The sequence below is a fragment of the Paenibacillus sp. B1-35 genome, assembly GCF_050474385.1.
GTDB lineage: Bacteria > Bacillota > Bacilli > Paenibacillales > Paenibacillaceae > Paenibacillus_B > Paenibacillus_B alvei.
In genome coordinates, this window is record NZ_JBCHVJ010000001.1 from 807402 (window position 1) to 865072 (window position 57671).

General features: G+C 42.2%; 51 protein-coding genes and 1 pseudogene (1 of these 52 only partly in view). 39 read left to right on the forward strand and 13 right to left on the reverse strand.

The genetic code is table 11. The annotated features are described in order from the left end of the window. The first annotated feature begins 466 nt into the window (after positions 1 to 466). The 13 genes from ACQ5BJ_RS03600 to ACQ5BJ_RS03660 all read left to right on the forward strand — a co-directional run bounded on the left by ACQ5BJ_RS03600 (position 467) and on the right by ACQ5BJ_RS03660 (position 15129). Positions 467 to 1174 (forward strand): response regulator transcription factor, encoded by a 708-nt coding sequence (locus ACQ5BJ_RS03600; protein ID WP_040736805.1) that lies wholly within the window; start codon positions 467 to 469, stop codon positions 1172 to 1174. Then, positions 1171 to 2577 carry a sensor histidine kinase gene (locus tag ACQ5BJ_RS03605; protein ID WP_262866722.1) on the forward strand — a complete coding sequence of 469 codons (1407 nt, stop codon included), beginning with the start codon at positions 1171 to 1173 and terminating at the stop codon, positions 2575 to 2577. Before ACQ5BJ_RS03600 ends, ACQ5BJ_RS03605 begins: the two co-directional genes overlap by 4 nt. A gap of 348 nt (positions 2578 to 2925) precedes the next feature. Further along, positions 2926 to 3183, forward strand: coding sequence for a hypothetical protein (locus ACQ5BJ_RS03610; protein WP_005550704.1), 258 nt, complete (start codon positions 2926 to 2928; stop codon positions 3181 to 3183). A gap of 337 nt (positions 3184 to 3520) precedes the next feature. Then, positions 3521 to 4177: a response regulator transcription factor gene (locus tag ACQ5BJ_RS03615; protein WP_005550705.1), complete on the forward strand. Its 657-nt coding sequence runs from the start codon at positions 3521 to 3523 to the stop codon at positions 4175 to 4177. A gap of 3 nt (positions 4178 to 4180) precedes the next feature. Continuing rightward, the gene (locus tag ACQ5BJ_RS03620; protein ID WP_430108595.1) at positions 4181 to 5620 is read left to right on the forward strand and encodes an ATP-binding protein; all 1440 of its coding nucleotides are present in this window, start codon (positions 4181 to 4183) and stop codon (positions 5618 to 5620) included. Next, positions 5617 to 6396: a hypothetical protein gene (locus ACQ5BJ_RS03625; protein ID WP_005550707.1), complete on the forward strand. Its 780-nt coding sequence runs from the start codon at positions 5617 to 5619 to the stop codon at positions 6394 to 6396. The genes ACQ5BJ_RS03620 and ACQ5BJ_RS03625 overlap by 4 nt, the downstream gene beginning before the upstream one ends. 232 nt (positions 6397 to 6628) lie before the next feature. Continuing rightward, entirely contained in the window at positions 6629 to 8113 is a 1485-nt protein-coding gene (locus tag ACQ5BJ_RS03630; RefSeq protein WP_430108598.1) for an ABC transporter substrate-binding protein, read from the forward strand. Next, complete coding sequence (locus tag ACQ5BJ_RS03635; protein WP_430108601.1) at positions 8106 to 8972, forward strand: carbohydrate ABC transporter permease; 867 nt, start codon at positions 8106 to 8108, stop codon at positions 8970 to 8972. The genes ACQ5BJ_RS03630 and ACQ5BJ_RS03635 overlap by 8 nt, the downstream gene beginning before the upstream one ends. A 70-nt stretch (positions 8973 to 9042) precedes the next feature. Then, positions 9043 to 9858, forward strand: coding sequence for a carbohydrate ABC transporter permease (locus ACQ5BJ_RS03640; RefSeq protein WP_430109427.1), 816 nt, complete (start codon positions 9043 to 9045; stop codon positions 9856 to 9858). A gap of 21 nt (positions 9859 to 9879) precedes the next feature. Then, positions 9880 to 11019 carry an efflux RND transporter periplasmic adaptor subunit gene (locus tag ACQ5BJ_RS03645; protein WP_430108603.1) on the forward strand — a complete coding sequence of 380 codons (1140 nt, stop codon included), beginning with the start codon at positions 9880 to 9882 and terminating at the stop codon, positions 11017 to 11019. A gap of 338 nt (positions 11020 to 11357) precedes the next feature. Further along, the gene (locus ACQ5BJ_RS03650) at positions 11358 to 11651 is read left to right on the forward strand and encodes a zf-TFIIB domain-containing protein (protein ID WP_262866723.1); all 294 of its coding nucleotides are present in this window, start codon (positions 11358 to 11360) and stop codon (positions 11649 to 11651) included. 347 nt (positions 11652 to 11998) lie between these two features. Then, positions 11999 to 14287: an NPCBM/NEW2 domain-containing protein gene (locus tag ACQ5BJ_RS03655; RefSeq protein ID WP_430108606.1), complete on the forward strand. Its 2289-nt coding sequence runs from the start codon at positions 11999 to 12001 to the stop codon at positions 14285 to 14287. A 311-nt stretch (positions 14288 to 14598) separates the two neighbouring features. Then, on the forward strand, positions 14599 to 15129 hold the full coding sequence (locus ACQ5BJ_RS03660; protein WP_005550719.1) for a GNAT family N-acetyltransferase: 531 nt from the start codon (positions 14599 to 14601) through the stop codon (positions 15127 to 15129). Positions 15130 to 15215: 86 nt separating this feature from the next. Here ACQ5BJ_RS03660 and ACQ5BJ_RS03665 read toward each other — a convergent pair whose 3' ends face one another. Beyond that, on the reverse strand, positions 15216 to 15428 hold the full coding sequence (locus tag ACQ5BJ_RS03665; protein WP_430108609.1) for a carbohydrate-binding protein: 213 nt from the start codon (positions 15426 to 15428) through the stop codon (positions 15216 to 15218). A gap of 272 nt (positions 15429 to 15700) precedes the next feature. On the opposite strand from ACQ5BJ_RS03665, the gene ACQ5BJ_RS03670 reads away from it, so the two are divergent. From ACQ5BJ_RS03670 to ACQ5BJ_RS03680, 3 genes are all read left to right on the forward strand, one after another. After that, positions 15701 to 16129 (forward strand): MarR family winged helix-turn-helix transcriptional regulator, encoded by a 429-nt coding sequence (locus tag ACQ5BJ_RS03670; protein WP_430108612.1) that lies wholly within the window; start codon positions 15701 to 15703, stop codon positions 16127 to 16129. 163 nt (positions 16130 to 16292) lie between these two features. After that, positions 16293 to 16631, forward strand: coding sequence for a DoxX family protein (locus tag ACQ5BJ_RS03675; protein ID WP_430108615.1), 339 nt, complete (start codon positions 16293 to 16295; stop codon positions 16629 to 16631). 101 nt (positions 16632 to 16732) lie between these two features. Further along, on the forward strand, positions 16733 to 17461 hold the full coding sequence (locus tag ACQ5BJ_RS03680) for a DUF981 family protein (protein WP_005550723.1): 729 nt from the start codon (positions 16733 to 16735) through the stop codon (positions 17459 to 17461). A 186-nt stretch (positions 17462 to 17647) separates the two neighbouring features. Here the strand turns inward: ACQ5BJ_RS03680 and ACQ5BJ_RS03685 are convergent, their stop codons facing one another. Then, the gene (locus tag ACQ5BJ_RS03685) at positions 17648 to 18130 is read right to left on the reverse strand and encodes a carbohydrate-binding protein (RefSeq protein ID WP_430108618.1); all 483 of its coding nucleotides are present in this window, start codon (positions 18128 to 18130) and stop codon (positions 17648 to 17650) included. A gap of 60 nt (positions 18131 to 18190) precedes the next feature. Beyond that, complete coding sequence (locus ACQ5BJ_RS03690) at positions 18191 to 18496, reverse strand: S8 family serine peptidase (protein ID WP_430109429.1); 306 nt, start codon at positions 18494 to 18496, stop codon at positions 18191 to 18193. A gap of 355 nt (positions 18497 to 18851) precedes the next feature. Here ACQ5BJ_RS03690 and ACQ5BJ_RS03695 point away from each other — a divergent pair, with 355 nt between their 5' ends. From ACQ5BJ_RS03695 to ACQ5BJ_RS03730, 8 genes are all read left to right on the forward strand, one after another. Next, positions 18852 to 19310, forward strand: coding sequence for a cupin domain-containing protein (locus tag ACQ5BJ_RS03695; RefSeq protein ID WP_430108621.1), 459 nt, complete (start codon positions 18852 to 18854; stop codon positions 19308 to 19310). A 583-nt stretch (positions 19311 to 19893) separates the two neighbouring features. Next, positions 19894 to 22236: a helix-turn-helix transcriptional regulator gene (locus ACQ5BJ_RS03700; protein ID WP_268594832.1), complete on the forward strand. Its 2343-nt coding sequence runs from the start codon at positions 19894 to 19896 to the stop codon at positions 22234 to 22236. A gap of 203 nt (positions 22237 to 22439) precedes the next feature. Further along, a complete protein-coding gene (locus ACQ5BJ_RS03705; RefSeq protein ID WP_430108624.1) occupies positions 22440 to 23627 on the forward strand; it encodes a M20 family metallopeptidase in 1188 nt (395 codons plus the stop codon). A 1-nt stretch (position 23628) separates the two neighbouring features. Continuing rightward, positions 23629 to 25038 (forward strand): MFS transporter, encoded by a 1410-nt coding sequence (locus tag ACQ5BJ_RS03710; protein ID WP_390917827.1) that lies wholly within the window; start codon positions 23629 to 23631, stop codon positions 25036 to 25038. Between the two features lie 282 nt (positions 25039 to 25320). Further along, positions 25321 to 25524, forward strand: coding sequence for a hypothetical protein (locus tag ACQ5BJ_RS03715; RefSeq protein ID WP_289355574.1), 204 nt, complete (start codon positions 25321 to 25323; stop codon positions 25522 to 25524). A gap of 285 nt (positions 25525 to 25809) precedes the next feature. Next, positions 25810 to 27222 (forward strand): NAD(P)-binding domain-containing protein, encoded by a 1413-nt coding sequence (locus ACQ5BJ_RS03720; RefSeq protein WP_430108627.1) that lies wholly within the window; start codon positions 25810 to 25812, stop codon positions 27220 to 27222. Positions 27223 to 27256: 34 nt separating this feature from the next. Continuing rightward, positions 27257 to 28186 carry a DMT family transporter gene (locus ACQ5BJ_RS03725; RefSeq protein WP_268620637.1) on the forward strand — a complete coding sequence of 310 codons (930 nt, stop codon included), beginning with the start codon at positions 27257 to 27259 and terminating at the stop codon, positions 28184 to 28186. A gap of 244 nt (positions 28187 to 28430) precedes the next feature. Continuing rightward, positions 28431 to 29402 carry a glycerophosphodiester phosphodiesterase family protein gene (locus ACQ5BJ_RS03730; protein WP_268620636.1) on the forward strand — a complete coding sequence of 324 codons (972 nt, stop codon included), beginning with the start codon at positions 28431 to 28433 and terminating at the stop codon, positions 29400 to 29402. Positions 29403 to 29625: 223 nt separating this feature from the next. Here ACQ5BJ_RS03730 and ACQ5BJ_RS03735 read toward each other — a convergent pair whose 3' ends face one another. Beyond that, positions 29626 to 30249, reverse strand: a complete 624-nt coding sequence (locus ACQ5BJ_RS03735) for a DUF2272 domain-containing protein (protein ID WP_430108631.1) — start codon at positions 30247 to 30249, stop codon at positions 29626 to 29628. 279 nt (positions 30250 to 30528) lie between these two features. Here ACQ5BJ_RS03735 and ACQ5BJ_RS03740 point away from each other — a divergent pair, with 279 nt between their 5' ends. The 6 genes from ACQ5BJ_RS03740 to ACQ5BJ_RS03765 all read left to right on the forward strand — a co-directional run bounded on the left by ACQ5BJ_RS03740 (position 30529) and on the right by ACQ5BJ_RS03765 (position 36240). Beyond that, positions 30529 to 30699 (forward strand): hypothetical protein, encoded by a 171-nt coding sequence (locus ACQ5BJ_RS03740; RefSeq protein ID WP_430108634.1) that lies wholly within the window; start codon positions 30529 to 30531, stop codon positions 30697 to 30699. Between the two features lie 188 nt (positions 30700 to 30887). Then, positions 30888 to 31583 (forward strand): ribose-5-phosphate isomerase RpiA, encoded by a 696-nt coding sequence (gene rpiA / locus ACQ5BJ_RS03745; protein WP_163979176.1) that lies wholly within the window; start codon positions 30888 to 30890, stop codon positions 31581 to 31583. A gap of 619 nt (positions 31584 to 32202) precedes the next feature. Next, on the forward strand, positions 32203 to 33330 hold the full coding sequence (locus ACQ5BJ_RS03750) for an endonuclease/exonuclease/phosphatase family protein (RefSeq protein WP_430108637.1): 1128 nt from the start codon (positions 32203 to 32205) through the stop codon (positions 33328 to 33330). 278 nt (positions 33331 to 33608) lie between these two features. Next, on the forward strand, positions 33609 to 34088 hold the full coding sequence (locus ACQ5BJ_RS03755; RefSeq protein ID WP_268620628.1) for a DUF2975 domain-containing protein: 480 nt from the start codon (positions 33609 to 33611) through the stop codon (positions 34086 to 34088). A 10-nt stretch (positions 34089 to 34098) separates the two neighbouring features. Further along, complete coding sequence (locus ACQ5BJ_RS03760; protein ID WP_268620627.1) at positions 34099 to 34317, forward strand: helix-turn-helix domain-containing protein; 219 nt, start codon at positions 34099 to 34101, stop codon at positions 34315 to 34317. Positions 34318 to 35346: 1029 nt separating this feature from the next. Beyond that, on the forward strand, positions 35347 to 36240 hold the full coding sequence (locus ACQ5BJ_RS03765) for an endonuclease I family protein (protein WP_430108641.1): 894 nt from the start codon (positions 35347 to 35349) through the stop codon (positions 36238 to 36240). Between the two features lie 14 nt (positions 36241 to 36254). Here the strand turns inward: ACQ5BJ_RS03765 and ACQ5BJ_RS03770 are convergent. Continuing rightward, positions 36255 to 36507: pseudogene (locus ACQ5BJ_RS03770) on the reverse strand (cyclase family protein); the annotation flags it as partial. 152 nt (positions 36508 to 36659) lie between these two features. Here ACQ5BJ_RS03770 and ACQ5BJ_RS03775 point away from each other — a divergent pair. From ACQ5BJ_RS03775 to ACQ5BJ_RS03790, 4 genes are all read left to right on the forward strand, one after another. After that, entirely contained in the window at positions 36660 to 37646 is a 987-nt protein-coding gene (locus tag ACQ5BJ_RS03775; RefSeq protein WP_430108644.1) for a patatin-like phospholipase family protein, read from the forward strand. Between the two features lie 99 nt (positions 37647 to 37745). Beyond that, positions 37746 to 38033, forward strand: a complete 288-nt coding sequence (locus ACQ5BJ_RS03780; RefSeq protein WP_430108646.1) for a hypothetical protein — start codon at positions 37746 to 37748, stop codon at positions 38031 to 38033. Between the two features lie 233 nt (positions 38034 to 38266). Next, a complete protein-coding gene (locus tag ACQ5BJ_RS03785) occupies positions 38267 to 38644 on the forward strand; it encodes a hypothetical protein (protein WP_430108649.1) in 378 nt (125 codons plus the stop codon). 126 nt (positions 38645 to 38770) lie between these two features. Next, positions 38771 to 38983 (forward strand): hypothetical protein, encoded by a 213-nt coding sequence (locus ACQ5BJ_RS03790; protein ID WP_430108651.1) that lies wholly within the window; start codon positions 38771 to 38773, stop codon positions 38981 to 38983. Positions 38984 to 39981: 998 nt separating this feature from the next. On the opposite strand, the gene ACQ5BJ_RS03795 is transcribed toward ACQ5BJ_RS03790, so the two are convergent. From ACQ5BJ_RS03795 to ACQ5BJ_RS03815, 5 genes are all read right to left on the reverse strand, one after another. Continuing rightward, positions 39982 to 40695, reverse strand: coding sequence for a hypothetical protein (locus ACQ5BJ_RS03795; protein WP_005550747.1), 714 nt, complete (start codon positions 40693 to 40695; stop codon positions 39982 to 39984). A gap of 79 nt (positions 40696 to 40774) precedes the next feature. Then, positions 40775 to 41371 carry a hypothetical protein gene (locus tag ACQ5BJ_RS03800; RefSeq protein WP_197268200.1) on the reverse strand — a complete coding sequence of 199 codons (597 nt, stop codon included), beginning with the start codon at positions 41369 to 41371 and terminating at the stop codon, positions 40775 to 40777. A 924-nt stretch (positions 41372 to 42295) separates the two neighbouring features. Then, on the reverse strand, positions 42296 to 44104 hold the full coding sequence (locus tag ACQ5BJ_RS03805) for a choline/carnitine O-acyltransferase (protein ID WP_430108654.1): 1809 nt from the start codon (positions 44102 to 44104) through the stop codon (positions 42296 to 42298). A 17-nt stretch (positions 44105 to 44121) separates the two neighbouring features. Beyond that, positions 44122 to 44289, reverse strand: coding sequence for a hypothetical protein (locus ACQ5BJ_RS03810; RefSeq protein ID WP_005550097.1), 168 nt, complete (start codon positions 44287 to 44289; stop codon positions 44122 to 44124). 1 nt (position 44290) lies between these two features. Further along, a complete protein-coding gene (locus ACQ5BJ_RS03815) occupies positions 44291 to 45901 on the reverse strand; it encodes a BCCT family transporter (protein WP_289355561.1) in 1611 nt (536 codons plus the stop codon). Positions 45902 to 46120: 219 nt separating this feature from the next. Between ACQ5BJ_RS03815 and ACQ5BJ_RS03820 the strand changes: the two genes are divergently transcribed. Together ACQ5BJ_RS03820 and ACQ5BJ_RS03825 are read left to right on the forward strand one after the other, a co-directional pair. Continuing rightward, complete coding sequence (locus ACQ5BJ_RS03820; protein ID WP_005550095.1) at positions 46121 to 46741, forward strand: diadenylate cyclase; 621 nt, start codon at positions 46121 to 46123, stop codon at positions 46739 to 46741. A gap of 26 nt (positions 46742 to 46767) precedes the next feature. Continuing rightward, positions 46768 to 47382, forward strand: a complete 615-nt coding sequence (locus ACQ5BJ_RS03825; RefSeq protein WP_040736526.1) for a diadenylate cyclase — start codon at positions 46768 to 46770, stop codon at positions 47380 to 47382. Positions 47383 to 47403: 21 nt separating this feature from the next. Here ACQ5BJ_RS03825 and wrbA read toward each other — a convergent pair whose 3' ends face one another. Next, positions 47404 to 48012, reverse strand: coding sequence for an NAD(P)H:quinone oxidoreductase (gene wrbA / locus ACQ5BJ_RS03830; protein WP_005550092.1), 609 nt, complete (start codon positions 48010 to 48012; stop codon positions 47404 to 47406). Between the two features lie 111 nt (positions 48013 to 48123). After that, positions 48124 to 49566 carry a GMC oxidoreductase gene (locus tag ACQ5BJ_RS03835; RefSeq protein WP_430108659.1) on the reverse strand — a complete coding sequence of 481 codons (1443 nt, stop codon included), beginning with the start codon at positions 49564 to 49566 and terminating at the stop codon, positions 48124 to 48126. Positions 49567 to 49828: 262 nt separating this feature from the next. Between ACQ5BJ_RS03835 and ACQ5BJ_RS03840 the strand changes: the two genes are divergently transcribed. From ACQ5BJ_RS03840 to ACQ5BJ_RS03850, 3 genes are read left to right on the forward strand one after another with little or no spacing between them, the layout of a single operon-like run. Beyond that, positions 49829 to 50773: a ring-cleaving dioxygenase gene (locus tag ACQ5BJ_RS03840; RefSeq protein WP_430108661.1), complete on the forward strand. Its 945-nt coding sequence runs from the start codon at positions 49829 to 49831 to the stop codon at positions 50771 to 50773. A 3-nt stretch (positions 50774 to 50776) separates the two neighbouring features. Next, positions 50777 to 51391, forward strand: coding sequence for an alpha/beta hydrolase (locus tag ACQ5BJ_RS03845; protein WP_430108663.1), 615 nt, complete (start codon positions 50777 to 50779; stop codon positions 51389 to 51391). A 4-nt stretch (positions 51392 to 51395) separates the two neighbouring features. Then, positions 51396 to 52007, forward strand: coding sequence for a flavin reductase family protein (locus tag ACQ5BJ_RS03850; RefSeq protein WP_005550088.1), 612 nt, complete (start codon positions 51396 to 51398; stop codon positions 52005 to 52007). 171 nt (positions 52008 to 52178) lie between these two features. Here the strand turns inward: ACQ5BJ_RS03850 and ACQ5BJ_RS03855 are convergent, their stop codons facing one another. Beyond that, on the reverse strand, positions 52179 to 57671 hold the 3' portion of the coding sequence (locus ACQ5BJ_RS03855; RefSeq protein ID WP_430108666.1) for an amino acid adenylation domain-containing protein. The gene runs 4203 nt beyond the window's last position; only the last 5493 of its 9696 coding nucleotides appear in the window; its start codon lies off the right edge, out of view; its stop codon occupies positions 52179 to 52181.

Here is a 57671-nt window from a genome sequence, read left to right on the forward strand (position 1 = left end):
CGAGGAAACTCTGCACCCTGATTTGTCGGATGACCATAACATAGTGACATCTCAAAATCGTGTAAAAGCGGTTTATTTTTCTTTATGTCATAAGCTCCTGTGGGTATATACCTTCAGGAGCTTTTACCTTTTCAGTATGGAAACATTAAATTTCAAGACTTCAACATGGTTTCTACACAATATGGGTTTAAAATGCAGATAGAAAAGCGGATAGGAGGGGAAATGTCCACTGATGATGATTGTAATGCTGGTTAGTATAGGCAGAGTTCATGAACACAGACATTGCAACAGAGCAGTCTTCAAATGACGAGCAATGGACAAAATAAAGATGGAAATTTATTTTTTGAAAGATAAGGAGAAAAATATCAAACAAAGGCGATTTTTGCAAGAGAGTGCGCTCTTATCTTGAAATGAAAAGTTTATAACGTTAACATTTGAATTAGGATTGAAGAAGCGGGTGAGCAATATGTCAAAAATTCGGGTGCTTGTCGTAGATGATGAATGGAATATGCGTAATTTGCTGCGCATTTATCTCTTAAAGGAAGGCTTTGAAGTTAAGGAAGCCTCATCTGGTTACGAGGCGTTGTCCATCATGAAGCAGAGTAAATTTGATCTTGTCATTTTGGATGTCATGATGCCAGGAATGGAAGGTTGGCAGGTTTGTAAAGCAATACGTGAGACCGAAACAATACCTATCCTCATGCTCACGGCTCGCTCTGATACAAAGGATAAAGTTCATGGACTCGGGATTGGAGCTGATGATTACGTAACAAAGCCTTTTGAACCCGAAGAGTTAGTGGCGCGTGTTTTTTCCTTGTTAAGGCGTTCTATGATCAACCAATCGCAGAAGATTCAGCATACAATTATGGAATTTCATAATCTAAAAATAAACGCAGAAGCTCGCGAAGTTTATATTCATGAAAAAAGGATTGATTTTACGCCCAAAGAGTTTGATTTGTTTCTGTATCTAGCGAAAAATACGCAACGGTCTTTTCCACGAGAAGAGTTAGTTGAACGATTATGGGGTTATGAATACACCGGTGACACTCGTGCTGTTGATACCCATATAAAAAATATCCGAGAAAAACTGCAACACGCAGGTCTTGGCTACAACCCCATTGAAACCGTGTGGGGGGTAGGATACAAATTTACAGCCCAAGGGGTATCGAGATGAGGAAAAATCGAATTGGGGTGAAACTTGGTTTAATCATCATTTCAGTATTCTTTATCGTCATCTCTTTTTTGGGCGTAAGTATCTATCAGATGTTCTCTAACTTTTATCATTCGGAAATGAGAACGGAGGTTGCAGAGATGACCTCTCATTTCATCTCGATGGCAGAAACAACGAAGTCTCCCTCAGAGGAAATGATCATGACCTTCGCAGATTTTTCAAATGTGAGTATGTTTTATATCAATTCTAAAGGCGAAATAACTCTTCATACAGGTGAACACAGTGCTTCAGACCGATCGTTTATCCATCCAGAAGATATTAAGAAGATCTTCTCTGGAAATTCCATTAACTTAGAACACCAAGATCCATTAGGCAATCATTATGTCGTGATTGGACAACCGATCTATCACGATAATCAAGTATCTTCAGCAATTTATGTAATGGCCTCCACCCTAAGTATGGATAAGTCTCTTGCTGCTGTGCAAAATCTGCTGCTCCTTTCAGGAGTAGGAGCCTTTTTACTTGCCATCGGTATAACTTGGGTAATGGCTCAACTCTTTTCCCGACCGCTCATTCTTATGCAACAAGCGACAAAGAGAATTGCCGTTGGAGAGTTAGAAACACGATTAGAGATTCAACAAAAAGATGAAATTGGTGATCTAGCGGAGGCGATCAATAATTTAGCAAACGACTTACAGCGATATCGAGATACGCGGCAAGAATTTTTCGCCAACATTTCTCACGAACTCCGAACTCCGATCACGCACCTTAAAGGATATGCCAATGTGGTAAAAAACCATTTGTATCAGACAGAAGAAGAGAAGGACCGTTATCTAGACATCATTTATCAAGAAGGTGTTCGCCTCCAGCATCTGGTCGACGATCTGTTTGAACTTTCGAAGATGGAAGAAGGTAAGGTCAATCTTGTCATCGAGTGGGTCGATATAAATGACATGATAAATCAGGTCGTAAATAGAGTAACTTTAAAAGCAAAGGAAAAAGGACTAGCACTGGTTGTTCATCTTACGGATTCAATTCCGCTAATCCGCGGGGATGGAATGCGAATGGAACAGATCATGATCAATCTATTGGAAAATGCGATACGTTATACGGAACAGGGTACGATTCGAATCCATACGAGTTACACGCATGATACGGTTTCTGTTTCCATAAAGGATTCAGGCATTGGTATTCCAGAGGAGGAGCTTCCGTACATTTTTGAACGTTTCTATCGAGCAGAGAAGTCCAGATCACGGCAAACTGGCGGTACAGGGCTCGGACTATCCATTGTGAAGAAATTAGTGGAGCTGCAGGGTGGGAACATTCAGGTTACCAGTAAGAAGGGGATTGGTACTTGTTTTACGGTTCAATTTGCTCTACCGACGATACAGGAGGGGTCGATATGAAAAAAGTCGACTGGTTGATTGCCGCATTCTTTGTGACGATTGGACTGGTGTGTTTAACCGTGTCGGCTATGTATTATCAAGGAGATACTTTCATAAGTAGAATGGATTATTTCAAACTGAAGACATGCCTAGGGATCGTTGTCTTAGGTTTTCTCATTTATCTCATTTGCCGAATACTTCGATTAAAAAAGCATAAGCGAAATAGAAAGTGACTTCAATGAGGAGTCACTTTTTTTTGGATCTACGCCAATCTACACAATTTCAACATATTTGAAGATTATGATGAAAGTAATTCATCAGACAATTTACTTTTGGATAAGTGATTGACGCTTGAAAGGAGGTGACAACATGAAAAACAAGTTCATAGCGATAGTTGGTGCAACTGTTCTGACTCTTGGAATCGGATCTGCTGTTTATGCGGCAGATGTGAATCCAGGTACCTTTAAAGACATGCTTCCTTTCATGAAAGAAATGCATCCAAATTTAAATGATTCAGAATTGGAGCAAATGTACAACAATTGTCATCAAAGAGGGGGAAATTCTAACTCTCAGGGAATGATGCAAAATAACTCAATGATGCAAGGAAAAGGCGCAGGATCGATTTAATGTACGATTAATCGCAAAAAACATCTAATTGATAGAAATGTGACCCGTATAATATAAAAATTATACGGGTCATTCGCGTTTTCATAAGTTCATGCGTTCAGTTGGCCGACAATTATTTAAACGGAGTTTCGCCCAATGTGCCTTATGCGTCGCCGTATTATGGAGATTTAATATTAATTAAATGCAAGAAAGACAGATCTGCAAACCGTCCCGCAGTAGTGAAGAAAGTCGCGATCCGGTGACGGTTTTTCTCCATCTTAAAGTTGCACTTGCTGTCGTAATCTATTCTCCTTATTATGGAACATAAGAACTGCCCCTTGCAAGGAGTGCTCAAGTCATGTCACAAAAAATTTTGATTGTCGAAGACGATATTCATATCTCGAAAATTATTAAAATGAACCTCAATTTAGTAAACTATGAGACAACCGAGGCTTACGACGGCTTGGAAGCACTGGAGGCGCTGAAGCGGGCGCCGTTCGACCTCATCCTGTTGGATGTGATGATCCCGCATATGGACGGATTCGAATTGATGGAGAACATTCGTCCCTACCGCATTCCGGTCATTTTCCTGACGGCGAAAAACTCGGTATACGACAAGGTCAACGGGTTGAAGCTCGGAGCGGATGACTACATAGTCAAGCCCTTCGAAGCGATTGAGCTGCTGGCCCGGATCGAAGCCGTGTTACGAAGATACGGCAAAGAAGAGCGGCTGATGGCGTTTCAAACGATTCAAGTGGATTTGGACAAAAGGGAAGTCCTCAAACAGGGGATACCCGTCGAGCTAACGCCGAAGGAATACGACTTGCTCGTCGTTCTGCTGAAAAACAAAAATATTGCCCTCTCCAGAGAACAGTTCATCGAAAAAGTATGGGGATACGACTATTATGGGGAGACGAGAACGGTCGATATGCATATCAAATCGCTTCGCAAGAAATTGGATCTCCAGGATCATATCAAGACGATTTATAAAATGGGCTACCGGCTGGAGGACTAGGTGATGAAGTTTTGGCAGAAAATCTATGTCTTCACGATCCTCGTATTTCTAATCATCTTTCATGCAGCTTCCATCACGGTCATTGAGCGGAGCCATAACAAAATGCTCGGGCAAGAAATCAACAACGCGATGAGTCAAAATATGAGTATCCATTCGAGCGTTGAAGCGATTGTACCGATTTTGCGCATCTATGACTCTATTGATTACGAGAAAACGGTACTAACGAGAATTGCCAATGAATTTATACATAAAAACAGCGATAAACGGGTGTACCTGGATATCAGGGACGAAACGAAACGGTCGGTGTTCAGCAATATTGATTTTCCGCTGCCTGCCGAGCGCAACGAGCTGGACAAGCTGGAGGAGAACGAAATCCGCTATATTTTGCGGGACATTGACGATCGCACGATTCTCTTCACTTCGAACCTGGTGAATATCAATCATAAACCTTATGTGTTTACTTACATGGTAGATGTCACTCCCGTATATCAGGATCGGGTGGATCAGTATCATTTTTTCTTTAAGGTGGATTTGGCGGCCTGCTTCCTGTTTATGTTGATTATGTTCTTCGTAAGCAGAGGATTGACACGATCCATAGACCGGCTGAATAAGACGGCGCAGGTCATCGCTCAAGGTGGATTTTCGGAAAGGGTTCATATGAAGTCCAAAGACGAAATCGGCGTATTAGCCAATAACTTTAATGAAATGGCTGCAGTCGTGGAGGATAAAATTTCGGATCTTGAACGGCTCAATCAACAAAAGCAAAGGTTCATCGATAATTTTACTCATGAGTTAAAAACGCCGTTGACCTCCATTATAGGCTTTGCCAATTTTATGAGGACGACCAAATACAACGAGGAGCTGTTCCTTGACGGCTTAAACGTCATTTATTCGGAAGGAAAACGATTGGAATCGTTATCGCTGAAGCTTATGGACTTGATTATGCTTCAAGAGGATCGCTTCGAAATGGAGGCGCATGAGTTTGGAGCCATTGTTGCAGAAATTCGGCCGGCGCTGGAGATCATGGCTAAGGAGAAGCGGGTTCATATCGACACGGATTGCGAGGAAGGGAGCTTACTTGTCGATCCTGATATGATTAAGGTGCTGATCTTCAATCTCGTAGACAATGCAATTAAAGCTTCGGCAGAAAACCAGACCGTTGAGCTGCGTACTTTCTGGCGCGGCAGCCATTATATTGTTCAGATCGTCGATCAAGGCATCGGGATTGCCGAAGAGCATCGGGATAAAATCTTCGAGCCGTTCTATATGGCGGATAAAGCAAGAACGAGAAGCAATAACGGGGCGGGCCTTGGCCTCTCGATTTGTCAAAGTGTCACCAAATTGCACCATGCTGACATTCATATTGCAGACAATGAGATTCAGGGGACAATCGTTGAAGTTGCCTTTGCTTCGATCCAGTCGAAAGGCGGGGAACATTCGTGAAAAAATGGATTGTCGCATTTATGTGCATGGCATTCCTCGTCCTGTTGACCGGTTGTGAAGACTGGTTTAACGCGATCCCCAAGGATAAAGTGATGGTCAAACAAATCATAGAAGAGAACCCGGGCAACGAACCGGAATATGAAGGCTTGCTTTCACAAGAAACGGCGAAGACGCTTAGTCTAAAGGCGATCAATAAATTTTACGAAATGAATGTGGCAATGGATGAGCTTCAATTCGAATCAATGTACGTAGACCAGAACAAGCTTAACGATCTGCTGAACAGCCCGCGGCCGCAAGACGAACCTGTAGTTTACTACGGCGACAAAGTCTTGCCCGATCAAATTTACTATAGAGACAAAGCCTTGCTCGATCAAATCCCGAGAGGTCTATATTATGTAACCCTGACGCAATCTGAGAAGCCCAATGAGGTTTATGATGTGGTGCTGAATGCAAAAGACGGCGATGTTCTCAAAATGTCAAGAAAAGGCCGCCAACAGAGCGCCTCTCAGAGGATTACGGAAAATAAAGTCTTCGATATTGGGGATCGATCCATTATTGCGAATCGATTCATTGAGGAAAAAGGAAGTTACCTGCTGTCTGAATTGACGTTGAATCAAGATATGACGCGGTGGGACATGAATGATGCGGTGGAAATATTCTACACGAGCAAGGACAACCAAACGATCAAATACAGTGTTACGGTAAGCTTGCGAAATGAGGTCAGTGGTTTCAGTAAAGATATTATGGCGCTGCTGAGCTATATTCGAGTTAAATAGCCAGACTCATAGTCTCCAAGTCGATTGCCTATAGCGATCGGCTTTTTTATTGTTAATTTTGGAGCTCCCCGCAAAGTATCTGAAATTACTCTGAAGCCAAAGCTTCACTTAGTGGGGATTGAATTTACAACTTCTATACAAGTCCATCTAACTTCTCATATATCGGCTCATTATACTGACGGAGAACCGCAAGTGCGGTGAATACTATACTGTAATCGAGAGGAAGTGCCTAATGAAAAGATTTTTGATTATCCTGACAACCGTTCTCTCCATGGTCGCCGTTTCGGCCTGCAGCAGTTCCGGTAACGGCAGCGGAAATGGCAATAGAGCCGGAGGAAGCGGTGGCGTCAGTGATCATGCAACCCAAACGGCGCAGAAAGGTCATGCTGCCGAACCGCCGGGAGGAGCGATGCCGCCCCCGTCCGATACGGAGAAAAAAACGGTGGTGTTCTCTACCGGCTTTCCAAGCGATTATTATAAGCTGGCAAAGCAGCAATATGAAGCCAAGCATCCTAATATCACGATTGAGCTGCAATCCGTCGAAAGTGATGATTCCCGAATAGAACAGGATTTGGAGAAATTCGTTAAAACGACGAATACGGCCATGCTATCCGGCAAAGGTCCCGATCTTATCAATTTGGATCAATTGCCTTCTGCCGCTTACATCATGAAAGGTTTATTAACTGATATGTCCAAAATCATCGACACGGATCCCGAATTTAAAAAAGAGGACTATTTTAATAATGTATTGGACGGTATTAAGGCCAACGGTGGAATTTACGGGATGCCGCTATATTTTTTCGTTTATGGTTTAAAGGGAAACCAGACATTCATCGAGAAGAGCGGAGTGACATTCGATGATACGAAGTGGACCTGGGCCGATTTCGCCGAAACCGCCAAACAGTTGACCAAGAATTCGGATAAAGAATATTATCGATATGCCTTAGGCGGAATTCCGCCCGAGATGATGTTGACCAATTTTGTTAAAGACCAGTACGGTTCCTATGTGGATCAAGTTAATGGGAAAGCCAAATTTGATACTAGCAACTTTATTCAGATGATGAAGCAAGTGAAATCCTTGTACGACAATAACATTATTAGTTCAACTGAATTTTCCCTAATTTTCAGCCCGGTTCAAATCAATTCCACGGAAGATTACATAGAAGAATTAAGGCAAAGCGATTTCGCGGGCAATTATGCTTACAAGTCGAAGCTCTACTTGAGCCCAAATCCCAACGGGGGGAAACCCGGAGCCACGTTCAGGACGTATATGACGATCGGCATCAACAACAAGTCGTCTGTTAAACCGGAAGCTTGGGATTTCGTCAAGTTTATGGTATCCGAAGAAATGCTATCTCAAGCGAAAAGCACCGGTTTCTCCATCAATAAGGCTGCCTATAAAAATAGAGTGAAGGAACTGCTGAAAACGGGGAAGGTAGAATCCATTCAAGAAATCGGCCCTATGAAAGGCAAAGTATTCGAGATTACGCAAAAGGATATTGACGATTTGGAGAAGTTCGTGACCGGAGCCAACTATCATGTGTTGGAGAAGCTCGTGAGCGGCCCCATTTCACTTGCTTCTTCGTCTCAGAAAAGTAGTAACAAAATCGATCAAATTGTGCAGGAAGAATCGATTGCTTATTTCAGCGGGCAGAAAACCCCGGAAGCTGTGGCCGAACTGATTCAAAATCGGGTAACCACGGTACTGAATGAGTAAGCTGCTGCGCAATGAAATGGCCGTGGCTGCGCTCTTCCTGTCGCCAAGCTTGATCGGCTTTGCCATCTTTTATTTGATTCCCTTTATTATGGGGGTTCTATATTCATTTCAAGATAGCCCGGGTAACGGCTCTTTTGTCGGTTTTCACAATTATGAGTCGCTGCTGGAGAGCGCTTCCTTCCGCAAAGCGGCAGCTAACACTTTTCTTTTTACCGGTGTATGCGTACCGCTAATCGTTGCTCTATCTCTATTTTTTGCCCATCTTCTGAACCAAAGGATGTTTATCCGGGATTGGCTGCAAACTGCTTTTGTAATGCCGCTCGTTGTGCCTGTCGCTTCCATTGTAATGATATGGCAAATTGTATTCGACTGGAACGGAACGTTGAACGAATGGCTGCACAGCTTGCATTTGGAGCGGGTGGACTGGATGAAATCAGATTGGTCTATCGTCGTTCTGGCGGTTGTATATACATGGAAAAATATCGGCTACAACATCATTTTGTTTTTGGTCGGCATGCGGAATATACCAAAGGATTATTACGAGACAGCGGAGATCGAAGGTGCGGGAAAGTTCCATCAATGGGCTCATATTACATTAGTCTATTTAACGCCAGCGATGTTTTTCGTCGTTCTCATATCCATTATCAATTCGTTCAAAGTGTTCCGCGAAACCTATCTGATTGCAGGCGATTATCCTCATGATCAAATTTACATGCTCCAGCATTATATGAACAACATGTTTCTATCGCTGGATATCCAAAAGCTGACCGCGGCGGCCATTGTTATGGTGGGGGGTATCTTGATTTTCGTAAGCTCCATGCTGGCCATCGAACGGCGTTTCCGGAATTTTATGGAGTAGGCGAGGGGGAGTGAAAGTGGCTGTATTTCGCAAGCTTGTGCGAACACTGGTACTGTTCCCGATCGCTACAATGATGTTGTTTCCCGTTGCGGTCACATTTGCCAACTCACTGATGACCGAGGAAGAAATTAACCATAACTACCATCTCATCGGCAAGATGGTTCGGATCGCGGCGGGGGAAAACGACTCATTCATTAATATAAAGCTGATTCCCGATTGGGTATCCTTTAATCAATACTCGGAAGTACTGATCTTTAAGCCTATGTTCCTGCAAATGTTTTGGAATTCCGTTTTCTTGGTCATACCGATCATTGTCGGACAGATTTTCGTTGCGTCTTTGGCTGCTTATGCGCTGGCAAAGCTCCGATTCAGGGGGCGAGATAAGCTGTTTTTCGTTTATTTAATGACCATGCTCATGCCCTTCCAAGTCACGCTGGTCCCCAACTACATCATTGCGGATAAGCTCGGAATCATGAACACCGAATCCGCGATTATTTTGCCGGGAATTTTTAGCGCTTTCGGGGTGTTTATGCTGAGGCAGTTCATGCTGCATATCCCGCAAACGTATATCGAAGCGGCGCAAATGGATGGAGCCGGACATGGAAAGATTTTTTGCAAAATCATCGTTCCGTTGATTCAGCCCGGAATTGCTGCATTAATCGTATTGTTGTTTGTTGACAACTGGAACATGGTCGAGCAGCCGCTCATTTTTTTGGAGGACTCCTTCAAGCAACCGCTATCTTTATACTTATCGCGCATTAATGAAGGAGCCCGCGGAGTTGCTTTTGCCGCATCCGTGATTTATATGGCTCCGATGATCTTACTGTTCTTGTATGCGGAGTCCTATTTTATCGAGGGAATCCAGCTATCGGGGATAAAAGGATAGACCTTACATGAGGTGAACGGTATGGAATTACAACGAAGTGAACAGTCAGCAATCGGTCGGAAACGAAACATACGCCTCGTATTTGGCTTGTTTATCGGGCTCTTGGTTGGATTTACACTGTTTAGCAATACGTTAGCAACGATGAGCTTGCCCAAGGTAGTGTTGGCGATGCCGTCCAGGGGACAGCTTATTCATACTTTTTCGGGCAGCGGGGTGGTGAAATGGAAGGCGGAAACGGCCTTGTCAAACAACTCGGGATGGCGAGTGGAGAAAGTACTCGTTAAGGAAGGGGAGCCTTTGAAGAAGGGACAGACGCTCGTCATATATAACAAAGAAGCGGCCGAGCAGCAAATCTTGGACGAACAGGCCAGTCTGAAAAAGCTGAAGCTTTCGCAGGAAGAACTGAAGCGCAATTTTATCGAGGCTTCGCAAAAAGCGGACGAAGAGGCGATTGCAGCAGCGAAAAATGCGCTTGGCATCAGTGAAGTCGATCTCGAGGTTCAGGAGAGACGAATTCAGAAGCTGCAACATGATTTGAAAGCGAACGGCATGCTGATTGCTCCGTTTGACGGGGTCGTTACAAAGGTCGGCGCGACGGAAGGACTGCCTTCTGGTGGAGCTCCCGATGTCGTTATTTCAAACAAAAGCTTTGGATTTGAGTTTGAATTCCTTGCCCCGGCAACTATGGCCGCTCCTTTAGAGGCGGGCGAGAGCGTCAAAGTACGGGTGGAGGGAAGCCAGGCTCTTCAAGTTGAAGGCCGCATTGAACATATCCAAAATGCCGTTTCCAGCTATCAAACCGGTGCCCCGGATGGAAAAAGAACGAACGCCGAAGTCTCCATGAAGCTTGTACGGATTACGATGAAAAATCAGGATATAAAAGGCGGCGAGAAGGCTCAGCTCGAGTTGACGAAAGTGACGGACGATGCGCTCCTCGTACCTAATAAAGCGATCCGCGATGACGGCGGCCAAAAGTATGTGTTTGGAATCGAGGAAAAAAATGGTCCGCTCGGCAACGCATTTTACATTCGGAAACTGCCCGTTACCGTTATCGATTCCAATGAATCCGTATCGGCCGTAACCGAAGGATTGTTCGAAGAGGGAAAAATCGTCACCGAGAGCAGCGAGCCGCTTCAGGCAGGCGATAAAATTCGATTATAACAGAACTATGCATCACGAAGTTCAAATTGCTGGTTCGATTCCATGGCTCATCGCTTATAATAAGATACGGAAGTAGTTTACATATCTGTGATTGACATTCAGATTAAGTAACTTTATAATGTGATTAATTGAATAGCGCTTCTGTGTAGAAGGGGAGTAGCTACTACAGTAAAGTCGTCAATTCGGGTGCATGCCCCGGCTTTATTGGCAACGTATTCCGTTGTAAGCAAGACCTTTGCCAGCCTTAGGTGAAGGGTTCTATATGGATGATAACAGACCTTTGCCGATGCTTGGCAGGGGTCTTTTTTCATTCTTAACGATAAATGGAGGGATGTCCGATGAATTGTCCGATTTGCAACAATGTCCGTATGCGTGAAGTTGAAAAAGAGGGCGTAGTGATTGATGTATGCCCGGACTGCAAGGGAGTATGGCTGGATAGAGGCGAGCTGGAGAAGCTCATGTCCGATGTAAGGGAAGAACGTAAAGTGTACAAGGAGTGGTATGATGAAGACGACCGGCGTTCGCAGAAATCAGATTATCCCTATCATAGCCCGAATGCCGGATACCCGCCGCACTATAAGCACAAAAAAAAGAAAAGCGTCCTAGACCGGCTTGGAGATATATTCGATTAAAACAGCATCTTGTCTAATGAATCCTTCTGTTATGGAAATGGCATACGCCTGCCTCGTAGCATTAGGATTTTTTGTTCTGGGAAGAAATTTCCAACATCATGATGATATGAATCAATCGGATTGTCAATAGAAACTTACAGCTAATATTGCGAGTTTGTTTTTTTATTAAAAGCAGAATAAAGATGGAATTGAAGCAATAGAGATAAACGGTGTTATTTAACAAATGTAAAAAAGTGGAATGAAATAGAATCATTTTAGCCTGAAATCCATTTAATACTTACCAAGATGGATACGCCAGCATGTAAATGCTAGCTATGCATAAATTTCATTTGTTTTAGGAGGATTTGATGAGAAAACTTAAGAAGTCACTTCAGGTTTTATCTCTTACGGTGGTAACAGCGGTTGTAGTAGCTGGCTCGCCAACTTGGGCACTAGCCCAAACTTCAGAGCCAGCAATCACACCAACAAAGCCAGTCATCACACCAACAGAGCCAGTCATCACGCCAACGGAGCCAGTCATCAAACCATCAGAGGAAGCCATTACAGAGCTAAATAATCTTGTTGTTCAGCGAAATTTTGAAGTAAAAGCGCTTGGAGATATATGGACGGAAGGCGACCGAGAGCGTAGATTCATAAATGCTCGAAAAATATATCAGCCAACAGGTTTATATGCACAACCCAATGAACAAATTAAGATAGAAGTTTTAGGTGACAAACCAATTACAGCGGTTATTGGGATCCATCGTCATGATAAAGAATGGGCGCTTTTTTATCCATTACAACCAGGCATAAATACAATTTCCTCACCAAATGGCGGTTTATTGTCATTTGATAACAGCAACAATGAAGGCAGTATTCATGTAAATGTAGTGAGTGGGGGGAGTCCGGTTCCATTCTTTGTATTAGGCAAGAATACAAAAGAGGATTGGCAGGCAATGATGAATGCTTATCCTAATGCACCTTCTGTTGTACTTCAATCAGAAAGAGCTCTCTTTGTCTTCTATTACGCTACTGCTAAAACTCATATCTTGAATCAAGACCCAATTCCTGTTTTACAGACGTATGATAAGTTTATTACAGCACAGGATCAAATATCTGGACTATCTAGTTCTGATTCTGATCCTAGGCATCGGTTAGATAGGCATTTGATTGGCTTTATTGAATCAGAAAACACCATACCAGGAGCGTATGCATATGCAAATTGGGATGGGGCAATTATGCCTAAAGATACTGGAGCAAGTGCTGATGCTTTAGACCTTACAAGAACGGGTTGGGGGCAGTATCATGAGGCAGGTCATTTGAGACAACAAGCACCTTGGAATTGGGATGGGATGACCGAGGTGAATGTAAATATATATTCTATAGCCGCTAAGAAGGCTCTTAAACCTACTGAGCCTGCAAGATCCCAAGGCGAGTACTTAGCTGCTTTCACGTTTGTAGAACAGCCAACCAAGAATTTCTCGGACTCTAATTCAAAATTAGAAATGTTGTGGCAACTTAATCTTGCTTTTGGGGATAACTTCTACCCGCAGTTACACCGATTATATCGTGAGATGGCAAATACTGATCTGCCAAGTACTGATGATCAGAAAAAACAGACATTTATTCTAAACACTTCAAAAGTAGCTCACTATGACTTGACGCCTTTCTTTGATAAATGGGGTTTGTCTGCAACAAATGAAACAAAAAACAAGATTAATGCATTGAGTTTACCTGTTCTAACTGCACCAATTTGGTTTGGGTCAGATTATAACATCATTAAACCGACTGATGGTATGGATAAGGTAAAAGGCATCATTGGGGTAACAACAAATAGCCAAGAGACTTCAAGTGCTAATAATGCCGCAGTAAATGCATTTGATGGAGATACAAATAGTATCTGGCACACTCAATGGAATAAACAAAATCAGTTCCCTTTCAATATTACAGCAAAGTACGCAAATCCGTTAACTTTCAACAAGCTGACATATTTACCACGTCAAAGCCAAGAAAATGGTATTATTACAAATTATAAAATCCTAACTAGTCTTGATGGGGTAACATTCAATGAGATTGCAACAGGCACTTGGGCAAAGGACAACACAGAAAAGACAGCCACTTTCACACCTACTCTTGCTAAATATGTTCGACTTGAAGTACCTCAAGGTGGTGGAACAAATGGTTATGCATCTGCAAGTGAGATTAAAATCTTTGAAACCGATCCAATAACACCACAACCTGTTACAACATATCTGAGCGATATGAATTGGTTTACTGCCACAACAGGTTGGGGAACAGTCCAGAAAGATCGTAGTGTTGATGGTAAAGCACTTACGTTAAATAACAAGACCTATACAAAAGGTTTGGGCACACATGCCAACAGTGAAATCGTCTACAAACTGAATGGGCAGTACACATCCTTTGCCGCGCTAGTTGGGGTAGATAATGAGGTAGGTACTGTAGGTTCTGTGGAGTTTCAAGTTGTTGTAGACAATCAAGTTGTATTCTCTAGTGGTGTAATGCGTAATAATATAGCGCCAAAAGAGGTAAACGTTAATCTTACTGGAAAGAATGAGCTAAAACTTATTGTCACAGATGGTGGAGATGGTATAAATAGTGACCATGCCGATTGGGTAAATGCTCGTCTTATCAAATAATATTGCTTAAAGCACGTCAAAAAGAGAGGGTCATCCCTCTCTTTAGTTTTAGGGTTGATTGATAATACATCTTGGTTTGCTAGACTTGCATTCGCAGTAGTTATAGCCAGCTTCTTAAGCTAACGGGCAGGGTAGTTGGACAAGGAAGAAGATATGCCTGCCTAAACTCCGTCCTTTTTTGGGATTAAGTGTAGATAAAGCCCATAGCCTCTTATATAATGTATCTATCTTTAAAAAATGAAGGGACTGAACTATGCGCAGATGTCAATATTTTTTAACCTAACTATTATCATATAATGGAGGTAAAAGTATTGATTACAGAGTTACACACAGAACGTTTACATTTGAGAAAAATGAAGATATCGGATTCGTCTAGTTTGTTCAAAATTTGGTCTGATCCAGACGTTATTAAATATATGAATATTTGTTGTTTTACGAATGAAAATCAAGCAAAGGAAATGATTAATCTCCTTGATGATCTTTCTCAAGATCGTAAGGCTATTCGTTTCTCCATCATTAACAAAGAGTCCAATGAAATTATTGGTTCTTGTGGTTATAATGACTTAGATTTTGAAAATGGCAAGGCAGAGATTGGGTACGACATTGCTAAATCATTTTGGGGAAGAGGATACGCTACAGAAGCTATCTCTTCTTTGATCGAACATGGATTTTCATCTTTAAAGCTGAATCGAATCGAAGCAAGGGTTGACCCTAGAAACGTGAATTCTATGAAGCTTTTACAAAAGCTCAACTTTACGTTTGAAGGAACACTCAGACAATATGAAAGAGTAGATGGAAAGTTTAACGATCTCAGTATTTATTCAAAATTAATATCAGATTGATTGTGTTGAAGATAATAATAGAAGAGGTAAGGTAGGGAATGGATATGCCCCTACCTCTCTTTTATTTAATCAAGTTTTTATTCTTTTTAGCAAGGACCGAGCACAGTCCAAACATCGTTCGGGCTATTTTTCAGATCTGGGTATTCATTTTGCGTCCACCATTTGGCCTGATACTTCACACCGTTATAAGAAACAATATCACCTTGAACATAAGTGGAATAGTTGCAACCACACTTTACCACGGGGACTACTTTTACAGAGAGGGGGGTAAAGATCTTTTGCAGATTCAACATCCCCATAATTTCCGTTGTTTTAAGTTGGTACCACTATGAATTTATCTACAAACGATCAAATTCTAAGGACACGTGAGCATTTAAGAGAAATGCGTTTCTACGGAGTAATACTTGACTTTTTAAATAATTTTTTATATGCTATAGCATGTAATTTTTGTGAAAGAAAATGAAACAGTATGAGTTCAATGATGTGACTATGTGAATTGGAATCAGGTGTACTGGAGTAATGGGGTACTATAGGTAAGTCAACAGTCCATATTAATGATTGGAGGGAAACTATGGAATTGTATAATATGACGGGTTTTTTGATTCACCGTACGGATGTTAAAATGACCAACTATTTTACAAAGAAATTAAAGCCCTATGAGATGACGCCAGAGCAATGGAGTATTATCAGTGTTCTAGACGGGGATAGACCAACAACTCAAAAAGAGCTTGCGGAAGCAATCGACCGAGATCAGAGCACGGTTGTTCGAATGATCCACTCGCTCGAGAAGAAGGAGATCGTCAAACGGATTGTAAATGATACAGATAAACGATCTCATAACTTATATCTGAGCGATAAAGGAATACTACTCAAATCAGAACTACTGCCGGTTGTCATCGAAGCACACAAGCACGTGACAAGGTACTTAAGTGAAGATGAAATTCAGGAACTGGAATCTTTACTTGAAAAACTGTATGCAAGTGTTATGGAAGACGGTTAGATCATCTTCGTTCCACGTTACCCGAGACGGTACGCACAAGACCCGACTCTATGGTCTTACGTCTATGAAAGCTTTTAAGAAACGATTTTGGCTAGAGGAAATAAATATTTTTGCATATTATATGCTATAGCATATAATATGCTGCGAGAAATGGGGGATTTTCTTGGTTATTATCATTTTGCAAGTTATTATAGGATTATTTTTTATGTTTACTGGGAGTAAGATTATTTCCGGTAAAATGGCAGATGAGTTCAAGCGTTTCGGCATGCCTCCCATCTTTAATTTTTTGACGGGATTTATTGAGATTGCATCTGCAATCGGATTATTTGCAGGTATTTGGTTTCCAATAGCGGCTGTTATTGCAGGATTTTTACTAGCGGTTACGATGTTTGTCGCAGCCTTTACTCTTCTTGCTATTGCTAAGGATCCTTTTCCAAAAGCAATACCGGCTATCGTACTTTGCTTTTTGTCTATCATCGTCAGTATAAATCATTTGATCTAGTCTGAAAGCTAGTGATGATAAAATCCTTCTAACTTTGCTGAAGAAGTATGAATAAAGTTAAAGGAAATAATATGTAACAATTTAAGTGAGGAGTTTTTTAAATGGTTATCGATTGGTCAACAACAGCTGTGTATAACACAATAATGTCAGTTGCAACTGGTATAGGGTTATTATTAATTCTTCGATTTGAATCCCATTTAGCCAAAGGAAAAGTTGGACAACTAGAAGGTTGGGCTATAGGATTTGGAATACCCGGGTTTATATTAACGCTAACAGGAGCTCATATGACCCTTACTTGGCCCTTGTCAAAGATTGGATTCCCATTTGATGATATTATATTTGGTGAGTCTTCTCTAGGTTTTGGGGTTCTGCTTCTGGCTGCAACCGTCTTAATATGGAGAAAATCTAATCTATATGTAAAACAAGGCATTAATATGAACGATACGAAAATAGTATCCAATACATTAAAGGCGGAATTACCGTATTTATTAAAACCAGTATCTTATTTTGCTGCAGCAATGGGGCTAGCACTCATCTCAATCGCATTTGCAGGTATTGGATTTCAATTATTTGCAGCGCCACCAGAAGAACCAATATCAGGAGCTTTTGCTGATTATCCAATGTTGGAAGCTACTTTTATGTCAGGATTATTCGCGATTATAGGGATTGGAGCTGTATTATTTCCTTTTGCCTTAAACAAAGACGCAAATCGAAACTTTGCTAAAGTTATTAAGTTCCTTTGGGCACTTGCAGGCATAGCCTTTGTTCTATTTGGAGCCATGAACTACTTTACACATATTGGATTGATTGTGAATACAATGCCCAAATAGTATTGAATGATATACAATGACTATCGCTCCCAATTCGATAAAATGCGGGTTGCATAAAAAGATAAAGAGAGAAATATTAACCTGCTATTAGAGCTGAAGTATAGGGTTATCGAAGATAATAATAGAAGAGGTAAGGTATGGATATGCCCCTACCTCTCTTTTATTTAATCAAGTTATTTATTCTTTTTAGCAAGGATCAAGCACAGTCCAAACATCGTTAGGGCCACATTTCAGATCTGGATATTCATTTTGCGTCCACCATTTGGCTTGATACTTCACACCGTTATAAGAAACAATGTCACCTTGAACATAAGTGGAGGAAGCGCTCCATGGAGCAGGGCAGGGGTCAACTTGAACTTGAACGGTCACCGAGTTACTTGCCGCAGATAAATTACTAAAGCCATCCCGAGCCTTAACAGTAAACGTATATGAACCACTTGTTAATCCACTGATCGTGGCGGAGTTGCTAGTTGATCTTGCTTTAGCAATAGGATCGTTATTTACATAAATGTCATAGCCGATCAATCCAACATTGTCCGTAGAAGCTGTCCAATTCAAGCTAGCTGTGCCAGAGGTAGAATTAACAACTAGATTGGTTGGTGCGAGTGGTGCTTCTGTATCGTTAGGGACAGCACCTGGCGCAGGTAAATTCGTAATTATTTGTTGCAAATTAGGTAGGGTACCGATTCTATCATTTGCTATATCGGTAGTCGGGGTATTGAACGGTAACTATCTCAGTATTCTACGAATTTCATCTGGCGAATACGGTACGCCGAATTGGGCTTTCGCGATCCCTTGCAGTTGTAGAATCGAACCTACAACGACAGGCGAAGCAGAAGATGTTCCATTGAAATAGTCGGTAAAACCGGTTGTCGAAGCGGTACTTGTTGCACTTAAGGTAGCAACGTTCTCCCCAATACCGTAGGCGTCGATTCGATTGCCATGGCTGCTGAAGCCAAGTCTGTGGTGAGATGCAGTTGATGAACCCGCTCCAACAAGTATTGCATGTTGAGCACGATTGGAGCAATAGATGATGGCAAAGGATTCAACGTTGAAGAATGTTCACAAAAATGTTTAGGTTTATCTATTGTAAATAGCTATGTAGAGGATAAACTAAAAGGGAGCATGCAATTTGAATCTACAGCGTGTGGAACAATAGTTTCATTCACGTTTAATATGTAATAGAGGACTACAAAGGCGTAGTCTTACTTAAAGCAAAGAGGCTTAAGGTTATAACATTCCTACGGAATCGGTATAACTTTAGGCCTCTTTGTGTTTATTATCTGTATTGAAGATCAGGAAAGTGTATCACAGCTCTATTGGTTGCTATGCTCATTGCAAGTAAAATGGTTCCAAAAAAACTGCACCAAGAAATTAGAGGAGGGTACCCATGAGTATCGATAAAAAGATGATTGAAGAGATGGTTCGTAAAATCATCATGGAAAAATTAGGGGCTGATGCTGTTGAAGAGAATGTTTATAGAGGTCCTGGAGGGATTACTTCCGTTAAAGTGCCAAATATGAAAGTAACAGAAGAGGATCGTCTCGACACAGGCAACCCTAATGATATCGTCTATTGTAAAGATCTTTTTTCGCTAAAGGAAAGTCCAAGACTTGGCTGCGGTATCATGGAAATGAAAGAGACAACCTTTGACTGGACACTTAACTATGATGAAATTGATTATGTGATTGGGGGACATCTGGATGTTATCATTGATGGTACAAAGGTGTCAGCTGATCCAGGAGAAGTGATCCTGATTCCAAAAGGAAGTAAGATTCAATTTTCTGTGCCAGAATATGCACGATTTATCTATGTAACATATCCGGCTAACTGGGCAGAACAAGCGTAACATTCTAATTTTCTACTGAATGCCCAAGGGTTTCTCAGTGCATTGATTAAGCAACAGCAAAGTTGATTAAATCGTCAGAACTAAATCAAATTTTTATCAAAGTGCCTGTAATTCATACGGGCACTTTTTTTGTTGCATAGAGGGCTACATTCCCAGATTGGCGGTTGTATTATTGGTGTGGTGTGGCTGGCAATTCCGATGCTTTTGTATCCGGGAGGAGAAAGATACCTACTCCCGCTTGAGCGCCTGTGGAAAGAACATAGGCAGAACACGATAAGCATGACTATTGGCCTTGCCCATAAATTTGTAGCCGATCATCCAGACACGAAGCTGGTTCATATCATCCATGGATCAATAATTGGTGCTGCTTATGAACATGATAGAACAAAGGCCTAATTCACACTCGCCAGTGTATGCAGAAAGATAGTCAAAAATGCGTTCATAAAATAGTTTTCGCGGAGTGGATGATCTGTCTGGAGCAGTGCTTTATAGAGATTACATTGCCTATTGTGAATCTTTGATCACTCTGTGTTTTATGGTTAGGCCTTATAATGAGAAAAAAATAACAGGAGGTCTGGTCCCAATGGCGATGCAGAGACGAGAGGACTATCAGGTGAGGGTGGAAAATATTAAGCACCTTCCACCAACACAGTTTTCAGGCGTTACAATCATTTTCATGATTCAGGGCGAGGTGGAAATACATATTACCCAGTCTAACTACACCCTGCATGAAGGTGATGTGATGGTCATCAATCATAATGAGAGCCATTCCATTCGAGGAAGTGACAATAATGTACTGATCGTATTGCAGATAGCCGGACATTTTTTTGCCTCTCACTATGAAGGATACTTCCACTCCCGGTTTCATTGTATCTCGCAGGAGATGGATTATGGCCGGGAAAATATGCTGGGCATGCTTCGCCGGCACTTATCGGAAATGATAATCTCCAGCTCTAGGAATGATGACAGCAGTAATCTTGAGATCCAGAGCAATATTTATCGGACGATGCTGTTGCTTACCCGTTTCTTTAGAAGAGAAATCTCTCTGCGGACAGGAAAGCATTTCGATGAGAGAATCACTCGAATTATGAACTATATGGAGCAAAAATATGATGAGCCCTTGACGTTGAAGGAGGTAGCGGATAGGGAGTATTTATCGGTATCGTATTTATCTCGTTATTTCAAGAAAATAACAGGTATCGGCTTTCAGCAGTACTTAAACCAGATCCGTTTGAAGCATAGCGTGGAAGCCCTGTTATATACGACAGAGCCGATTTTGCAAATTGCGCTTAATCATGGGTTTCTAAGTACGAAGCATTTCAGTACGGTATTTAAAATGAACTATGGGAAATCACCAAGCCAGTATCGGCTGGAGCATTCCGGTGGAATGCATGAGGATACGAGAAACGCGGCCGATATAACGGAGATCCCCCCGATCCTCTACACTCCGGAACTCATTGGACGGTTATCCCGATACATTGAAGACGCCGATACAAGTCAACTACCTAATGAAGCACAGTTCAAGACGAGAGAAATCCAGATTCGCCCGGATAAGGCGGCGGAGGTTGCGGCAAGCGATCATATTCTAGTGATTGGCGAATTGAAGGAACTGCTTAAGGAAAATGTGCGCCAGCAGGTCCTGCAATCCAAACATGAGCTGCGCATTACACATGTAGGAATACGGAATTTGATATATGGTCGAACCTTTTTGCCTGAGGTGGAGACGGACGAGCCGTTCGCAACCTCATCGCCGTATGTGAATGCGGACATTACTCTGCATTTTTTGCAGCAGGCAGGCCTTGATTTGTTTATTCGGGTGGAATATCAGGAGATTACGAAAGATGAAGAGCGATATTTTAAAAAGCTGGACGAGTTCATTTGCCATGTTCTGAATGTATTTGGCCCGCGGTTTGTGGGCAGCTGGAGTGTCATGTTTTTTAATCCTCAGCTGACACTTGTATCGGCTGCAAAAATGAGACGCGTCTATTTAAGGTTGTACCAAGTTTTGAAGAACCGTTCTCAAAGCTTGAAGGTTGGCTTATTTATGCCCTTCTCAGAGCAGAATTCCGAAATTTCCACTTCACACCGCTGGCAACTGGAGGAGATGAAACATATTGATTTCATATCGTATAACGCCAATCAGAACGAGGTCGTCAACTTTGATAACTACGACGTCAACGAATTCAAAGAAAAGGAGGATTATATTCTTTCGAAGACGCTGGCTTTGAAGAAATATCTGAATCAGCAGCACATCGAGAAGCCGCTTATCCTCATTACATGGAATACGTTAAGCGGGAATACGCGATATACGAACGGGATATTCTTTCGCGGAGCCCAGATCATGAAGATGATCTTTGATCTTAGCAGTGAGGTAGAAGGCATCGGCTTCTGGCTGAGCACAGAGCTGCATGAGGAAGAGCATAAGGGCGGGAACATTGTGTTGGATGGGCTTGAACTGTTTCATTATTACAGTGGAAAAAGGCCTGCCTACTATGCGGTTCAATTTAAAGAGCGTCTCCGCGGTAAAATCGTAGCCCAAGGCAATGACTATATTATGACGCAAAACGAGAAAGGATATCAGCTGGTTCTGTTCAATCGCAAAAACTTCAATCCACGTTACTCCGTGGAAGAGATTTATGTTAAAAGCCTGAGGAAGGAGCTGCATATCCATTTGTCCGGACTCGCACCGGGACCGTACCAAATCCGTAAATTCATATTTGACCGCACACATGGGGCGCTTTATTACAAATGGGGAGAAGTCACTACCAAATACGGACGGGATCTGGAAGTGATGAATTATATTGTTCAGGCGTCTCTGCCTGCCCTGGAATTAGCGGATGATTGGATTGAAGAAGAATGGTCGTTTTATGCTTATCTGGACATTAATGCGATTCATTTCATTGAATTGCACAAAATTTATGAATAACTGAACCGCTGGGGAAGAAAAGTAAAATGGAAATTCCTTTTTTTTGTCCTGTGATGCTTAAAGGTCAGCAAAGATGACAAAAAATAAGAATAACAGGTAAATATAACGAACTTAAATTGGACTGGATTTCTTTAATATAAGGATATAAACATTGTTCAATGTTGATGTTACTTAACAGGACAAAATGAAGGAGGTCATTTGGAATGAAGGAACAATTATTTCAAAGACTACGCGAAAAGAAAGAGCGGATCATTGAGATAAGGCGTTACTTGCATGCTCACCCTGAGCTATCTTTTCATGAGGAGAATACAGCTAAATATATTCGCAATTTCTATGCTGATAAGGATTGTGAAGTTCGTAACAACGTTGGTGGAAATGGAGTTGTCGTTACGATCGATAGCGGTAAACCGGGGAAGACGGTTGCTATCCGCGCCGATTTCGATGCGCTTCCAATTACAGAGGAGACCGGACTTCCATTTGCGTCGGAGAGCCCCGGCGTTATGCATGCGTGCGGTCATGATGGGCATACAGCTTACATGCTCATTCTGGGCGAGACCTTAATCGAGATGAAGGATCAGCTCCGGGGCAAGATAGTTATCCTGCATCAGCATGCGGAAGAGACTCCTCCTGGCGGCGCAATGCAAATGATCAAAAATGGCTGCCTTGATGGCGTAGATAATGTATTTGGCATTCATGTGATGTCTACGCTGGAGACGGGAAAAATATTTTATCGCGAAGGAAATATACAGACCGGACGCGCTTATTTCAAAGTAAAAATTATTGGCAAAGGCGGACATGGCTCCTCGCCTCATATGGCGAATGACGCGATTGTTGCTGGAAGTTATTTCGTTCAAGCGGTGCAGACGATTGTTAGCCGGCGCTTGAATCCGTTTGATGTAGCGTCGATTACCATTGGCTCCTTCGATGGCAAGGGAAGCTTCAATGTCATTAAAGATTCCGTGGAACTGGAAGGTGACGTGCGGGTTATGACCGAAGAAACCCGTGTAGTGGTTGAACGGGAGATTCGTCGGATACTCGATGGACTACAGGCCATGTTCGGAATTACGTATGAACTGGATTACCAGAATGATTACCCTGTACTCTATAACGATCCGGAGTTGACGGAATTCGTAGCTAATTCATTAAAGAACAGCTCTATACCTGGTGTCACTGGAGTGGAACGCTGTGAACCACAGCCTCCTTCCGAGGATTTCGCCTATTATGCTAAAGAACGCCCAAGCGTATTCTTCTACGTTGGGGCGATGCCGGCAGACGGTACGTATTACCCGCATCATCATCCTAAATTCGACATCAATGAAGACTGCTTGCTTATTGCTGCAGAAGCGATGGGCGCTGTGGTTGTAGACTACTTAAGAAGGGATGACAAGTAATATGGAAACCCAATATCGAGGTACAAATAAGCTGATCATCGGGATTGTATTCGGAGTAATCACCTTTTGGCTATTTGCTCAATCCATGGTTAACATCGTACCAGACGTTCAAGCCGATCTAGGAATTTCACTGGATGTCCTTAATATCGCGATCAGTTTGACGGCATTATTCTCCGGGATTTTTATCGTCGTGGCCGGGGGATTGGCGGACAAGCTTGGACGTATGAAGCTAACTTATGTTGGGTTAGTGCTTAGCATCATTGGCTCTTTGTTTCTTATACTTGCCCACGGCTCCGTTCTGTTGATTATCGGACGGATTGTTCAGGGGTTATCGGCCGCGTGCATCATGCCGGCTACGATAGCTCTAGTCAAAACTTATTATGACGGAGCGGATCGTCAGCGGGCGCTAAGTTATTGGTCGATCGGCTCCTGGGGCGGCTCGGGCGTATGTTCTTTTGCCGGGGGCGCGATTGCCACTTATATGGGCTGGCGCTGGATTTTCATTATCTCCATTGTGTTCGCAATACTCGGGATCTTCCTGATCAAGGGAACTCCTGAGAGTAAGGGTGAACAGACCGGAAATTCCAAGTTTGATGCTAGCGGTTTGTTGACTTTTATCGTAGCGATGATCTCATTGAATCTGTTCATTACCCGTGGATCCTCGTTTGGTTGGACTAGCGCTGCCACGATTTTGCTAATTGTTGTATTCTTGCTGTCTGCCTTTGTATTCTTCAAAATTGAGACTCATAAAGCTGGCAGCGGTTTCATTGATTTCTCCTTGTTCATGAATAAAGCCTATTCCGGTGCAACGATTTCCAATTTTCTGTTGAATGCGGTTGCCGGTACACTTGTGGTCGCGAATACGTATATCCAAGTGGGTCGCGGTTTCACGGCATTTGCAACAGGCATGCTCTCGCTCGGTTATCTGGTCAGTGTGCTGGTCATGATTCGAGTTGGTGAGAAGATTCTGCAGAAGATCGGGGCGCGTAGACCGATGCTACTCGGTTCCACTTTGACAGCTATCGGGATTGCCTTGATGGCTTGTACCTTTGTTGAAGGAACGACCTATTCTATCCTCGTGTTTATCGGTTTTATGTTGTTCGGCATCGGCCTGGGAATGTATGCGACGCCTTCGACCGATACAGCGGTAACCGCTGCGCCTTCCGATAAAATCGGGGTGGCTTCGGGTATTTACAAGATGGCAAGTTCGCTAGGCGGTTCCTTCGGTGTGGCGATTTCCGCGGCAGTGTATGGAACAATAGCGGCCTCCGGCAAATTGGAACTTGCGGCGTCTGTTGGCCTTCTCGTGAATGTTGCATTCTGCGTACTGTCGATCCTTTCCATTCTTGTTCTCGTCCCTAGTGACAAGAAGACGGAGAAGCTGAAGCTCTCTAAAGCTTCAAAAGCTTAATCGGATCCAATCTATAAATTAAACTGGATTTGAATAAGCGAATTGGAGGAGTTAAGTAAGCGTAATCTATTGTTATCTATGCTCTAAACTCGGAATGAAGAGATAATTGAGATCGGACATTTGCATGCCCATCCAGAGCTTTCTTTTCATGAAGAAGCAACTTCACGAAATCCTCTATAACCACCTAAAAAAGCCGTCTTAGTTCGGCTTTTTTTGTTTTATAGGACCAAGTTTTTGTCCCAAGCTGAGGACAAAAACTTGATCCTATTGCCGAGTTGCTGAATGTCTAATCAAGAGTCTTATGCCGTGGCAAGCGATGCGGCATATACGCCTATCGATCCGCGGCATGTTAACGACTGGGCTAAAGGGCCGGAGAGAGGCGGGACCTCACGCTATTGTAACTGCTTCTTGTTCCCGCTTCACTTTTCGGTTTGGCTGCTTCGGATCGTGCCACAGGTGAAGCCGGCAGGCGACCCCGCTATTTGATCCAACCAAAGAAGTTCCTTCGTTTGATGGAGAGCCTTAAAAAAATTGTTAAAATTTTTATAATAGCCCTTTACATACTATAGGGGGGTAGGGTATATTGATTGTGAAATTAAGGAGGTGAGGCAATGTAGATGATTTCAGAAAGTTTTAATGAAAATTGTTGTAATCACATCAATGCTGCTCATAAGACGGTGCAAGAAAAAGCCGCCATTCCGATAAAGTAAAGAATAACTTAATGATTCGTTCAGAAGATTATAATCCATATATTGAAAGAGGTGGAAGATCATGAATTTAGAAGCTTTAAATGAACAAGTCAAAAGGGATCTTTCGTATCTTGCATTTGGGGGAGAGGACTGGGTATGCCGGGCCCGCCATCCCGAGGGGCATGTCTACGATGCCGTGATTGTAGGAGGGGGCCAGTGTGGATTAGGTGTGGCCTTTGGGCTTTTGCGTGAAAGAATATCTAATATCCTTGTCATCGACGAAAACGTTGAAGGATATGAAGGGCCATGGGTAACTTACGCTCGTATGAAGACATTGCGCACGGATAAACATTTGATATCCATTGATCTTGGAGTTCCTTCTCTGACATTTCGCTCCTGGTGGGAAGCGCAATTTGGACCACAAAGTTGGGAGGACATCGATAAGATTCCACGGAACGATTGGATGAACTATTTACGTTGGTATCGAAAGGTTCTTCATTTACCTGTTGTTAATGAGGTAAAGGTGAAGCTTATTGAGCCTGCAGGGGAAAATGTTTATCGACTGCATATGGAAGGAGCGGGAGCATCTTCTCAACCATTACTGGCCCGCAAGGTTATCTTAGCTACTGGTATTCAAGGCGGAGGGGAATGGCACGTACCCTCTATGATTTCCGAAACATTACCTCGTCACCTCTATGCACACACCTCAGAAGACATTGATTTTGAGACCCTTAAAGACAAGAAGGTGGCCATTTTAGGCGGTGGGGCCTCAGCTTTTGACAATGCCAATTTTGCATTATCTGAAGGCGTGGGTTCGGCTCATGTGTTTGTTCGCCGCACGGAGATGCCGCGCATTAACCCACTTCGACAAATGAGGGTATCAGGTCTAATTGAACGTTTTCATGTTCTATCTGATGCTGATAAATATTCCGTTATAGCCCATTACTTTAAGCATCAACCTCCTACAAATGACACGTTTGCACGTGCAGCCTCACATCCCGGCTTTACATTACACTTAGGTGCCCCATGGCTTGACGTACAGTATGAAGCTGAGAAGGTAATTGTCACTACTCCACAAGGTAATTTCACTTTTGACTTTCTAATCATTTCCACCGGTCTTGTGACTGATCATTCTTTACGTCCAGAGCTTAAGCTGTTTGAACCTCATATTGCACGTTGGGACGACTATTATCATGCACCTGCTGAGAACGCCAACCATAAGCTTGATGCGTATCCTTACCTTGGCCCTGACTTTACTTTCACATGCCGAGACAAAAAGGATACAAAGCTTCTTCATGGGCTCTTTGTTTTTAACTTTTCAGCTATAGTTAGCTGTGGTATTTCGGCCTCTTCGCTCCCTGGAATGAGATATGGGATACCTAGACTCGTCTCAGCTGTAGCAGACCAACTGTTCGCTGATAATCGGGAGGAGATTCTGAATAACTACTATTCTTATAATGAAGCTGAATTCGTTGGAGAATGGACAAAGACTTAGTTTCCTATTCAACTATTGAAGGGAGGATAGGCAATTGGGGAAGGTCTTTACAAAATCGACGTGTGCCTTACTATTATTAGTCTTTATTTGGGGTGGAAGTTGGCCAATCTATAAAATGGCTGTGCCTTATACGCCCCCGTTATTATTTGCAGGAATGCGTACCGTAATTGGGGGCCTTATCCTTGCAGCTCTCCTATATAAAATGAGGAACAGGATCAACTGGCGTGAAAATTGGCCGAAATATTGTATTTCAGCATTCTTTAATACGATTCTCTTTTTTGGGCTACAGACAATAGGGCTTAGTTATTTACCAGGAGGATTGTTTTCTGTGCTTGTCTATTTTCAACCCGTTCTACTTGGATTGTTTGCTTGGATTTCGCTTGGAGAGTACATGTCGCTGTTTAAAATTATGGGTATGATTATTGGATTTATTGGAATTGTAGTTGTCAGTGTGGACGGATTAACCGTTCATGTATCGAGCATGGGTGTGGTCTTAGGGTTGCTTGTGGCATTTAGCTGGGCACTTGGCGTGGTTTATGTAAAGAAGGTGAGCAGCGAAGTAGATGCTTTCTGGATGGTGTCTTTGCAGTTTATCATTGGTGGCGTTATTCTAATAGGTACTGGAACCATTGTTGAAAACTGGTCAGCAATTGAATGGAATGGTAAGTACCTTTTTGGACTCGGATACGGCTCTACTTTCGGCATTCCACTGGCCTATATCATTTACTACAAACTTATTCATGCTGGAGAGGCAAGCAAAGTCGGGACATTTACGTTTCTTGTACCGATCATTGCCGTAATCATCAGTACGGTGTTTTTAAATGAACCGGTTACTTACCGCCTTGTCGTAGGGCTGTTATTAGTAGGTGTCAGTATTTATTTCGTGAATGATCGCGGAAAAAAGGGGAATGCTTCATTATTCAATAGAGCGCAGGAAAAATGTAATACGAAAGATGTCGGATGACAAGAACGTATATGCTTAAAAGCCGCGTAGCAGCGGCTTTTTTATTTGTTTGTTGAATGATTCAATGATATTCGGTGAACATATGCTTGTGTCACTAAACTGTATAGAAAAAGATTTGATTTTCAGATAATCGTTATCCGGATTACATTTTTATACATTGCACTGTATTAAAAGTTCTACTACCCTTATAAAAGGGATATAACATGTAAAGTCATTTTAAAGTAAGAAAAGAAAGGATAAACAAATGAAAAAAAGAAAAAAGAAAAAGACATATATCATTTTTGGGGTAACCCTTTTGGTTGTTATGGTTTGGATAAATAATACGAGCCTATTTTATTCGAAAGATACAAATTATAAGATTCTGGCTCATAGAGGGTTGGCTCAAACCTTTGATATTTCACAGGTAGAGTATGATACGAATACAGCTGAAATCATTTATCCACCTGAGCACCCTTATTTAGAAAATACAATTCCTTCTATGAAGGCAGCATTTGATCATGGTGCTGACGTCGTGGAATTAGATATTCAGTTAACGAAGGATCATCAATTAGCTGTTTTTCATGATTTTACTTTAGCGTATAGAACAAATGGTAAAGGTGAAGTCAAAGATTATATAATGAACGAATTGAAGAAACTAGATGTCGGCTATAGATATACGGCTGATAATGGAGAGAGCTATCCGTTTCGTGGCAAAGGCATTGGTATGATGCCAAGCTTAGATGAGGTGTTTGCAGCTTTTCCTAATAAAGAGTTTTTAATTCATGACAAAGATGGAGATATGGAAACAACAAAAGTATTGTGGGATTCTTATTTAAGTAAAATGTCTAAAAATCAATTAGATAAAATAACAGTTTATGGTGATGGAGACAGCGAAGGGTTTGATTATTTACGTTCAAAACATGCAGAGTTGAAATTGTTAACGAAAACAATGATGAAAAATGCACTTTTAAAATATGAATTATTAGGTTGGACGGGATATATTCCGAAAGAATTGCATAATATGGAGCTGCATTTGCCTTTAAATTATGCGAAGTTCTTATGGGGTTGGCCAAATAAATTTATTGATAGAATGGAGTCTGTCAACACGCGGGTCGTAATCGTAGAGGGAAATGGTAAATGGTCAGAAGGATTTGACACAAAAGAAAGCCTTGAAAAAATTCCAGAAGGATATCAGGGCTATATATGGACAAATAGAGTTGATAAGGTTACTAAATGATTTCATTCATCAAAAATAGTTGATTCTTCATGATAAGGTATCGTACTTCTTATGTAATTAAAGGGCAGCATTCCTGTTGTGAATAGACAAAAATCCCATCGTAAAGAACCTGATGGGATTTTTATTATGGGTTCGGGAGCGATAGGCTAAGAGATCGCGGCAATATTCATGCGATTGCACGATCCTTGGATCTCCAGAGAACCACAAACCGTCTATATACCAGCTATACATTGATCCGCACAATTGCGAAATGAGAGTTTTCTCCACCAGTTGAATTGACAAATCCATTATCATTGAGCGGGAAAGTATTTTGCTTAACCGTATCTGATACATTTCCGCCGATGACTGTTATGTAAGTGGAGCTTACACCAATGACAATGTCACCATGCGTCTCTTTAGAAATAAAGTCGTTCCACGTTGCACCGCTTCCATTTCTACTCTTTACTACAATATCACCTTCTTGTGGTCTCACCTCATTAATAGCGAAAGCCCAGAAGGGATTACTTGCACTATTCATTTGTCGATTAATCTTGGCAGGCGCAGTATAGCGCCAATGTGCGGCCGGATTTCCGAATTCATTCCGATAATTTGATTCATCATGAACCTTGCCAAAACGATCGCCTCCGCCTGCCTGAGTCACAATCCATGAGATAAAGGCAGCACTCCAAGCACTTCCTGGAATTGTTATATATTCTGGTATTGATACTTCCTTATAAACACCTTGTTGCCAATATTCACGTATCCGTGCTTGCATATCATATTCCTTGATGGTTCCTTTATTCCACGTCAATTCGTATTCCTGCTTTGCAAGATGGATCATTTGCTGCCTTACGTTTTCCCAGCTCAAGCTTATCTGCTCCTAACTACTACTAAAATAAAAAAATTCCAAGTGTCCAAATACACGACTTTCCGTCACCCTTGGATAGTATCCCAATCAACTCGCAAGCTATTCATGATAATGGGTTAAGAGATATAATGATGCGGATGCCGCCCATTACGAGATCATTTCACACCAATTTTAGAAAACAGCCTCAGACTATATAATCGTTGCGTTCTCGAAAAGGACTATCAAATATCATTTGAGATGGCGTTTAAACACGATCAAACCGTTCTGCTTGAAAAATTCATGACAAGTAAAGAATATCGATTCCTGATTATGGGCGATGAGGTTGTAGGGATACTGCATCTCGTATTAGCCAATGTCGTGGGGGATGGAATTCACACGATTGAGCAGCTCGTCCATGAAAAGAATAAAGATCCGCTTCGGGGTCGCGGTTATAAGATACCTTTATTATAGGAAGATAAGCGCGACAAGGGTTTGAATATACTTTTATACATATGAACAAAATACAATGTGTTCTACACTATGAAGCATATATCGCGGAAAGTGGTCGATACGGAGGGGGAAGCCTTTGTTAAGACCAAATTGTTCGTTGAAGAGGTTGTATCAAAAAATCAGCTAGCTTTGCGTGGGTGAAACGACAGATGACCAATTATGAACAAGAAAAAGAGCTAGCTGCATTAAGGGCGCTGGCTTATGTAGAAGACAAAATGATAATCGGGATCGGAAGCGGAAGCACGGCAAGCCACTTTATCCAATTTCTCGGAGAGAAAGTGCGAGAAGGGCTTCAAGTAACCGGCGTGCCTACGTCCAAAGAGACGGAGCGCCTCTGTACCTTAGTTGGCATTCCACTGATTACGACTCAGATTCCGGAAAAAATTGATCTTACCGTTGACGGAGCAGATGAATTCGATCCGTATCTGCGATTGATAAAAGGGGGAGGCGGCTACTTGCTTAAGGAAAAACTGGTTGCCTCTTGTTCCGCTAGCACGATTATTATTACAGATTCCAGAAAACAAGCAAGCGTACTCGGCCGCACATACGCGCTACCGATCGAAGTGATTCCGCTAATGTGGAGCCAGATCGCGAAGAAGCTCAGGGACTTGGGAGGGGAAGCAAAATTACGCTCTCTTGGGACACCGCCTGTACCTTATTGGAGCGAAAATGGCAACTATATTCTAGACTGCAAGTTCGCATCTATCGATCAACCAGAACGCCTCGCCCAGGAGCTATCCCGAATGAACGGCGTGGTCGAACACGGACTGTTCATCGGAATTGCAGATGAGGTTATCATGGGGGAGAATGAGGGGACGAGATGTTTCCGCGTTGGCTCAAAATGACAGAGTTCCAATGTTGTTTTTCCGGAGCAGCGAGCGGCTAGTTTATAGTCCAAATTGCTGCAATGGGGCGAGTCCCGTTGCAGCAATCAACATCAATATGACGGCCTTCACCCCACGCAAGAGAACACGTATTGGATTACAGACTGCTGGTAACATATCCATGGTATTGAAGACCGAAAAAAATTATTATAATCCCCAAATTAGGGATTTTTTAATGTTCGTAGAACAAAAGGAGCCCGTGAGGCTCCTTTTGTTTGTAATTATCACGTTTACGAAATGTGGCACATCTTATCGCATCACAAGAACATAATAACATTACCGATTCAAACGGTAACCATGATGATTCGTAAGAGAGCCATTTATCAAAGGCGGACGAGTGCGCGCTGCATAGTGACAATGAAATTTGATGAATTATTGCTAACGCATTCGGTTACAATACTTTGGGAATTCCGAAGTAATTAGGAGGAATACAAACGCTATATTCGTCTTGTTGATGATGCTGATGAAGTGGTGAATATCATTATTGAAAATGCGCCGTCCGTCGACCATGTCGTGCGTAAACTTGCCAAGTTTGGCATCATGGCTGATTAGATGCAACAAGTATAAGGAGGTAATTTTTTTGAGGCTAGCTTCATACAATGTCGAAAATCTCTTTGAGCGGGCTAAGATTCTAAATCAGACCGAATGGGTAAATGGAATTGATTCGGAAACTATGCTTGTATCCGGCCAGAAAGTTTTAGAAGGGGTCGCGAAACTTAATGCGCTTATAGCTCAGCAGACGTACAGTTCAACCGATAAAATTGAGATTGTGCGCTTGATGGAGGCACTTGGACTTAAGGAAAAAGATGAGTCAGATTTTGTCATACTGCGTCGGAATCGCGGAAAATTTGTTACTAGAAAGAATGATACACTAAAGGTTGTCGCAAACGGTCGCGAAGATTGGATAGGATGGCTTGAATTAAAGACTGAAGCAGTAAATGAGCGCGCAACGCAGAACACCGCAAGGGTGATCCGAAACATTGACCCCCAAATCATGGTGGTGGTAGAGGCTGAGCATAGGCCCTCACTTGTTATGTTTAACGAACAAATACTTTATCCCATTGCAAATTGGCGTTTTGATCACGCACTCTTAATCGATGGGAATGATACTCGCGGTATCGATGTCGGACTTTTTACTCGAGCACCATTTGCAATTGATTTCATGCGAAGCCACGTTGATGATATGGTGGACGGTATGCGAGTGTTTAACCGTGATTGCGCAGAGTACCACATTTCTTTGCCAGGAAGTCGAAACTTGGTCATTTTGGCCAACCACTTCAAGAGCAAAGCAAATGACAATGAAGCACTTAGAAAGAAGCAGGCAAAGCGAGTTCGCGAAATTTATGAGGGTCTGCGTGCTTCGAATATTGATCTAATTGCCGTGATGGGGGACCTTAACGATAGTCCAGATAGCGATTCACTTGCCCCACTTCTACGGGACGGTTCGGATCTTAAAGACGCCAGTGAAATCGAAGGTTTCGATTTTGCGGGCAGGCCCGGCACTTGGGGCGACGGTGAGGCCAAAGACAAAATTGACTATATATTAATGTCGCCTGCGCTGTTCCAGCTCGCCCGTGGCGGGGGCATTTACCGTGCGGGCGTTTGGGGCGGTAAGGACGGAACCCTATTTCCACATCTTCCTGAAATTACGAACGCTGCACAGGCTGCATCGGACCATGCCGCAATCTACGTAGATCTGGACTTGTAGCGTTTCTATTTAGATTTAAGATGCAGGATTAATGGAGGCTTCCGTAAGGAGTAAGGTCAGCTATAGTTGGTGGATCCCAAAAAACAGCAATATGTGCAAAACGTTATTGTAAATTTAACATTTTAAAGTAAGAGCATTTCTTTGTAATGAGAAATGCTCTTTATTTTTGTCAAATCGTGCAACAATATAAATGCAATAAAAATCAATATTTATTTATTGTATAACGATATATTTAATGATAAAGTTACTTTATCATTAAATCAAGTGAGGTGCTTTTTTTGAAAAAAGTAACGACGTTCTTTTTAAAGTTAGCTGTTATTCTTATCGGAATCCCCGTTCTTGCATTTTGTATATTTTTGGCTCCTAAAATCGGAGTTTTTGCTGGAAACTTGTATCCAGAAATTGCTTATCTAAAATCCCTCGTTTTAATTTTGTTGTATGGAGCGGCAGTGCCTTTTTACTTTGCTCTCTATCAGGCTTTTAACCTTCTGCGCTACATTGACGAGAACACAGCCTTCTCGGATTTATCTGTAAAGGCGTTAAAGAACATAAAGTGTTGTGCAATAACAATAAGTGGTTGGTACGTATTAGGTATGCCACTCTTTCATTTTATAGGGGAGAAAGTTGACCCTCCTATCGGGTTTGTGGGACTCATCATTATTTTTGGTTCGTTGGTTATCGCCGTTTTTGCAACTGTTCTCCAAAGACTTTTACAAGAAGCGATTCATATAAAATCAGAAAATGATATGACGGTCTGAGGTGGAGGATATGGCAATTATTATTAATATTGATGTGATGTTAGCAAAACGAAAAATGAGTGTAACGGAGCTTTCAGAAAGGGTTGGAATTACTATGGCCAATCTTTCCATTCTGAAGAATGGAAAAGCAAAAGCGGTTCGTTTTTCAACATTAGAAGCGATATGTAAGACTTTGGATTGTCAGCCAGGAGATATTTTGGAGTACAAAAGCGAAAAGGACTCTCAATAAGAATATACAACAATTTTTTTAACTAACAGGACACGTTAGTTAAATGGAACAGCGACAGTCTAAGACTTTATTTTCTCATCCTTAGCTGTCGCTGTTTCGATTTCTAAGATCAGTCTAAAACTTATTTTATGGAGTCTGGTGGTATGACAATGCGAAAAGGCGAATGGAATAAAGATACGTAGTCTAATACTTTATTTTCTACTGACAGAAGGAATGTTTTTGACCTAAATAACGAAGGTGAAGTAATTGAATCCATGAATCTTTTTTTCAGAAAGTAAATCAAACATTAGTTTGAAAAGAAGTGTCAGTAGATTGAAAACACAAAGCGCAAAGTAATAAGTATTTCAAGCTGCTTGAATGGTATAAGATGTATAACATCTTTGTCGGGTGACAAGAACATAGTGACATCTAGTCGCGTAAAATGCAGTTTTTTGCTTTATGTCATCAACTTCTTGTCATATTCATTTGACAAGAAGTTGATGACATTTCCTTTTTTGAAATAACATAGGGCTCTTGTTGATGGGGAGCAGCAGACAAACTATACGTATAACAAACGCAACCAGTTAACAAGCGTCTTGGATGCAATGCCGAAATACTACCTTATTTGAATACAATGATGCTGGAGATATGACTAAGTTCACTAATGTCGACGGCATGTGACGACGTATACTTATATGGACTGCAGTACTAATTCGCTGGGGCAAACGACTAATTCGGAGTATGACGCCAATGGAAACCTGAATAAACCCATTACAGCAAATGGAAATATGTTAACGACGCATTACAATAAACTGAACCAAATCACAGATATATTTATAAGTGGAAAGATGAATTTTAGCTATGTATATGATGTGAATGGTAAGAAGGTTCTTGATAACGGAATTCAAACAAAGCATTATCAATACTATAAAAATGGCCACAGTCGTGATAACGACATTCCATAAAAAACGGACAAATATGGAAAAATATTTACTTCTTATTCGGGTACAATTAACAAGCAGATAATTTACTTGAAAAGGAGTTAATACGATGAAAAGATCTTGTTTCATCATTGCATTACTTATGCTTGCAATGTCAGTTACAAGCTGCGGAGCTAACAACATAGGTACAGCAAACACACCGAGCCCCCTAAGCAACACATCGAAACAATCCATACGCCAGACAGAAGTAGGTCGTGGTAATTTCAGAGTACTCAATACCAATCTGGATCAGGCCTATTACAAAAATGCAATTGGGAAAACGGGGGAGGACTTGAAAGAAGCCTTGCATCAAATTATAAAAAATCAAACCGTCTTAGAGTATGACGATGCGTGGGAAGCGTTGGGGGATACGGATGAGGATCCTAACAATTCTAATAATGTATTACTTTTGTATGCTGGACGATCAGAGTCTAAAGCCAATCACGGAAGTAACTCTGGTCAATGGAATCGTGAACATGTATGGGCACAACATCATGGGAACTTTGGAAGGACACGAGGAATAGGATCTGACTTGCATAATTTAAAACCTGAAGATGTTATAGTAAACAGAGATAGAGGTCATTTGGATTTCGATAAAACTGAAACACAAAAACCTGGAGAGAATAAATATCCAAATGCACCAGATACATTTAAGGATGGTGACTCTTGGGAACCAAGAGATGAAGTGAAGGGGGATATTGCAAGAATTTTCTTGTATATGGACACAAGATATGGAGCTGGGGACCAAATGGATTTGAAAGTTGTTAATCGTACAACTGAACATGATGGAACAGCTCCCGTACATGGAAAACTTGCCACACTTTTAAAATGGCATAACGAAGATCCTGTCGACGCATTTGAAATGAGACGGAATAACGTGATTTATGAAAAGTATCAACACAATCGTAATCCATTTATTGATCATCCTGAATGGGTTGCAAGTATTTGGGGCAGGATCCATTAACACCACCGTCTTAAGTCGAGCATGACGCCGTCGCCGTAAGACCATTCGAGCGGCAGCTCGTCGATCGTCCTTGCTTTTCGCCCTCCGACGTCGGCCAATAGTGCCACGGAGCGTCGATATGGGTGCCCGCGTGCGATTCAAGGTGACGGTTTCCGTCGCCCAAGTTTTGCCCTCGGGAAAATCCTCCTGCTTCAGGCCGAGAACGGCTGCAGCCTGCCTCGCACCGGAGTTTGGGCAGGAACATGAGTTTTCTGTATGAGAAGTATAATTGTGGTTATGTAACTAATTGGCTGAAAGCGGGTTGGAAAACATTACTGATAAAAATAGAATAAAACGGAACAGCGAACGAGAAGATATGAGGAACCATTCCAAGCTTGGCTAATGGGTTCAATTGATTAAACGATTAGGGGGCTTAACCAATGCTGGTGCCGAAGGAAGTGGACGCCGTATTTGAAGGCGGCGGTGTGAGAGGAATCGCCTTTGTCGGCGCCATCGAGACGATGGAAGCGCAAGGATGCGTCTGGCAGCGGATCGCCGGGTGTTCGGCCGGTTCGATCGTAGCGGCGCTGCTGGCAAGCGGGTACAGCGGTTCTGAGATCAAAGCGTTGATGAAGTCGCTCGATTATCAGCAATTGCTCGGACGTACGTGGCTAAATGAGGTTCCACTGTTAAGCAGGGCCCTGCCGCTTCTGCTGAGATCGGGCATGTATGTTAATGAGCCGCTTGAACGTACGCTTGAAAAGTGGCTGGCACAAAAAGGAGTTTGTACGTTCGGCGATCTGCCCCGCGGTAAGCTGACCATCATAGCGTCCAACGTCAGCAACGGCAAAATGGTCGTACTCCCGGATGATCTGCCGGATTACGGTTTGACTCCGGCTGAATTTCCGATAGCCAGAGCTGTGCGCATGAGCACCACGCTGCCATTCTTTTTCCAACCCTATCGCTGGCGGACGCCGCTCGGCTGCAGACCGTATTGGATACTGGATGGCGGCTTGCTGAGCAATTACCCGATTTGGCTGTTCGATGCGCCTACCGTTCCCCGATGGCCGACGTTTGGTTTTCGATTGACCGAAAAAAGAACGTACGATCCCGTAAGACGGATTCGCGGCCCGATTTCTTTATTTGATGCGATGTTTAAAACGATGCTGCAGGCGCACGATCAGCGTCACGTTGACAAGCATTCCGAATCCCGCACAATCTTTATTCCAACGCACAAAGTCGTTACGACGAAGTTCGATCTGACCGAATACGATCAAGCGTGGCTAATGGAATCCGGTCAGCGAGCGGCGCAAAGCTTTCTGGCGTCCTGGAACTTCGAGAAATACAAACGCGAATTCAGAGCGCAAGAGTCAGACGTAAATAAAGTACCGTTAACGCAGGAGGAAGACCGGCATGTGTATCATTAAGAACAATCGTTAAGGAAGTGGAGACGGCTGTGGATACCGAATTGCAGCGCGCCATCCGTCTTAAGGAAAAGTTGGAGGAAGAATGGAAGCGCAAGCGGAATGTCAATGCGGTTGACGTACGTCGGTCTGAAATACGTGGACGGGAAGATGACGGATCAAATGGCCATCCGTGCCTATGTTGACAAAAAGGCGGACGTACCGCCGCAAGACGTCATTCCTTCGACGGTTGAGGGAATCCCGACGGATGTGATCGAGAAGCGAGAAAAATTCGTGCTTCAGTTATTGGAAGCAACGGCTGAAGAAGGTGTCGGCAACGGCGGCAGCCGGGCAAATTCAAAGCCCCTTGTCCGGCGGGATGGCGATCGGCCCGTGCAGAAGCATTCGTGACAGAAGAATTTGGGGAACGCTTGGCGCATTTGCACAAAAGGAGACGGCATAACGTATGAATTAAGCTGTTTTCACGTGCTGTGCGGCGCTTCCAATTGGAAGCGGGGAGATCATTTTACCCAGCTGTCGCGGGAAGGTGTTTGCACTGAGGAGGCTATCTTCGGTACGCTCGCCGATGCCTGCCTGCGAGGCAACTTCGGACAGATTGAACAGGACACGAGTAAGGAGGTCGCTTGGGAGATTCCCGGAATCAGGCTATTAACGGGAACCGCCGAGCCCAAACCGGGCACTCGCGTCCGGAAGGTGGGGTCAGCCACCGGGCTTACTCACGGCGTTATCGAAGGACGATTACGGTCGACTTTTATGACGGGATCGGCGAGGTGACGTTCACGAGATCGATTCGGATCGTACCGGATACAAGTCATAATGCCAAGTTTTCCGCTAAAGGAGACTCCGGCGTCGTCATCATAACCGAGCAAAATCAAGTCGTAGGTTTGTTATTCGCAGGGACGGACGACGAATCCGTCACGATCGCCAACAATATATCCGAAGTCGTACAATCGCTCGGAATCACAGGCTTTGGAGGTGGCGGCGATGGCGGAGCTCACTAGAGTCTAGAGTCGCATTAGACAACGGGCTCACCGCTTATTTGTCCGAAGATCGTACCATCGGCTTTTGGACGAAAGCCGGCGGCCAAGCTCCCAAAAAAGCTGAGCTTTTCCAACGCATGCTTTAAGGTGCCAAGCAAGCTGATATTTTCGGACCGCGTCTCGTTGGAGCGAGCGGCCGAGTGGCCGGCCAAGCTGGGAACTGTACTGGACTCGCTGGCGGGTACGAAGCGCGCATACCTCTGGATGGGGACGGGCGAGGTGTCGTGCGACAGAATCCTAGCCAACAACGGATATAAAAGACTGGTCAATACGACAGGATATAAAACGAAAGCAACCTGAAAAGGCGGCAATCCAGTACGAAATTACAGTTGATGAGATCGAATAGCTTACAGAAGTATTAATAGCGAATTATAACAACGAGCCGTATAGTGGGCTTAAACTATTTAATCCCATTGGAAGTGATGAGACAACGCGTCGTTATGCGCGATATGATGCCGAGAACGATGGCTGAGGATAAACGAAATGAAGATATTTTTTCATGTTACACAACAAAAAGGACCATCCAAGGAAATGGGGAAGAAGGCAAAAGGCCATTTATTACATTTGAAGGAGTTCCATATAGAAGTGAAGTTTTATCGAGAAGCTTTAAATTAATCGGTTAGGAAGTCCATCTCGTCGTTAATATTAAGGATATTCGAGTATTAAAAGCATTTTTTTAAGATGGCCAGATCAAAAAACTGGTTCGGCGAAAAATATTTACTTATCAGAAACAGATGATCCTGTTGAATCTCTACATAATCATTTGGAGCAACGAGCGAAAAAGAATAAGAAATCCCGGAATGAGCTTGAGCATGTATGGAAGTACCGTAATCAACATAAAAGTACTACGGAGGCCAATAATACCACGGCGGATATGTAACTCCACAAAAACCGGAGGAAGATAGGCACACCGAGACAATCAGACGTTTGAATAAACTTTTATACATATGTACAAAATACGGGTTTTGTGAAACAGTACTATAGTTTTAAAAGCAGTCTCTCCAAATTGGCCTCAATCAGTGTCAAATGACACAAATTGACCCTCAATGATGAATCAATAATGCCCCCATTCGATTTATTGACACAAAAGCACCCTTCATCATTGAGGGTGCTTTTGTGTCAGAGCATTCAAAACACATATTTCTAATATATGTCTTTTTTCCTTGTGTCAAGATTAACGCCGTAGATTAACCTTTAATGCTACGCACATTTCAAAAGTAAAATACCCCCGAGGTATTATTTCTCGGGGGTTCAAGTTGCTGATTTTGATTTGCTCAAGACAATTCCTATTCTTGTTTTTACATTGGCGAAGTCGATGTCAACTCTACGTTTGCATCATCTAGACTAACTACAGTTCCACCGATTGCTTCTTCATAAATACCAATTTGACTTCCTGAAGATGCATACTTCTTGTAAATTAACTTACCATTTGAATTTACACCAACAGCATAATTTGTAAGGTACGCCGTTGTCTTTGGAGCTACTGTAACCCCTACTCCATAAGAAGTTCCTTTAATCCATTTTCTCGTAGAGTCTACTTGTACAGATGTCGAGGCTTCAATCCCAGCTAAAAAACCTGCTTTTACTTCAGCTTTTGCACTAATAGCTGATGAAACATTCCATGTAGTCTCTGTGGTTGTTTGCTGAGTATATGAAAGTGTAGCAGATGTACTCAGCGCATTATTAACTCTTATCGTGCCGGTGGATTTGTAGTTCCAATCCTTAGAGTTTCTACTAGCGTCATATCTATCAAAAGCATATTTATATCCATCATTCGGTGGAGCCATTGTTGTAACTCTTTGACTCAGGGGGACAACTTCTGTACGATTTCCATCCATATCAATTTCCCATGCCTTTGGTTCTGGCGCTTGATAATGGGATTCTTTTGCCTTAGCTTTTTCCAGCACGTCCTCTGGAATATCACTATCACTAGCTTGTGCAAAAACCATTTGTGATGAAAGCAAAAAAGTTAAACTCAAAACTCCAACAGCCAGTTTTCTGAAATGAAACATAGATTAATCCCTCCTTGTATTACATTGTATACCAAATTATGGGTGATATCAATCCCATAATTTGGTATAGTCAATCTCTTTAATATTTGGATGTTATATTTTGAATATTACGGATTGTTTCCTTTGTAATATCGATGTCTTTTTTAGTTTCAGAAATCTGATAGATAATAAAAACAATATTTTTGTAACTAAATGTAACAATATCACTCATTTCCGAAAGTTTTTCATTAATATTAGATAAACCTGTGAGCATAGACCAATCAATTATATCTTCACCTATATAGTTTTGTGTATAAGCTATTCTTATAGAAATTTGCGTTGATTGATTTTTATTTTCAAAAATTAGGAGTTCTTGCGTTGTTTTTGGTTCTCCAGTATCCAGTTCACCATTTAGAGTTAAATACTGTCTTTTATTATACGTCAAGTCTTTATCTACGATCGTGAGATCACTCGTAAAGGTGCCAGTTTTCAATTCAAAATTACTAATTTTTAAATTACTTTTTAATGCCTCAAACAATGTTTGATACTCAGCGTAAGATAATATTTTTTTAGTATTTTCAATAGTTGTGTCTCCAATTTTAGTTCGGCTCTCTGCTATTTTGCTATCAGAGTTACTACAGCCAACTAAAAAAATACAGACTGTAGATAGAATTATTAGCATTTTATAATTTCTCATCACTAACCCACCTTCAATCTATAATTCGGCTACACTTATCGTTATTACCAACTACTTCTTGTTATATACTAACAGTATTTCCCTATATTTGAAAGTGTTTTTTCTATCCCTAACTATTATTACGAAAAAAATAAAAACACCTGAGAGACCCTACAAAAGCCCACTTTTGCTCATGTTGTGTTTAAGTAGACATATTTTATCCTAAAAAAAATCTTCAGTTCTTCTAACAGATACGACTTTTTGCAGTAGTCTCCAAGAGGTGTTCATAGTTTTTGAACCTTATCATGCATAGTTATATTTTAAGTAGATATTTCATTTAATTGTTCTTATTATTGTTTAAACTTATTACTACACGCTGATCACAGAATTATTTTTGGATTGTTCCTTGCTAATCATTTTCATTCGATACTTTGTACATATTGATTCTTCTAATTTACATGCTCGTATCAGCGTCGAATCTGTATATTGCATTTCTCGATTTATAGATGTTATCAGATATTACGGGCACCAAATAAGATCGTATCATTGATCGCTTCTGATCCATAATAATTTGATGATGCAATTAACAACCGACTTTAATTACTTACATAATCACCAATACTATGTGAATTTTTTCTCATTTCCATGCCGATGCATTCATTATTAATTTCGTCATCTAGTGTCGTTTCTAAATGCCTGCCAACACATGATATAAGGCAATTTCGTCGTTCTCCATCAACGATTCTATACAAACTTCTATTTGCTCATACTTGACACATGAAAGTTCGTTTATGTTACATGTACCTACCTCATTTGACGGTTTTTTTCAAATGAAACGGCATTTAGCATCTCGTGAGGCTCCATCCTTAAGTTATTCAAAAAAAAGAACTCGGTAATTTTATACCGAGTACAGTCCCCTTTTTGTATTGAAAAATCGAACCTTAACTAACTTAATTCTAATAGAGCTGCCAACCGTTCCAAATTCGTACATAGACTATGCAACAACTGATCGGCCGCTTCTTTATTGGCTTTCTTGACAGATATATCAAGGACAATCCGCTCATTCAGTATGCCGTAGTACAGACCGAAACCTTCGCTATTTACTGGCGCGAAAGTAAATGATTCCATAATCTCATAAGGTATGCTTGTCGTTGATATAAAGTCTGCAGTCAAAGCTTTCATCCCTTGCGACTGAAAGAAATAGTCGGATTGGCTTGGGGAGGCCTGCTTCAATTGGCTTATTCTCTTTAAGCCGAACAAATGACGCTCAATTCCAGCTCCGCGCTGGCAGGCTTTGATCCGTTCAGTATGCGCCGCTGCCGCGCGCTTAAAGCTGTCTATCAGTTGCTGCCGGCGTGATTGCCAATCCTTATCTACGCCTAGCTTACATTCATGCATATAACTTTCTACAAATTGCTTCTTTTCGTTGCTAATGGAACGGGCACATTCGGTTCTCCCTTGATAGTAATGGCGCATAGCGACCGGTTCATATACGCTTTGCAATTGCCCTGTTGACTCGTATTGGGCTAATGCTAAGGCAATATGGAAGAAGGCATCAGGACTTACTTGGCCACGCTTCATCAGAGACTTACCGAAACGTTCAAAACTAACGTGGGCAAAATAATGATTATCGTACTCCGCTTGAGCCTGTTCACTGCATTGCACCAATAACGACTGCACGCGTTCATCTAGCTGCCAGCACAGCGCTGTAACTAACTCACTGCTACAATCTTGATGAGAAATCGATTCTTCTTGCCGGGTACCATCTTGTTGTGTAAACAGTTGATTTACCACATTCAGGACTGGCACACCGTCAATCGATGAATGCTCAAAATTAAAACGGATTGCACCGTTAGCATCGATAAGCATCTGCATCGTCTTCGCAAACCACTGATTTTTCCAACCTAATAACGCACAGTGCAACTGTTCCGCTGTGCTGTCAACTGCATCGTCTGAAAAACCGATCGCAAATATCGCATCATGAATCGTACGCAAATGCTGAGCATTCACAGGATGTTGCTGCAACTGTTCATACACATCTGCCGACAATTCACGCTTGGCCGCCGCTACACTTTCGACAGAAACAGTCTCCTCGGGAACATTGTGCGTTAAGATATAGCGCAAGTTACCCTCTAATTGCGCCGCTGGAATAACGGCACCTTGCTCATCCGTTACCATTAATTTGTAGAAGTGTGAGTTGCGGATAACAACGACGAAGTTATTTTCCACTGTATCTGCACCTACATAAAACTCATCTTCCCCATGAGCTGGCAAGCGGCAGCTCTTGAAAATATTTCGATAGTAGCTCATATCCACAGCTGCACCTTTAGCCGTCTCCTCCATTGGATAACGACCTGAAATTAGCTGTAAATAGATGCTTACCGCCCGTTCAATCAACAACGCCGCCTTATGAGCTCTGTCTCCCATATGAGCGTGATAATCCGGATGGATTGTTAACGCAATATTCGTCTCGCTTTGTAAGTTTCCCCTTGTCATTAAGTAGCTCTGCAGCCACCACGGAGCGAGCCAACTGTCTTCTCCAGCTTCTGCATGCTGCTCTAACTGTTGCTGCAACAGCGGTCCCTCATCTTGCTGAAAACGCAGCACAATATGCTTAAACTCATTTAATTGTTCCACGGTCAGTAGCGGTTCCGCCCACTCCAGCAAAGTCGTTAATGTGTCTGGCAACATTGGAACGGGCAATTTTTTTAGAAGAGGTCGTAATTGTGTTGTGTACTTGTTCGTGTTGTTCATAACGATCTCCTCTTATCTCATGTCTCATGTTTAGGTTCGAGCGCTAGCTTAACCATCCAACCGAGCACAGCTAAAAAGGCAACCGTTATCACAAATAACCCAATATTACCCAATAGCGTGCCCTCTGCCAATGTTTGGTCTACTCCATATTCAGGCAACGGTAAAGGAACTTTCGTAGTCTCCATCTTAAGTTAACTCCTTTCCTAACCTCTGTTCAGATTCCTTTTGCAGCTTATGCTGATGATCTACATATCCTTCACGCCTCGCGTCATGGCGCAATTGTCGAATCAACCCGGAAATCGCCAAGAAGAACACAAACATGTACGGAATACCTAAGAAAACTGCAATCGCCCGCACTCCATTCAGTGTCCCTGTAGCTACGTTGGCGAAGGCAACCATCGTGGTTATGACCGACCAGATCAAGGTGCGCACTACTGGCGCGTTTTCTGGTCCATTGCTTGTAATTATACTCAGTGAGATCATCGAACTTGTCGCAGTCGTTGACAGGAACACAAGAATCAACACGATAAACACAATCCCAGTGAGTGTGAACAACGGCAGCTTCTGCAAGACCATAATGAATGATAAATATACGTCGTCAGGATGATCTTGAATATATTGAATAATTGAGCCATCGCCAACAATCGCATTGAGGAAGCCTGTGCCACCAAATACGCTGAACCATACAATGAGGAACATCACTGGCGCTAATACGCCCCCAACAATAATTTGCCGAATCGTACGTCCTTTAGAGATGCGGGCAATAAATATACCGAGGAACGGTGTCCACGAAATCCACCAAATCAAAGTCGTATTCGGCCAATCGAAGAACCACCCTTTATTTAGAAACGGCAAGGTCTCAAGACTAGTCGGCACGACGCCAAGAAACGTATTTTTGAACGTTTGTGCAATAAAGTTCATTAGAAACGGTGAGTTTCCTAATGCAAATACGTAAACCAATATGGCGACCGCAACAACAACGTTAATATCACCCAAAATTTTCATGCCTTTGCCGATTGGCAATACGGCAGCCAACGTATAGATTGCGAAAATCGCCAATAAAATGAATACTGAATAGCCTAAGCCTTCATTGTTATAGCCAAAAACGGAGGAAACCGCATTTTTAACTTGGAATACACCAAGACCAATCGAGGCTGCCATCGTCAGTGCGGATGCACCGGCTGCCAAAATATTGGTGATGTTAGCTAGTGGCTTGCCCCACTTTTTATCCGAAAACCCTTCCGCAATCGGAGTCCCTGGCAAAAACTTAGCCCCACGTGAATAAGCAAAATAGCCAATCACTAATCCCGATATCGTATAGATCGACCATGCTGGCAAACCCCAAATAAACATCGTATATTTCATCGCGTTTTCAGCAGCGGCCACCGCATCTGCCCCAGATCTAATGCCACCGGCTGATTGCAAATAGTGAACAAGCGGCTCTGCGACACCAAAGTTTACTAGACCTACTCCAATTCCCGCAGTGAACAACATTCCTAGCCATGAAAAAGTGCTAAATTCCGGCTTTTCATCTTTCTTACCTAGCTTGACATTGCCAAACTTGCTAAAAGCAAGCACTAAGCAAATTCCGATAATAATAAGTGGAATCATCATCGTAAACCAGCTAAAGGTTCCGTGATACTGATATACCCATCCCCATAACGTGTTCGTCAGATTTTCGGGATTAACGACCGCCCATACAGAAAAGATGCCTGTGAATACAATTGCCGACCAGAATGTTAATGAACTTTTTCCGCCACTTGTCATGGAGGATAGAGGAGGTCCTTTTTCAGCCATAATGTGAAATCTCCATTCTTATGTTGTATTAAGTTCTTCCAAAACATAATATTTCCGTCTCACAGTCCATAAATTCATCAGTCTCAGTTATTGATAATTATTCAAGGCTGTTAGGGCTGTTTCTTGTAGTGAACGTCGAAATTGCAAACTAAAGCAGTTGAAAAATACACATAATTTAAACTGGAATGGAAACCATATGATCGATGAAGGAGGTTGATTATGGAAAACAAGTGTGGTTTGCATTCTCCGCAACAATCTGACGTTAACCGTCAATTTCAACTTCTGTCCACTAAGATTAAAAGCATGCTGGAATCCATGGATCAAGAAGATATCGACATTTTAAAAAATCTTAAGTTGCTTTCTAACGTATGTTCCGATACGGGGAAATTGGTTTCCGCCTATCACTTGAATCGACTGCTTCTTCCCTATACAAGTCAATGCACGGAAATTTTCAAAGCCATCAAGCTGCTAAGCGAGCAACGTAAAGGTGCCCTTATTATTGTTGAAAGAGAAGATAAAATACAAGATTGGATCACCGTAGGAACTCCTCTATCCGCAAAAATCTCAAGTACGCTGTTAGTCTCCATTTTTCATACAGGGAGTCCATTGCATGACGGCGCTGTGTTAATTCAGAATGATACAATCGTTTCAGCAGCAAATGTGCTTCCGCTGACCCGGAAACAGTACAAAAGTAAGCTTGGTACCCGACACCGCGCAGCAATTGGTTTATCCGAAAATACAGATGCCCTAACCTTCATCGTTTCCGAGGAAACGGGGGCAAAATCATTCACGTTTAACGGCTCACTATATGGATTCGAAATCCCTGACGAGCAAACTTAATCCTCTCTAGGAGTGCAATATTGAATATGAATAAAAACAAAATGAATGATGATTTCTCGCAGCTCCGAATCGAAATCAACGAAAAGCTAACCGAAATCGAAAAAAAGGTAAATCAAAATATAGCCACTCTAAGTCATAATGATATTCGCATCATTGATATTGTCCAAAAATTGTCTAGAAAACTGCTCGAATTGGAAACGACTGCATCAACTTACTTACTTAATCGTTTGTTGTCCAAGTATACGAAATGCAGTACTGAATTATCTCTTGCCATTCACAAACTTAGCCGAAAACGTCAAGGAGCTCTGATTGTAATAGAGGCTGGCGATCCTGTTGCGCCTTTTTTACAAGGAGGAATACCCATTAATGCTGTAATTACGAGTCAATTATTAGAATCCATATTTCAACCTGATAGTTTGCTTCAAGAAGGAGCTGTCCTCATTCAATCTGATTTGCTTGTTTCCGCATCCAACACCTTGCCTTTAACCGAACAAATATTTTGGGATCGAGCAGCTGATATTCGGGAATTATCTGCAATAGGCTTGTCTGAAAAGTGCGATGCATTGATTATATTAATCACAGACGGTGGAACAACCTACTTCTCATTGGAAGGCAATCTCTTTCCTTTTTCAGCATCCTGAAAAACAAAAAAAGCAAGCAAACTAGCTGTTGCCTGCTACTATCCATTTTGCTACGTTTACTGTACGCTTAGCTTGATATTTAACCGCTGCCTGAACGTCCTCTACCATTTTTCCATTTTGGACGGTTACGCTTGTTCCGTAAGGGTTTCCCCCGGCTTTAAAAAGTGAGGCATCGGTATAACCTGGGGAAACCACAATGGCGCCCCAATGATACATCGCGGTGTAGATACCTAAAATGGTTTGCTCTTGCCCACCATGAGCATTTTGCGCTGAAGACATCGCGCTAACCACCTTATTTGTGAGCTTACCATGGAACCATAGCTTACCGGTTGCATCTAAAAATTGTTTCATTTGTCCGGGCATAGTGCCGTAACGGGTCGGTACGCTAAAAATAATGGCATCTGCCCATTCAAGATCATCAAGTTTCACTATGGGAACATCCTTTACACGGTCAACATGTTCTTTCCATGCGGGATTTTCTTGTATTGTTTCTTCAGAAGCCAATTCTGGGACTCTTAAAACTCTCACTTCCGCCCCCTGCTCCATTCCGCCTTCTGCAGCCCATTGAGCCAAACGATAATTTGTTCCTGTCATGCTGTAAAAGATAATTGCCAGTTTAACCGGATACATCCCTCTATCTCCTATTCTTCATTCGAAATCTTCTTCATTCGGAATCATTACTTAACTAAAATAACAAACATACTATAAGTTTCACCTACTTCTTCCTGTTTCATACTCTCCTTACGTACTAGTACGTACGATATGATCGGCTGTTCGTATTGCTAAAGCAACTGTAGAATTCGTCGGATTCGCTGCAGCAAGAATGGGTATTACGCTGTTATCAGCAACATAGAGACCGGGAACTCCATGAATTTCTCCAATACGATTCGTTGCCGAGGTAGCTGGGTCAGTTCCCATTCGACACGTGCAAGATTCATGAACATCGCTTCCTGGCGGTAATAAGGCAGGCTCCCCATCTAAAGTTACTCCCATTGCATTCGCCGATCGAATAATGCCATCACGCATTTGATGGATTACCGTATAATCCTTGTTGCTATATGAAAAATGAACTTGGTTCAAAGGCACACCGTATTCGTCTCGAAGAGTAGGGTCTAAATAAACTCGATTCTCTGGCCTTGACTCGACTAAACCGAAAGCAGCATATACGACACTCACCTGATCGGGGAGCACTTTTTCCTCAAATTGCTGGTATGAAAAAAATTGATTGGGACCTAAGATTTGTATTTGATACGGAGATTCTCTTGTTTCGCGTTTTAATATTGCCAGGTTGCCAATATTATCAGGGAACTGCCTGCGGCTTATTTTACCCGTTCCCAATACAAATGAATGGTTGGTTAAATAACGTCCGATTGCCGCTCCTTGTATGCCCGAATTGAGCAAAATACGCGGCGTTTCCAACGTACTTGCAGATATAACAACGTTTTTTGCTCGAATGGTATGCGTTCTTTTATCTGGGGACATTACATGAACGCCTGATGCTTTTCCATTTTCGAGGAGCACACGGGTCGTATAGGCATTCACTGCAAGATCATAAGGTTTGTTATTTAGGGCATATGCAAGAAAATGAATGGAACTAAACCATGCATTCGAATGAATTTCCCCCATTCGCGGGCCTGTCATATCAATGGCAAGCGGCATATCAGTTGCTTCTAGTACACCTCCTGCAAGAAGCCGATTCATGAGAATCCTTTGCATGGTAGAACCATCGGCATAAGATGTAGTGCAATGCAATACACGCTCAGCAATCCTAAAATATACATCCAATTCAACTGGATGAACAGGCCAGGATTGAAGTTGAAACTCTGCAGGACGGGGACAAGCAGCATTCCAAAACAATGTCCTCCCGCCAAGGGCAAACGTTAACCTGGCACCCGAAAATTCCGGAAGTCGCTCCCCGATAGGAGTAGAATTATCGGGCCATAACTGATCACGCATGCGATCGACATTCATAGTAGGGATATTCAATGCATGCGAATGAAATAATTTATCCCCTTTTTCAAGAATGCCAATTCTCTTTGCCCCTTGATTTTTCCATAATTCACATAATCTATATAGCATTGCTCCTCCACCTGCGCCACTCCCGACGATAAGAACGTCATATTCTGAATGGGCCATTTCCTCGAGCGGTTTGGTTGGTATCCAATTATTAGGGTATCTCCACATATGAATCATCCTCTCAATCTTAGGATTCCAATCCATTTTATTACCCGCTTCTTGTCTCATATTCCACATTCATTATAGTATTCTGCTTCCTTACCTCTTAATATCTTGATTTCGAGATAATTTGTGTTATACTTACTTTTATAAAGCAGCTTATTATTAATAATTGACAGGAAGGGAGAACAGTTATCCAATACAAAGGTCTTCTAAATTGAAAATGAGTTTATGGGAAACAATAAAAATAAATGCAAAAGGAGCAATTATCATGAAGAAACATACAACAGGTATCCATCACATCACGGCATTTGCTAGAAATGCGCAGGAAAACATCGATTTTTATGCAGGGATACTAGGTATTCGTCTTGTAAAAAAGACTGTCAATTTCGATGCGCCTGAGGTATATCATTTTTATTTCGGCAATGAAAACGGAAGTCCCGGGACGATTATGACATTTTTCCCTTGGGAAACTGGACGGAAAGGCCGCATCGGCGGTGGACAAGTAGGAGTGACTACGTTTGTCGTGCCTACGGGCTCAATGGACTTCTGGGAAACGCGATTACAACATTTCGGTGTGCAAATTACCCGAGAAGAAAGATTCGGTGAACAATTCTTGCAATTCTCGGATCATGACGGGCTGCAGCTCGAAATCGTGGCGCGAGAGGATGGCCCGAATAGCAAATGGTCTTTTGGAGGAATACCGGTAGACAAGGCCATTAAAGGTTTCGGAGGAGCCGTATTGTATAGTACTCATCCGAAGGCAACCTCTGAATTGCTTGAGAACGTAATGGGACTCGAAATGATTGGACAAGAAGGAGAATGGATGCGTTTTAAAGGAAGCGCCGATCTGGGGAATGTGATTGATATTAATATTGCACCAATGGAACGCGGGTCGGGAGGATACGGTACCGTGCACCATATCGCATGGCGCGCCAAAGACTTTGAGGATCATGAGGAATGGAGAGAGCATATCGGACAATCCGGATATCACCCAACTCCGATCGTCGATCGACAATATTTCAATGCGATTTATTTCCGTGAGCAGGGAGAAATCTTATTCGAAATTGCTACTGATCCTCCAGGATTCACCCGGGACGAAGCATTTGAAGAACTTGGTAAGGAATTGAAGCTTCCTGCACAATATGAACCGCATCGGGCGCAAATCGAGAAGCTTCTGCCGCCTATCCAGGTACGTGAATTGGAGGGTAAATAAATCATGCAGCATATTTTCCAAAAAGGCACGGATCCTTCAAAGCCTACGCTTGTCTTGCTCCACGGAACTGGCGGAACTGAGCATGATTTGCTTCCGATAGCGCAAATCGTATCGCCGGAGTCATCCGTGCTAAGCGTTAGAGGGAACGTACTAGAGCACGGCATGCCGCGCTTTTTCCGCAGATTAAGCGAGGGAGTCTTTGATGAAGAGGATCTTATCCTTAGAACCAATGAGCTGAATGAATTTCTGAATGAGGCGGCAACTAAGTATGAGCTTGATCGCAGCAACTTCATTGCGGTTGGTTACTCCAATGGAGCCAATATTGCCGGAAGCCTCTTATTTCACCACAAAGGTTCTCTAAGAGGAGCAATATTGCATCACCCTATGGTTCCGCGTCGCGGGCTGAAACTGCCCGACCTAGCCGGTTCGCCTGTATTTATCGGTGCAGGAACGAACGATCCGATTTGCGCACCGCAAGAGACTGAAGAACTGCAGTCGCTGTTAACCCAAGCGGGTGCACGTGTTACCGTCCATTGGGAGCAGCATGGCCATCAATTAACACATTCCGAGGTTCATGCAGCCGCATCTTGGTTACAAAGCCATATCAATCAGGGGTGAGCCCATGCTAACCATTTATCCGGAGGAACAAACCGAGCGGGATAATTATAAACTGCTCATCGGCAGTATCCTCCCGAGACCAATCGCGTTCATTACAACATTGTCAGCTGAAGGCGTATTAAATGCCGCACCTTATAGCTATTTCAATATCGTCTCTGCCGATCCGCCCATGGTCTCTGTATCCGTTCAAAGGAAAAAGGGCGTGCGCAAAGATACTTCAAAAAATATCATGGAAACAGGTTCGTTTGTTGTTCATATATCGGATGAGGATTATATCGAGGCAATCAATATGACGGCGGCTAATCTTCCGCCCGATGAAAGCGAAGTGGAGTTAGCTCATCTTACTTCTATCCCGAGCGCCAAGATTAAGGTTCCGGGGATTGCTGAAGCCAAAATCCGCATGGAGTGTACGTTAAAGCAATCACTTTCTCTCGGTGGCACTCCTTCGTCTCCAGCATGCGATCTAATTATCGGGGAAATCGTATGCTTTCACATTGCGGATGAATTGTATGAGAGAGGTCGAATCGATGCGCAGCAATTAAAGCCTGTTAGCCGACTAGCTGGCAACAGCTATTCCAAGTTAGGTGAAATCTTTTCGATTGATCGACCTAATTGATTCCCTTTTCTCAACATGTAAAACCAAAAGAATCCCACAGACATATCGCTGCTACGCTGACTGTTCATTTTCATCGGCATAGCGGCGATATATCAGGGGTCGGTAAAACTCATACAATAGCAAACGATATTTATATAAGGTGCGATTCTACATCATTGCTCCATACATGTCTCAAATAAAGAGCAATTCATTGATGTTATTCATAAAGTTATGGAGCTCTTTTGTAATCCTAATGAGTTGATGCTCCTCACAAAACAGCTTAATCTTAAGTTCATCCTCTTGTATGGAAATAGCGATCTCCGTAGATAATCTCTCCGTCTTATTACGGTACATCTCCTTAATGCCAGTTAGCTCATCCTTCATCTCAGAAGATTGGGAATCATAGTGACCCAAATAGTTAAAGATCGGAATTGTTATTGTTTCGGAGCTGTAGATATCTTTTAAAGCACGCCTCACCTTTTTAAACTTGTTCTTCGGTTCTTCATGGGACAGCAATGCGGTAAAATGAATATTTTTCTCATTTGCAAAACGAATCAGATCTTTTATTTCTTCAAAAGCAATATGTTGATCCCTGGATGAGCTTAAAGGCAGAATATCAATAAACGCACCGATTGTATGGTGATAATTATGTGACCCATATTTTCTTCCTGTATGCATAAGTGCAAACGGTACCCTCTCAAGCTCAAAAGCAACCTCTGCCGTTTTCAAAAACATCTTCAAGGAAAAATCCCACGGCCTATCTTGTACAGACTCGCGAATTTCTTCTGTCAACGGAATGGCGATCGTTGTATTTATCAATGATGCTTCCTTATATTTTTTAAAATATTGACTGAAGCTGTCCTGGAATTCGTTTAGTTTAAACCTCTCCATCAGTTCCTTTTCCGTAACTCCTTGAGGCCCTTTCAACTGTTCTTGTACATAATGCTCATATTGCAGGTTGTGTTGTCCTCTTGGTTCCCCATTGTTCGCATAGGCTTGACGTATACTGGCTTGGATGATTTCGGAGCTCATCGCATCAAAGATTAGATGGTTACATGGCATGTAAACCTTATAGTGACGATCAGACAATTTGATCATGATCATATGATACAGCAATTTGTTATAAAGCTTTGTACGTTCTACCTGTTCTCCATAAAGCTGATGGATGTAAGCCAGGGCATTTTCTTTCAGTGCTTCGCTTGCATGCTCCAAGTTCAAATACGGAATTTCAATGCCTTGAACTACACCATACGCTCGGATCATAGGTTGATCATCGGATGCAATTAGAACACTTCTCAATACACTTTGTTCGTTAATGACACACTCCATGCTCTTTTTCAGCAGCTCCACATTGACTTTATGGTTAAAATCCATGATTGCCCCGCTATACATTTGATTGGCATCCAGAATGATTTTCTGCATCGCTGATAGTGGATAAACCCTCGTACTCTCGTTATTACTTATAATCGCACGGTCAAATCCTTTGAGTTGGTCAGTTAAAGCTTGCTTCCATTGCGTGAAGTTGAGGGAAGCAAGCTCCTTGCTATCAAGAACTTCTTCCTCGAAATCCATTCCTTTGCTCGCCCAGCTTTTATAGATGTTGCGTATATTTTCATAATAGAAAATATCTTTGATGGATATATCGATATCTGCCTTTTTTAACTCTTTGTATATTTTTGCAATTCGTAGCGAATCTGCACCTACTTCGAATAAATTGTCCTTCACGCCCAGTTGCTGCAATCCTAATACATTTTTGCAAATGTTGATCATGAGACTCTCGATCTCATTTTCGGCTTCCTCATAATGAGCCGCCGTCTTAATGATGCCCTCTAGTTTAGGCAGTCGCTTTCGATCAACTTTACCATTCAAAGTAAACGGTAATGATTCCATTCTCACAAAGTATGCGGGAATCATATAAAAAGGCAATTTCTTGCCCAACGATTCCCGTAACGTATGGACGGCAATCTCCTTCTCCGCTACGTAATAGGCACAAAGATACTTCGCACCGTCCACTTCCTTATCAAAGATCGCAACCTGAGACACCTCTGGAATCTGTAACAGATTCTGTTCGATCTCGCCTATTTCAATTCGATATCCTCTAATTTTGACCTGATGGTCGATTCTTCCCCTATATTCGATGTCCCCATCAGGCAGCCATTTCGCTAGATCTCCTGTTCTGTAGAGAATCTCTCCTGGCTGATAAGGATTATTTATAAATTTTACTTCCGTCAGCTCCTTATTGTTCAGGTATCCTCTTGCTACACCCACACCTGCAATGCACAGTTCACCGGCTACACCCGTTGGCACCAGTTTATTATGATTATCCAGTATCCATACTCGATGATTTTTAATAGGCGTTCCGATCGATATTTTCGCATGATTCTCCTGGGACAGCCTGCATGCGGTTGTACATACGGTATCTTCCGTCGGACCATATGCGTTGATAACCTCTACGTTTCCAAGCAGGTGTGCGATTTGTTCAACTTTCAGTTCACTTCCTGCGGTAATCACCCGCTTCAATCCATTCAATGCCTCGACATTTGCCGCTACAAATGGGGGTATGGTTATCGTTGTAATCTCGTGTATTCTCATATATTCGTTGAACAAATCAGCATTGAGCAGTACTTCTCTATCCGGTATACAAAGTGTATTGCCAAGCAATAACGCCATACACAGTTCCCATGAGAACGCATCAAATGCGACACTTGCAAATTGCAGGATATGTTCATCGTTACCAATTCCCAGATCACGTTCAAACCAATGCTTCAAGTTGATGACACCTTTATGCTCCACCATAACCCCTTTAGGCTTTCCAGTCGTCCCCGAGGTATAGATTACGTAGGCCAAATCATTGGCACTGTTGATATTATCGATTTGTTCAACAGAACTCGCATACAGTCTCTCTTTTTCTAAATCAATAACTTCATTGATCTCAAGTGTTCTCATTTGCGTAAGGGTATGGGTGGAAAGCATAATTGCTGCTTTACTATCTTCTAACATATAATTGATTCGATCTTCAGGATAATTCGCGTCAATAGGAAGATAAGCTGCGCCTGCCTTTAAAATGGCAAGTATGCCGATGACCATATCGATGGAGCGATCAATCATGATGGGTACAATGGAATCCACACTTATGCCTTTATCCCTGAGTAGCTTGGCCAACGCATTTGCTCTCTGATTTAGTTCCCAGTAGCTTAGGGTATCCTCACCGCATCGTACCGCGGCTTTCTCCGGGTTTCTCATAACTTGATCTTCAAAGAGACCGTGAATTGTACCCTCTGTTGGAACATCCATATAGGTGTCATTAAAACCATCCAACACCTTGTTTCTCTCGTCAGCTCCAACAATCTCAATCTCATCAATGCTTATATTTGGATTGGCAATGACCTGATTTAAAATATGGGAGAAGTGACCTTTGATTTTGTTGACTTCCTCTTCTTCATAAACCCCATCATTGTAAGTGAATTTGACAAGCAGTTCGTCTCCGGGAATGACTTTGATATTGAAGCTGTAGTTCGTTTCCTCAAATATTCGGGCCGACCGAATGTGGAGATTCACCTGATCCTGGATATCCTTAGGAATCATATCTTGATCGATCGGATAATTTTCAAAGACCATCAGCCCGTTGATGAGACCAGTACCAACCTCAGTAAGGTTTTGAACTTCAGCGATCGAACAGTATTGATAAGGCTCGCAATCATGGAAATCCGTCGTTATTTTCTGCAGCACTTCGCTATATCTTTTCTCTTGAGTTGTATTCACTCGCAATGGAATGGTGTTGATAAACAAGCCAACCATTTCATCAATGCCGTTTATTTGAGTCGTCCTGCCTGATACAATAAATCCGAACACGACATCATCCACATGATTGTATCTTTGAAGCTGAATCGCCCATACACTCTGGAAGATCGTATTAATCGTTACGTTATTTTGTTTCGCCACATTTTCGATTTGTTTGGTAATGTCTTGATCAAGGCTAAGAATGACCTCTTGCGGCTTTCCTTCGGTTACTGCCGCTTTTTTAAACGGAATATCGATTGCAGTGTCATATCCTTTCAAATACGCCGACCAATAGTGCAATGCTGACGTCTTATCCTGCGTACCTATCCACTTGATATATGCCTCGTAAGGCTTTACTTGCTTGGTCTCCACCTTGGAATTTTGCAAGAGACGATGATAGATGTCGAACAGCTCACTGCTTACCAATCCAAATGACCATCCATCCAAAATAATATGGTGATTGCTTAAAATCAAACTATACTCCCGCTCGTTCATCCTCACTACAAAAAGTCTAATGAGGATATCTTTCGATAAATCAAACCCTCTTTTCCGATCCTCCAAAACAAGCTGCTCGATATACGCTTCCTTTTCAATCCCCAGGTCTCTAATATCAAGGTACGTAAATTCAGCTTCTCTGGATTTGTAAACGATCTGCATGTTTTCTTTAAAACTGCTGCTGTCAAAATTCGTGCGAAAGACGTCATGGCGGGCGATGAGTTCCCTAAAGCTCTGGTTAAATAATTCCTTGTTTAGTTCACCGATCACTCTAAGCTCCATATTGACATGATAATATTCGCCTTTATCCGCCATCGAATGGAATAGAAGCCCCTCCTGCATCGGGGTAAGCGGGTAGATTCGTTTCACATTTTCGATTTGCTCGATGTTCTGAGTAATTTCGTCCCAAGATATGTGCTCATCGGTAAGATCCGAAGCGGTTATTTCTACATGATCCTGGGATATGCAATGATCAATGATCCAAGTAAGGCTATCCATATAGCGCTGTAACAATCTTTCAATCGTATCATCGTTAAACTCTTCCCTGATATAGCTCAAGGTCAGACAAAATTGTTTATGGAGCACCATAGCTGACATGTTCAGAGGATACAATCTGCTACTCTCTTTACTCACTGAATCTCCCGGAGAAATATCTGATAATATAAAGCTCGCACTTGATATATTCTCGTCGAACTGCCCCAAATAGTTAAAGCTGATGTCCGGTTTACGCATTGCCTTCCATTCAAATGGGGACAAATATTTCAAAATTCCATAACCTATCCCTTTATGAGGGATTCGTCTCAAGGTATCCTTTGTATCTTTAATTACGTCCGCTACATGATCTTTGGCGCGCAGAACCACCGGATACTGACTGGTGAACCAGCCAACTGTCCTTGTAATGTCCACCTCATCAATAATTTGTTCTCTTCCGTGCGATTCCAGATTAATGAGAATTCGATCGGTTTGGTTGAAGTCTGCTATCGTGTAGGTCAAGGCCGACAGAAGGATATCATTGATTTCCGTTGAATAGGCCTTATTTACTTTGGTTAATAATTTTTCGGTATAGGCCTTATCCAGTTCGATTGTCTTTTGTATGATCTTAGCGTTATCAATATTGGAGGGGTCATAATCCTTGTAAAGTTCTTTCAATTCCCATTCGCTGAGACTGTTCCAGTAATTGCGTTCATTTTGCAATGCATATCCGCTAGCATATTGTTTTTGCTTGGAAGCCCATTCTTGGAAGGAGGTCGTTTTTAAAGGCAGTTTCTGTTCTGGTTCGTTATAAAGCAAGTCAAAATCCTCTATTATGATTCTCCATGACACAGCATCGACTACCATATGATGAATGGCTATAAGCAAGTAGTCGCCCTTGTCCGTTTTAAACAGCCCTATTTTCACAAGTGGGCCCTT

Excerpts from the sequence above, each read along its gene's own strand:
- ACQ5BJ_RS03715 (WP_289355574.1), top strand. The coding sequence starts at position 25,321 with ATGTCTAATCAAGAGTCTTATGCCGTGGCAAGCGATGCGGCATATACG.
- ACQ5BJ_RS03655 (WP_430108606.1), top strand. The coding sequence starts at position 11,999 with ATGAGAAAACTTAAGAAGTCACTTCAGGTTTTATCTCTTACGGTGGTA.
- ACQ5BJ_RS03740 (WP_430108634.1), top strand. The coding sequence starts at position 30,529 with ATGACAAGTAAAGAATATCGATTCCTGATTATGGGCGATGAGGTTGTA.
- wrbA (WP_005550092.1), bottom strand. The coding sequence starts at position 48,012 with ATGTATCCGGTTAAACTGGCAATTATCTTTTACAGCATGACAGGAACA.
- ACQ5BJ_RS03840 (WP_430108661.1), top strand. The coding sequence starts at position 49,829 with ATGAAGAAACATACAACAGGTATCCATCACATCACGGCATTTGCTAGA.
- ACQ5BJ_RS03805 (WP_430108654.1), bottom strand. The coding sequence starts at position 44,104 with ATGAACAACACGAACAAGTACACAACACAATTACGACCTCTTCTAAAA.
- ACQ5BJ_RS03705 (WP_430108624.1), top strand. The coding sequence starts at position 22,440 with ATGAAGGAACAATTATTTCAAAGACTACGCGAAAAGAAAGAGCGGATC.
- ACQ5BJ_RS03680 (WP_005550723.1), top strand. The coding sequence starts at position 16,733 with ATGGTTATCGATTGGTCAACAACAGCTGTGTATAACACAATAATGTCA.
- ACQ5BJ_RS03640 (WP_430109427.1), top strand. The coding sequence starts at position 9,043 with ATGATGTTGTTTCCCGTTGCGGTCACATTTGCCAACTCACTGATGACC.
- ACQ5BJ_RS03835 (WP_430108659.1), bottom strand. The coding sequence starts at position 49,566 with ATGTGGAGATACCCTAATAATTGGATACCAACCAAACCGCTCGAGGAA.
- ACQ5BJ_RS03815 (WP_289355561.1), bottom strand. The coding sequence starts at position 45,901 with ATGGCTGAAAAAGGACCTCCTCTATCCTCCATGACAAGTGGCGGAAAA.
- ACQ5BJ_RS03615 (WP_005550705.1), top strand. The coding sequence starts at position 3,521 with ATGTCACAAAAAATTTTGATTGTCGAAGACGATATTCATATCTCGAAA.
- ACQ5BJ_RS03665 (WP_430108609.1), bottom strand. The coding sequence starts at position 15,428 with ATGGGGATGTTGAATCTGCAAAAGATCTTTACCCCCCTCTCTGTAAAA.
- ACQ5BJ_RS03795 (WP_005550747.1), bottom strand. The coding sequence starts at position 40,695 with ATGTTTCATTTCAGAAAACTGGCTGTTGGAGTTTTGAGTTTAACTTTT.
- ACQ5BJ_RS03765 (WP_430108641.1), top strand. The coding sequence starts at position 35,347 with ATGAAAAGATCTTGTTTCATCATTGCATTACTTATGCTTGCAATGTCA.
- ACQ5BJ_RS03650 (WP_262866723.1), top strand. The coding sequence starts at position 11,358 with ATGAATTGTCCGATTTGCAACAATGTCCGTATGCGTGAAGTTGAAAAA.
- ACQ5BJ_RS03700 (WP_268594832.1), top strand. The coding sequence starts at position 19,894 with ATGGCGATGCAGAGACGAGAGGACTATCAGGTGAGGGTGGAAAATATT.
- ACQ5BJ_RS03850 (WP_005550088.1), top strand. The coding sequence starts at position 51,396 with ATGCTAACCATTTATCCGGAGGAACAAACCGAGCGGGATAATTATAAA.
- ACQ5BJ_RS03695 (WP_430108621.1), top strand. The coding sequence starts at position 18,852 with ATGAGTATCGATAAAAAGATGATTGAAGAGATGGTTCGTAAAATCATC.
- ACQ5BJ_RS03635 (WP_430108601.1), top strand. The coding sequence starts at position 8,106 with ATGAGTAAGCTGCTGCGCAATGAAATGGCCGTGGCTGCGCTCTTCCTG.
- ACQ5BJ_RS03820 (WP_005550095.1), top strand. The coding sequence starts at position 46,121 with ATGGAAAACAAGTGTGGTTTGCATTCTCCGCAACAATCTGACGTTAAC.
- ACQ5BJ_RS03710 (WP_390917827.1), top strand. The coding sequence starts at position 23,629 with ATGGAAACCCAATATCGAGGTACAAATAAGCTGATCATCGGGATTGTA.
- ACQ5BJ_RS03600 (WP_040736805.1), top strand. The coding sequence starts at position 467 with ATGTCAAAAATTCGGGTGCTTGTCGTAGATGATGAATGGAATATGCGT.
- ACQ5BJ_RS03610 (WP_005550704.1), top strand. The coding sequence starts at position 2,926 with ATGAAAAACAAGTTCATAGCGATAGTTGGTGCAACTGTTCTGACTCTT.
- ACQ5BJ_RS03845 (WP_430108663.1), top strand. The coding sequence starts at position 50,777 with ATGCAGCATATTTTCCAAAAAGGCACGGATCCTTCAAAGCCTACGCTT.
- ACQ5BJ_RS03775 (WP_430108644.1), top strand. The coding sequence starts at position 36,660 with ATGCTGGTGCCGAAGGAAGTGGACGCCGTATTTGAAGGCGGCGGTGTG.
- ACQ5BJ_RS03620 (WP_430108595.1), top strand. The coding sequence starts at position 4,181 with ATGAAGTTTTGGCAGAAAATCTATGTCTTCACGATCCTCGTATTTCTA.
- ACQ5BJ_RS03720 (WP_430108627.1), top strand. The coding sequence starts at position 25,810 with ATGAATTTAGAAGCTTTAAATGAACAAGTCAAAAGGGATCTTTCGTAT.
- ACQ5BJ_RS03800 (WP_197268200.1), bottom strand. The coding sequence starts at position 41,371 with ATGAGAAATTATAAAATGCTAATAATTCTATCTACAGTCTGTATTTTT.
- ACQ5BJ_RS03630 (WP_430108598.1), top strand. The coding sequence starts at position 6,629 with ATGAAAAGATTTTTGATTATCCTGACAACCGTTCTCTCCATGGTCGCC.
- ACQ5BJ_RS03760 (WP_268620627.1), top strand. The coding sequence starts at position 34,099 with ATGGCAATTATTATTAATATTGATGTGATGTTAGCAAAACGAAAAATG.
- ACQ5BJ_RS03670 (WP_430108612.1), top strand. The coding sequence starts at position 15,701 with ATGGAATTGTATAATATGACGGGTTTTTTGATTCACCGTACGGATGTT.
- ACQ5BJ_RS03780 (WP_430108646.1), top strand. The coding sequence starts at position 37,746 with ATGTCAATGCGGTTGACGTACGTCGGTCTGAAATACGTGGACGGGAAG.
- ACQ5BJ_RS03645 (WP_430108603.1), top strand. The coding sequence starts at position 9,880 with ATGGAATTACAACGAAGTGAACAGTCAGCAATCGGTCGGAAACGAAAC.
- ACQ5BJ_RS03825 (WP_040736526.1), top strand. The coding sequence starts at position 46,768 with ATGAATAAAAACAAAATGAATGATGATTTCTCGCAGCTCCGAATCGAA.
- ACQ5BJ_RS03810 (WP_005550097.1), bottom strand. The coding sequence starts at position 44,289 with ATGGAGACTACGAAAGTTCCTTTACCGTTGCCTGAATATGGAGTAGAC.
- rpiA (WP_163979176.1), top strand. The coding sequence starts at position 30,888 with ATGACCAATTATGAACAAGAAAAAGAGCTAGCTGCATTAAGGGCGCTG.
- ACQ5BJ_RS03605 (WP_262866722.1), top strand. The coding sequence starts at position 1,171 with ATGAGGAAAAATCGAATTGGGGTGAAACTTGGTTTAATCATCATTTCA.
- ACQ5BJ_RS03730 (WP_268620636.1), top strand. The coding sequence starts at position 28,431 with ATGAAAAAAAGAAAAAAGAAAAAGACATATATCATTTTTGGGGTAACC.